Annotated in this window: 50 protein-coding genes (1 of these 50 only partly in view); 32 read left to right on the plus strand and 18 right to left on the minus strand. The window is 68.5% G+C overall.

Annotated elements, in window-relative coordinates; genetic code table 11:
* Positions 1 to 407 precede the first annotated feature (407 nt).
* The 12 genes from ACFVVI_RS04680 to ACFVVI_RS04735 are packed head-to-tail and all read left to right on the plus strand — an operon-like array spanning position 408 to position 14,071.
* Positions 408 to 1,457 (plus strand): polyprenyl synthetase family protein, encoded by a 1,050-nt coding sequence (locus tag ACFVVI_RS04680; RefSeq protein WP_378656323.1) that lies wholly within the window; start codon positions 408 to 410, stop codon positions 1,455 to 1,457.
* A complete protein-coding gene (locus tag ACFVVI_RS04685; RefSeq protein ID WP_387443214.1) occupies positions 1,454 to 2,716 on the plus strand; it encodes a hypothetical protein in 1,263 nt (420 codons plus the stop codon). The genes ACFVVI_RS04680 and ACFVVI_RS04685 overlap by 4 nt, the downstream gene beginning before the upstream one ends.
* A gap of 50 nt (positions 2,717 to 2,766) precedes the next feature.
* On the plus strand, positions 2,767 to 3,762 hold the full coding sequence (locus tag ACFVVI_RS04690) for a fatty acid desaturase (protein ID WP_378988261.1): 996 nt from the start codon (positions 2,767 to 2,769) through the stop codon (positions 3,760 to 3,762).
* Positions 3,753 to 4,550 (plus strand): methyltransferase family protein, encoded by a 798-nt coding sequence (locus ACFVVI_RS04695; RefSeq protein WP_378627342.1) that lies wholly within the window; start codon positions 3,753 to 3,755, stop codon positions 4,548 to 4,550. Before ACFVVI_RS04690 ends, ACFVVI_RS04695 begins: the two co-directional genes overlap by 10 nt.
* 36 nt (positions 4,551 to 4,586) lie before the next feature.
* Complete coding sequence (mvk, locus tag ACFVVI_RS04700) at positions 4,587 to 5,633, plus strand: mevalonate kinase (protein WP_387443217.1); 1,047 nt, start codon at positions 4,587 to 4,589, stop codon at positions 5,631 to 5,633.
* Positions 5,630 to 6,694, plus strand: coding sequence for a diphosphomevalonate decarboxylase (gene mvaD, locus ACFVVI_RS04705; protein ID WP_387443219.1), 1,065 nt, complete (start codon positions 5,630 to 5,632; stop codon positions 6,692 to 6,694). Before mvk ends, mvaD begins: the two co-directional genes overlap by 4 nt.
* Positions 6,691 to 7,773 carry a phosphomevalonate kinase gene (locus tag ACFVVI_RS04710; RefSeq protein WP_387443221.1) on the plus strand — a complete coding sequence of 361 codons (1,083 nt, stop codon included), beginning with the start codon at positions 6,691 to 6,693 and terminating at the stop codon, positions 7,771 to 7,773. Before mvaD ends, ACFVVI_RS04710 begins: the two co-directional genes overlap by 4 nt.
* Entirely contained in the window at positions 7,770 to 8,867 is a 1,098-nt protein-coding gene (fni, locus tag ACFVVI_RS04715; protein ID WP_378988249.1) for a type 2 isopentenyl-diphosphate Delta-isomerase, read from the plus strand. The genes ACFVVI_RS04710 and fni overlap by 4 nt, the downstream gene beginning before the upstream one ends.
* A complete protein-coding gene (locus ACFVVI_RS04720; RefSeq protein ID WP_378988246.1) occupies positions 8,860 to 9,918 on the plus strand; it encodes a hydroxymethylglutaryl-CoA reductase in 1,059 nt (352 codons plus the stop codon). The genes fni and ACFVVI_RS04720 overlap by 8 nt, the downstream gene beginning before the upstream one ends.
* Positions 9,915 to 11,087 (plus strand): hydroxymethylglutaryl-CoA synthase, encoded by a 1,173-nt coding sequence (locus ACFVVI_RS04725; RefSeq protein ID WP_378988243.1) that lies wholly within the window; start codon positions 9,915 to 9,917, stop codon positions 11,085 to 11,087. The genes ACFVVI_RS04720 and ACFVVI_RS04725 overlap by 4 nt, the downstream gene beginning before the upstream one ends.
* 9 nt (positions 11,088 to 11,096) lie before the next feature.
* On the plus strand, positions 11,097 to 12,578 hold the full coding sequence (locus ACFVVI_RS04730) for a flavin-containing monooxygenase (protein ID WP_387443225.1): 1,482 nt from the start codon (positions 11,097 to 11,099) through the stop codon (positions 12,576 to 12,578).
* Complete coding sequence (locus ACFVVI_RS04735) at positions 12,575 to 14,071, plus strand: flavin-containing monooxygenase (protein WP_387443227.1); 1,497 nt, start codon at positions 12,575 to 12,577, stop codon at positions 14,069 to 14,071. The genes ACFVVI_RS04730 and ACFVVI_RS04735 overlap by 4 nt, the downstream gene beginning before the upstream one ends.
* On the opposite strand, the gene ACFVVI_RS04740 is transcribed toward ACFVVI_RS04735, so the two are convergent.
* From ACFVVI_RS04740 to mftR, 6 genes are all read right to left on the minus strand, one after another.
* Positions 14,046 to 16,406: a SpoIIE family protein phosphatase gene (locus ACFVVI_RS04740; RefSeq protein ID WP_378988237.1), complete on the minus strand. Its 2,361-nt coding sequence runs from the start codon at positions 16,404 to 16,406 to the stop codon at positions 14,046 to 14,048. The genes ACFVVI_RS04735 and ACFVVI_RS04740 overlap by 26 nt on opposite strands.
* Before the next feature lie 52 nt (positions 16,407 to 16,458).
* A complete protein-coding gene (locus ACFVVI_RS04745) occupies positions 16,459 to 17,052 on the minus strand; it encodes a SpoIIE family protein phosphatase (RefSeq protein WP_170112222.1) in 594 nt (197 codons plus the stop codon).
* A 19-nt stretch (positions 17,053 to 17,071) separates the two neighbouring features.
* Positions 17,072 to 17,485 carry an ATP-binding protein gene (locus ACFVVI_RS04750; RefSeq protein WP_056809992.1) on the minus strand — a complete coding sequence of 138 codons (414 nt, stop codon included), beginning with the start codon at positions 17,483 to 17,485 and terminating at the stop codon, positions 17,072 to 17,074.
* Positions 17,475 to 17,855: an STAS domain-containing protein gene (locus ACFVVI_RS04755; protein ID WP_056809990.1), complete on the minus strand. Its 381-nt coding sequence runs from the start codon at positions 17,853 to 17,855 to the stop codon at positions 17,475 to 17,477. The genes ACFVVI_RS04750 and ACFVVI_RS04755 overlap by 11 nt, the downstream gene beginning before the upstream one ends.
* A gap of 10 nt (positions 17,856 to 17,865) precedes the next feature.
* Entirely contained in the window at positions 17,866 to 18,771 is a 906-nt protein-coding gene (locus ACFVVI_RS04760; RefSeq protein ID WP_056809988.1) for an STAS domain-containing protein, read from the minus strand.
* A gap of 110 nt (positions 18,772 to 18,881) precedes the next feature.
* Positions 18,882 to 19,508 (minus strand): mycofactocin system transcriptional regulator, encoded by a 627-nt coding sequence (mftR, locus tag ACFVVI_RS04765; RefSeq protein WP_378988234.1) that lies wholly within the window; start codon positions 19,506 to 19,508, stop codon positions 18,882 to 18,884.
* 57 nt (positions 19,509 to 19,565) lie between these two features.
* Between mftR and mftE the strand changes: the two genes are divergently transcribed.
* From mftE to ACFVVI_RS04780, 3 genes are read left to right on the plus strand one after another with little or no spacing between them, the layout of a single operon-like run.
* Positions 19,566 to 20,291: a mycofactocin biosynthesis peptidyl-dipeptidase MftE gene (mftE, locus tag ACFVVI_RS04770; protein WP_387443232.1), complete on the plus strand. Its 726-nt coding sequence runs from the start codon at positions 19,566 to 19,568 to the stop codon at positions 20,289 to 20,291.
* Positions 20,288 to 21,532, plus strand: coding sequence for a pre-mycofactocin synthase MftD (mftD, locus tag ACFVVI_RS04775; RefSeq protein ID WP_378988231.1), 1,245 nt, complete (start codon positions 20,288 to 20,290; stop codon positions 21,530 to 21,532). The genes mftE and mftD overlap by 4 nt, the downstream gene beginning before the upstream one ends.
* 38 nt (positions 21,533 to 21,570) lie before the next feature.
* The gene (locus ACFVVI_RS04780) at positions 21,571 to 22,089 is read left to right on the plus strand and encodes a hypothetical protein (RefSeq protein ID WP_387443236.1); all 519 of its coding nucleotides are present in this window, start codon (positions 21,571 to 21,573) and stop codon (positions 22,087 to 22,089) included.
* Here ACFVVI_RS04780 and ACFVVI_RS04785 read toward each other — a convergent pair.
* A complete protein-coding gene (locus ACFVVI_RS04785; RefSeq protein WP_378988225.1) occupies positions 22,086 to 22,595 on the minus strand; it encodes a MarR family winged helix-turn-helix transcriptional regulator in 510 nt (169 codons plus the stop codon). The two genes, ACFVVI_RS04780 and ACFVVI_RS04785, sit on opposite strands and share 4 nt — an antisense overlap.
* Before the next feature lie 256 nt (positions 22,596 to 22,851).
* Here ACFVVI_RS04785 and ACFVVI_RS04790 point away from each other — a divergent pair, with 256 nt between their 5' ends.
* The 3 genes from ACFVVI_RS04790 (at position 22,852) to ACFVVI_RS04800 (ending at position 26,577) form a co-directional block, all read left to right on the plus strand.
* Positions 22,852 to 24,528 (plus strand): fumarate hydratase, encoded by a 1,677-nt coding sequence (locus ACFVVI_RS04790; RefSeq protein WP_378988222.1) that lies wholly within the window; start codon positions 22,852 to 22,854, stop codon positions 24,526 to 24,528.
* A 138-nt stretch (positions 24,529 to 24,666) separates the two neighbouring features.
* Entirely contained in the window at positions 24,667 to 26,058 is a 1,392-nt protein-coding gene (locus ACFVVI_RS04795; protein WP_378988219.1) for an ABC1 kinase family protein, read from the plus strand.
* 9 nt (positions 26,059 to 26,067) lie between these two features.
* Positions 26,068 to 26,577 (plus strand): M15 family metallopeptidase, encoded by a 510-nt coding sequence (locus ACFVVI_RS04800; RefSeq protein ID WP_387443241.1) that lies wholly within the window; start codon positions 26,068 to 26,070, stop codon positions 26,575 to 26,577.
* Between the two features lie 12 nt (positions 26,578 to 26,589).
* Here the strand turns inward: ACFVVI_RS04800 and ACFVVI_RS04805 are convergent, their stop codons facing one another.
* Positions 26,590 to 27,729 (minus strand): epoxide hydrolase family protein, encoded by a 1,140-nt coding sequence (locus tag ACFVVI_RS04805; protein WP_387443243.1) that lies wholly within the window; start codon positions 27,727 to 27,729, stop codon positions 26,590 to 26,592.
* A gap of 85 nt (positions 27,730 to 27,814) precedes the next feature.
* On the opposite strand from ACFVVI_RS04805, the gene ACFVVI_RS04810 reads away from it, so the two are divergent.
* Positions 27,815 to 28,822 carry a helix-turn-helix transcriptional regulator gene (locus ACFVVI_RS04810; protein ID WP_378988210.1) on the plus strand — a complete coding sequence of 336 codons (1,008 nt, stop codon included), beginning with the start codon at positions 27,815 to 27,817 and terminating at the stop codon, positions 28,820 to 28,822.
* A 97-nt stretch (positions 28,823 to 28,919) separates the two neighbouring features.
* Here ACFVVI_RS04810 and ACFVVI_RS04815 read toward each other — a convergent pair whose 3' ends face one another.
* On the minus strand, positions 28,920 to 29,339 hold the full coding sequence (locus tag ACFVVI_RS04815; protein WP_378988207.1) for a RidA family protein: 420 nt from the start codon (positions 29,337 to 29,339) through the stop codon (positions 28,920 to 28,922).
* 63 nt (positions 29,340 to 29,402) lie between these two features.
* Between ACFVVI_RS04815 and ACFVVI_RS04820 the strand changes: the two genes are divergently transcribed.
* Positions 29,403 to 30,383 carry a helix-turn-helix transcriptional regulator gene (locus tag ACFVVI_RS04820; protein ID WP_387443246.1) on the plus strand — a complete coding sequence of 327 codons (981 nt, stop codon included), beginning with the start codon at positions 29,403 to 29,405 and terminating at the stop codon, positions 30,381 to 30,383.
* Positions 30,384 to 30,421: 38 nt separating this feature from the next.
* Here ACFVVI_RS04820 and ACFVVI_RS04825 read toward each other — a convergent pair whose 3' ends face one another.
* The 4 genes from ACFVVI_RS04825 to ACFVVI_RS04840 all read right to left on the minus strand — a co-directional run bounded on the left by ACFVVI_RS04825 (position 30,422) and on the right by ACFVVI_RS04840 (position 39,049).
* Positions 30,422 to 34,828, minus strand: a complete 4,407-nt coding sequence (locus ACFVVI_RS04825; protein ID WP_387443248.1) for an SbcC/MukB-like Walker B domain-containing protein — start codon at positions 34,826 to 34,828, stop codon at positions 30,422 to 30,424.
* Between the two features lie 2 nt (positions 34,829 to 34,830).
* Entirely contained in the window at positions 34,831 to 36,201 is a 1,371-nt protein-coding gene (locus tag ACFVVI_RS04830; RefSeq protein ID WP_387443250.1) for a TIGR02678 family protein, read from the minus strand.
* Positions 36,202 to 36,274: 73 nt separating this feature from the next.
* Positions 36,275 to 37,834 (minus strand): TIGR02677 family protein, encoded by a 1,560-nt coding sequence (locus tag ACFVVI_RS04835; protein WP_387443252.1) that lies wholly within the window; start codon positions 37,832 to 37,834, stop codon positions 36,275 to 36,277.
* Between the two features lie 75 nt (positions 37,835 to 37,909).
* Positions 37,910 to 39,049, minus strand: a complete 1,140-nt coding sequence (locus ACFVVI_RS04840) for an XRE family transcriptional regulator (RefSeq protein WP_378988192.1) — start codon at positions 39,047 to 39,049, stop codon at positions 37,910 to 37,912.
* A gap of 348 nt (positions 39,050 to 39,397) precedes the next feature.
* Between ACFVVI_RS04840 and ACFVVI_RS04845 the strand changes: the two genes are divergently transcribed.
* Positions 39,398 to 39,703, plus strand: a complete 306-nt coding sequence (locus ACFVVI_RS04845) for a hypothetical protein (RefSeq protein ID WP_301901081.1) — start codon at positions 39,398 to 39,400, stop codon at positions 39,701 to 39,703.
* Here the strand turns inward: ACFVVI_RS04845 and ACFVVI_RS04850 are convergent.
* Both ACFVVI_RS04850 and ACFVVI_RS04855 read right to left on the minus strand, forming a co-directional pair.
* Complete coding sequence (locus ACFVVI_RS04850) at positions 39,605 to 42,178, minus strand: AMP-binding protein (protein WP_387443254.1); 2,574 nt, start codon at positions 42,176 to 42,178, stop codon at positions 39,605 to 39,607. The genes ACFVVI_RS04845 and ACFVVI_RS04850 overlap by 99 nt on opposite strands.
* 72 nt (positions 42,179 to 42,250) lie before the next feature.
* The gene (locus ACFVVI_RS04855) at positions 42,251 to 43,081 is read right to left on the minus strand and encodes a PAC2 family protein (protein ID WP_235569430.1); all 831 of its coding nucleotides are present in this window, start codon (positions 43,079 to 43,081) and stop codon (positions 42,251 to 42,253) included.
* A 192-nt stretch (positions 43,082 to 43,273) separates the two neighbouring features.
* Between ACFVVI_RS04855 and metH the strand changes: the two genes are divergently transcribed.
* The 8 genes from metH (at position 43,274) to hisG (ending at position 54,759) form a co-directional block, all read left to right on the plus strand.
* The gene (gene metH / locus ACFVVI_RS04860) at positions 43,274 to 46,870 is read left to right on the plus strand and encodes a methionine synthase (protein WP_387443257.1); all 3,597 of its coding nucleotides are present in this window, start codon (positions 43,274 to 43,276) and stop codon (positions 46,868 to 46,870) included.
* A gap of 231 nt (positions 46,871 to 47,101) precedes the next feature.
* Positions 47,102 to 49,060, plus strand: a complete 1,959-nt coding sequence (locus ACFVVI_RS04865) for a serine/threonine-protein kinase (RefSeq protein WP_387443259.1) — start codon at positions 47,102 to 47,104, stop codon at positions 49,058 to 49,060.
* A gap of 80 nt (positions 49,061 to 49,140) precedes the next feature.
* Positions 49,141 to 49,812, plus strand: a complete 672-nt coding sequence (locus tag ACFVVI_RS04870) for an HAD family hydrolase (protein WP_387443260.1) — start codon at positions 49,141 to 49,143, stop codon at positions 49,810 to 49,812.
* Between the two features lie 180 nt (positions 49,813 to 49,992).
* Complete coding sequence (locus ACFVVI_RS04875; RefSeq protein WP_387443262.1) at positions 49,993 to 50,856, plus strand: arpA protein; 864 nt, start codon at positions 49,993 to 49,995, stop codon at positions 50,854 to 50,856.
* A gap of 12 nt (positions 50,857 to 50,868) precedes the next feature.
* Positions 50,869 to 51,684: a class I SAM-dependent methyltransferase gene (locus tag ACFVVI_RS04880; protein ID WP_378988173.1), complete on the plus strand. Its 816-nt coding sequence runs from the start codon at positions 50,869 to 50,871 to the stop codon at positions 51,682 to 51,684.
* Positions 51,685 to 51,693: 9 nt separating this feature from the next.
* Entirely contained in the window at positions 51,694 to 53,514 is a 1,821-nt protein-coding gene (locus tag ACFVVI_RS04885; RefSeq protein WP_387443264.1) for a choline/carnitine O-acyltransferase, read from the plus strand.
* A 55-nt stretch (positions 53,515 to 53,569) separates the two neighbouring features.
* A complete protein-coding gene (locus ACFVVI_RS04890; RefSeq protein WP_266290031.1) occupies positions 53,570 to 53,851 on the plus strand; it encodes a phosphoribosyl-ATP diphosphatase in 282 nt (93 codons plus the stop codon).
* Between the two features lie 56 nt (positions 53,852 to 53,907).
* Positions 53,908 to 54,759, plus strand: a complete 852-nt coding sequence (gene hisG, locus ACFVVI_RS04895) for an ATP phosphoribosyltransferase (RefSeq protein WP_378627402.1) — start codon at positions 53,908 to 53,910, stop codon at positions 54,757 to 54,759.
* 76 nt (positions 54,760 to 54,835) lie between these two features.
* On the opposite strand, the gene ACFVVI_RS04900 is transcribed toward hisG, so the two are convergent.
* Positions 54,836 to 55,039, minus strand: coding sequence for a hypothetical protein (locus ACFVVI_RS04900; RefSeq protein ID WP_378988166.1), 204 nt, complete (start codon positions 55,037 to 55,039; stop codon positions 54,836 to 54,838).
* A 147-nt stretch (positions 55,040 to 55,186) separates the two neighbouring features.
* On the opposite strand from ACFVVI_RS04900, the gene ACFVVI_RS04905 reads away from it, so the two are divergent.
* From ACFVVI_RS04905 to ACFVVI_RS04915, 3 genes are all read left to right on the plus strand, one after another.
* Complete coding sequence (locus ACFVVI_RS04905) at positions 55,187 to 55,321, plus strand: hypothetical protein (RefSeq protein WP_378988163.1); 135 nt, start codon at positions 55,187 to 55,189, stop codon at positions 55,319 to 55,321.
* A 134-nt stretch (positions 55,322 to 55,455) separates the two neighbouring features.
* Positions 55,456 to 55,590: a hypothetical protein gene (locus ACFVVI_RS04910; protein ID WP_266290015.1), complete on the plus strand. Its 135-nt coding sequence runs from the start codon at positions 55,456 to 55,458 to the stop codon at positions 55,588 to 55,590.
* Complete coding sequence (locus ACFVVI_RS04915) at positions 55,590 to 56,717, plus strand: YeiH family protein (protein ID WP_378988160.1); 1,128 nt, start codon at positions 55,590 to 55,592, stop codon at positions 56,715 to 56,717. The genes ACFVVI_RS04910 and ACFVVI_RS04915 overlap by 1 nt, the downstream gene beginning before the upstream one ends.
* Before the next feature lie 19 nt (positions 56,718 to 56,736).
* Here ACFVVI_RS04915 and ACFVVI_RS04920 read toward each other — a convergent pair whose 3' ends face one another.
* Together ACFVVI_RS04920 and ACFVVI_RS04925 are read right to left on the minus strand one after the other, a co-directional pair.
* The gene (locus ACFVVI_RS04920) at positions 56,737 to 57,138 is read right to left on the minus strand and encodes a nuclear transport factor 2 family protein (RefSeq protein ID WP_358182305.1); all 402 of its coding nucleotides are present in this window, start codon (positions 57,136 to 57,138) and stop codon (positions 56,737 to 56,739) included.
* A 69-nt stretch (positions 57,139 to 57,207) separates the two neighbouring features.
* A protein-coding gene (locus ACFVVI_RS04925; RefSeq protein ID WP_378988156.1) for a RecB family exonuclease crosses the window boundary here: on the minus strand, positions 57,208 to 57,671 show its 3' portion. 436 nt of this gene lie beyond the right edge of the window; only the last 464 of its 900 coding nucleotides appear in the window; its start codon lies off the right edge, out of view; its stop codon occupies positions 57,208 to 57,210.

The raw sequence follows: 57,671 nt of genomic DNA on the forward strand, positions 1-57,671 counted from the left end.
GCATCGCCGGATGACTCCCGAGGTGTCTACCCCGGGCAGCTCCGCGACTCATGAGTTCGCCCCCGGATTATCGCGATGACGCGGAAGCCGTTGTAGTGCAGGCGATTACGCCGCACACCTGGAACCGGCAGTCGGCTGTCGCTGCTGTGTTCCCCGCCTGAAGTATCCGTAAACCATTGTGGTACAGCACAATTGTAGGTTTCAAACTTGGAACATGTTGGAATGCTTGACATCTCGAGCTTCCTCTACAAAACTACCCGTCGGTAGCCAGCGAACGGGACGCTCGACCCCGTCGGCTGCGAGAGGTGACTCCCTACGACTGCCCCGCCGGAAACTCCATAAACCCGTGTCCGGCAGTTGCCGGTGAACCTCTCCGCATCGTGACCACACCAAAGGAGCTCAGCGCTATGGATAATCCCGCGCTACCCGCAGCACAGCACTCGGGTGACCAGCACTCGGGCGACCAAGTGGTGGTCATGCCCAGACCGGCCGGACCGACCGAGCAGCTGGCGCTGGTCACCGCACGACTGCGGGAACTGCTCATCACCGGTGAGGATTTCGACGCGATCTACACCCACATCCTGGCCGCTCCCGGCAAACGGGTGCGGGCCCGGTTGGTCCTGGCCTGCGCCGGGTTGCTCCCCGACGCCGCCGACACCGCTGCCCCGCTGGGCGACGCCGTCGACCTGGCCTGCGCGATGGAGATGCTGCACGAATCCTCGCTGGTCCACGACGACATCTGCGACGGATCGCTGCTGCGCCGCGACGCACCGTCGGTGCCCGCCGCGTTCGGCGTGCGCACCAGTGCCCGCGCCGGATTCCACCTGGCCGGCGCATCGATGCAGGTCGTCGCCCGCGTGCTGACCGACAACCCCGAGGTCTTCGCGCGGGTCGGTGAGGCGCCCGGCATCACCTACGCCGACCGGCTCTCCGACCTGTCCTACGGTCAGCTCATCGAGACCCTGCCGCCCTCGATCGACGAGGTCGCGCTGCGCCGCCACTACGAACTCGTGGCAGGGGCCAAGACCGGCACCCTGTTCCGGCTGTCGTGCGCGTACGGCGGCACCGCGGGCGGGGTCGATCTCGACCGGCTCTACGCCCTGATGGAGTACGCCGACCAGCTCGCGCTCGCCTTCCAGATCATGGACGACGTCCGCGACATCGAGGGCGGACCGGGCCTGGGCAAGGACGCCGGCGGTGACCTCGAACGCCGGGTGCCGACCTGGCCGGTCATCGAATGGCTCGGCTCGCGGCCCGGCGCCCGCGAAATGTGGCTGGACGCAGAGATTTCCAGCGCGACCCTGCAGGAAGACCTGGTCGAGAGCGGTGCCACCAAAGCGGCCCGCCTGGTCGCGATGGACGCCACCGAGAAGGCCACCCGCGCACTCGACGTCTTTCCCCCTTCCCTCGCGCGCGACGACCTGCGCGAACTTCTCGAGCAGGTGATCTCCCGATGAGCTCAGCACGACTTCCCCTCCTGATCCGCGGACTGCGCAACCTGCGCCGCGCACCGGATCTGGACGCACTGCGCGCCGCGCGGTCACCGCGGGAACTGGCCGCGCTCGCGCTGATCCCCGCGGGCCGCAACCTGGGCATCGCCGTCGGTCTGCTGCCTGCGACCTTGCGCGACGAGGCCACCGCAGCGCTGCTCGCCTGTCGTGTGCTCGACGCTTTCGAAGACCTCAGCGATCGCGCGGTAGCCAGCGGCGCCGTGCTGGCGGCAGTGGATTACCTCAACGGCGCGAGCGACACCCTCCCACCGCCGCTGCCCGCGCTCGAGGGCAAGATCCGCGACAGCGAAGCCGTCGACCGGGTACTCGCCGAGCGCATCGCCGACATCAGGGCGCTGCTCGCGGCGTTGTCCGAGCAGGGTCGCGAGCGGGTCGGGCTGGTGCTCACCGATGTGGGCCGGGTCATGGCGCGCAATATCGACGCACCGCTGACCCGCGTCGCCTACAGCGAAGGCGTGCTCGGCCGGATCACCCATTACGCCTGCGCCCTGGTCGCCGAAGATGTGCTGCCCGAAGCGGATCTGCGGGAACTGACCGGTTGTGTCGCCGTGATCGCCCAGTCGGCCAACGACCTGCGCGACAACGAACTCGCGATCTACGGCGCCGCCGACCGTGAGGAACTCACCCGGATGGTGATGCTGCGCCAGCTCACCCCCGCCCTCGGCGGCTTCGCGCTGCTGGCCAAGCTCGGTCCCGGCACGCCGAGCCTGGGCGCGCGGGCGGCGATGGCGTACATGACGATCACGACCTCGGCGTTCCTGTGTGGCGCGGTCGGGGCGCCCGCACCCTTCCGGCGCCCGGTCGCCGCGGCCACGCTGGCCGCCGCCTCGTCCACCTACTGGACCACGATGCTCGAGCGTGTGCGCCGCAGTGGCGACGCCGCGATCCATCAGATGCTCGACGCCTCACCGGATTTCACCACCGGCTCGGCGTCGGCCTCGCAGGTGCTCGGTGCGGGCGACCTGGCTTCGACGGAAACCTCGTTGATGCCGCTGATCGTCGACACCACCTTCGCGCTGGTGCAAACCCTGCCCGAAGGCCGCCTGACCGGCGAACTCTCCGACTCGGCGATCCGCACCATGATGATCGCCGATCACCTGGCCTTCGGTGCCATGGAGCGGGTGCCGAGCCACGAACCCGACGCGATCCGGGCGCTGGCCACACGGCTGCAGCTCGCCGCTCTCGACAACAGCAGCCACCAGTAGTCGAGGAACACCTCCTCGATGATCGTCACTACTAGCGAAGGAGCTCTCCCATGAGCACCGGAACGCCCGTCGCGCCCACAGAGAAACCGCCGTTCAGCCGGCGCGTGTTCAAACTCGAGCACGCATCCAACGTCGGCCCGCTGCTCCACATCGCGTTGTGGATCGGCATGACCGCAGCCGCGCTGTTCATCCCCGGCACCTCCACCTGGTACATCGCGGTACCGCTGATCATCGTGCTCTCGCTGCTGAACCTCTCGCTGACCATCGGCGTGATGCACATGCACACCCATCGCCCGCTGTTCGTGTCCAAGTTCCCCAACCGGGTGGTCGACATCCTGTGCTGCCTGCCCGGCAACCTGACCGCGGCCGAGATGCGCGAGGTGCACGTCCTCAACCATCACCGGTTCAACGACGGCCCGGGCGATGTCACCGCGACCACCGGCCTGGACAAGGGCATCGGCGCCCTCTGGTACTGGGTCCGCTACGGCATGGTCGTCAAGATCCACACGGTGCGGACGGTGTTCGCCGCGAACCCGGCGCCGCGCCGTCGTAAGACGCGTCACCAGTTCATCTTCGATCTCGCGGTGTACACCCTCGTGATCGGCTCTGTCTGGTACGTCGCGGGCTTCGAGAAGTTCGTGCTGTTCTACTGGGTGCCGTTCCTGATCACCCAGGTCAACGCCGGCTACTTCGCCTGGCTGAGCCACGCTCCCGCGCGCGGATTCACCGATGAGCCGAGCACCTCGCTGAACAACGCGGGCAACATCCTCAACTTCCTGATCTTCAACCAGGGCTACCACAGCGTGCACCACCGCTACCCCGGCATCCACTGGAGCCAGATCCCCGACAAGCTCGACTACATGCGTGACGTGAACCCCGGCGTCATCGTGCCGTATTGGATGGTGGCGCAGTCGGGTTGGCGTCTGGTCGTGCCCGGCGGTTTCCTCAACGAGGGGTACGGCAACAAGTGGAAGGCGCGCCTGGAGTCGCGTCTGGAAGCGGGCACCGTTCGCTCACGCTACCTGCCGTGGTTCGCATGGATCTGATGTCACCGCAACAGGTTCGGGGCGTGGTGACGAGCCCCTCGCGGCTCGTCCCGTTCCTGTTCTCCTTCGCCGTCTACGGTTTCGCCGGCATCACGGTGCCGCTGATGCTGCTGTTCGCCGGCGGCTGGTGGCTGCCCAAGACGGTGGACAAGGGACCGCACCTGTCCGCGGTCCCCGCGATCGCGATCGACCTGGTGCTGCTCGCGCTGTTCGCGCTGCAGCACTCGGGCATGGCCCGGCCCTCGTTCAAGGCGTTCATCACCCGCTGGGTGCCCGAGGCGCTCGAGCGCACCGTCTACATCATCGGCGTGTGCCTGGTGATGTGGGTGATCATGCTGGCGTGGCAGCCGGTGCCGCACGTGCTGTGGTCGGCCGACGGCGCGCTCGCGGTGGTGCTCGACACCGGGTTCTGGATCGGCTTCGTGCTGGTCTACGCGGCTACCCTGCTGCTGAACCACTTCCACCTGCTCGGCATCAGTCAGGCCTACCGCCAGTACGTGATCCAGGTACCGGACGCGACGGTCGACCGTCTGCAGGTGAACGGCGTCTACAAGCTGGTTCGTCATCCGCTGATGACCGGTCTGCTGGTGTCGTTCTGGTTCGCCAGTGAGTTCACCGTCGGACACCTGGTGTGGGCGCTCGGGCTGACCGGGTACATCCTGCTCGGAACCTACCTGGAGGAGCGCGATCTCATCGCTCGGTTCGGTGCGTCCTATCGCGCGTACGCCGCGCAGGTGCCCGCGTTCTTCCCGTCCGTGCGCGCCATTTTCGGCCGATCGTCTCGGTAACCGGCACGGCCGGGCCGAGTCTGGAGAGGAATCGTCGTGAACAGTCCCGTTCGAGAACGTACTGAACACAGCTCCACAGCGACCGGCCCGGTCCGTGGCGTGGGCCGAGCCCACGCCAAGGCGATCCTGCTGGGTGAGCACACCGTGGTGCACGGGACGCCCGCCATCGCGTTTCCGTTGCCCACCCTGTCGGTGCGGGCGGTCGCGCGTCCCGGCACCCCCGGCGGCGTCGTCGAGGTTCCCGAAGGACACTTCGGGTTCGTCGCGGGCAACCCGAATGCCGCGGAGAACACGTTGTCCGGACCGCGCGTAGCGGTCGAGGAGGCGTTGCGGCGCTGGGGCCTGACCGGCCATATCACCGATGTGGTGATGGAGTGCGACATTCCGCTCGCTCGCGGGCTCGGCTCGAGCGCGGCGTGCGCCGGCGCGGCCGTGCGTGCCGTCGCCGACCTGCACGGCCGAACCGTCGACGCCGCCACGCTCTACGAACTCGTGCAGTGCGGTGAACAGGTCGCGCACGGCAGAGCCAGCGGCATCGATGCGAGCGCGGTGCTGGCCGACGGCCCGATCCTGTTCCGCGAGGGTACCGCCACCGCACTCGATATCGGTCTCGACGCCGCGCTGGTGATCGCCGATACCGGGGTGCCCGGGTCCACCCAGCACGCGGTCGCCGGGGTGCGCCGCACGCTCGACCGGGACCCGCGGTCCGCGCGCCGCGTGCTGACCAGGGCGGGCGAGCTGATCGGCGGCGCCGCGGCCGATCTCTCGGCGGGCGACGCCGCGTCGCTGGGCCGGGCGATGCTCGACTTCCAGGACCTGCTCGCCGAACTCGGCGTGAGCACCCCGCATATCGACACACTGGTCGCCGCGGCGCTGGAGGCGGGCGCGTACGGCGCCAAGCTCACCGGCGCCGGTCTCGGCGGCTGCGTCCTCGCGCTCACCGAGACCGGTGACGCGCGCACGGTCAGCGCCGCGTTGCGCCGCGCAGGCGCGGTACAGACCTGGACGGTCCCCACCCGCAGCCTGCGTTCAGGCGCGGAGTCCCTATCCGTCTCGACCTCGGAACACGGTGTCAATCCATGACTTTCACTCCCGCATCACCCGCGGTCGCCGAGCGCGGCGCCGTGACCGGGCCGTCCGCCGAGTCGGTCGCGTACCCGAACATCGCCCTGGTGAAGTACTGGGGCAAGCGGGACGAAGCCCTGTTCCTGCCCGTCACGGGCAGCCTGTCGATGACCCTCGACATCTTCCCGACCACCACATCGGTGCGGGTGATCGAGGGACCGGCCGATGTCGTCGAGTTCAACGGTGTCGCGGCCACCGGAGCCGCGCGTACCCGCATCGAGACGTTCCTGGATCTGGTGCGCGCCAAGGCCGGTCGTGCCGACCGTGCGATGGTGGTGACGTCCAACGCCGGGCCCACCGGCGCCGGTCTGGCCTCCTCGGCGAGCGGCTTCGCGGCCCTGGCCACCGCTGCGGCGGCCGCCTATGAGCTCGACCTCGACGGTCGCGCCCTGTCGCGACTGGCCCGGCGCGGCTCCGGCTCCGCCTCGCGCTCCATCTTCGGTGGATTCGTCGTCTGGCACGCCGGTGACGGCGAAGGCGAAGCGGGGGACCTGAGTTCGTTCGCGGAGCCGATCGGCGGCGACGAGCTGGATCCGGCTCTGGTGGTCGCCGTGGTGAACCAGGGCGCGAAGGCCGTCTCGAGCCGGGTCGCCATGCGCGCGACCACCGCCACCTCGCCGTTCTATCGGCCGTGGGCCGATTCGTCGGTGCTCGATCTGGTGGAGATGCGCAAAGCCATTGCACGACAGGACCTTCCCGCGATCGGGGAGATCGCCGAGCGCAACGCCCTCGGCATGCACGCCACCATGCTCACCGCTCGACCCGGAATCCGGTACCTGTCACCGCATTCGATCGCCATCCTCGACGCGGTCCTCGCGCTGCGCGCCAACGGGATCATGGCCTATGCCACGATCGACGCGGGTCCGAACGTCAAAGTGTTGTGCTCGCGTGCGGACGCGCCACTGGTCGATGCCACCCTGAACGGACTCGGCGACTTCGTCACCACCCGGATCGCGCACATCGGTCCCGGTGCGTCGCTGACCACGGCCGGTGCACCGGCGGCGGGTGGCGATCGATGACCAGTTGTCGCGCACCGGGCAAGCTCTTCATCGCCGGTGAATACGCCGTGGTCGAGCCGGGACACCTCGCGGTGCTCACGGCGGTCGACCGCTACGCGACCGCCACGGTCACGGCGGCGGATCCCGGCGACGGCATCACCTTGCACTCGGATCTGGACGGCGGTGTCACGCTGTCGTGTGGGCGTCACGGTGACGATTTGGCACCGATCTCCGATGCTGGTGTACCAGCGGCATTTTCCTATGTCTTCGCGGCCGTTTCGCTGGTTCACCGGCTGCTCCTGGAACGGGGCGTCCCCGTCTCCGACTTCCGGCTGAGCGTCACCGCCGACCTCGGCGACGCCGATGGTCGCAAGTTCGGCTTGGGGTCCAGCGCGGCCGTCACGGTGGCCACCGTCGCCGCCCTCGGGCAGCACTTCGCCCTCGGGCTCGATCCCATGGACCGGTACCGGCTGGCCATGCTCGCCACGATCGCGGTCAATCCGCGCGCTTCGGGCGGCGATGTCGCCGTGAGCACCTGGGGCGGCTGGCTCGCCTATCGATCCCCGGACCGCGCGCAGGTGGCGGCCTCGCTCGCCCGCGACGGCGTCGACGCGACCCTGCGTTCCCCGTGGCCGGGCCTGTCGGTGCGCCCGCTGCCCACCCCGACCGAGCTCACCCTGCAGGTCGGCTGGACCGGGAACCCGGCCTCCACACCGGCGCTGGTCGCCGGCCTCGACGGCGACCGCAGCACCTTCCGGGCGCACAGCAACGAGTGTGTCGAACGGCTGGTCGCCGCCATCGAAGCCGATGACTCCCGCGCCGTGCGAGTCGAAATCGACAGCGCGCGAACACTGCTCGTCGATCTCGACGCGACGTCGGGCCTGGGCATCATGACACCGCGTCTGCACGCACTGTGCGACGCGGGCGCCGCGGTGGGTGCGGCGGCGAAGCCCTCGGGCGCCGGTGGTGGTGACTGCGGTATCGCGCTCATCGAACGCACCCGCCCCGCGGCGATCGCCGAGCTCACCGGGCGCTGGATCACCGCCGGAATCCGCCCGCTGCCCCTGCGCACCCACCTTGTCGAAGGGGACCCACGATGATCGCCGATCGCAAGGACGACCACGTTCGCCACGCGGTGAACCACCACCGCCAGGCCACCGGAGTCAGTGACTTCGACTCCGTCACCTTCGTCCACCACGCCCTCGCCGGCATCGATGCCGAGGATGTCTCCCTGGCCGTCGAAGTCGCGGGAAAGCAGTGGAACACACCGCTGTTCGTGAACGCGATGACCGGCGGCAGCACCAAGACCGGCGAGATCAACCGCCAGCTCGCCATCGCCGCGCGCGAGACCGGCATCCCCATCGCCTCGGGCTCGATGAGTGCCTACTTCCGTGATCCGTCGGTCGCGGGCACCTATCGCGTGCTGCGCCAAGAGAACCCGCACGGATTCGTGATGGCCAACGTCAACGCGAACGCGACCGTCGACCAGGTGCGCAGCGCCATCGATCTGCTCGAGGCCGATGCGTTGCAGATCCATCTCAACGCCGTGCAGGAAGTGGTCATGCCCGAGGGCGACCGCTCGTTCGGGGCGTGGCCGCGCCAGATCGAACGCATCGTCGCCGATACCGCGGTGCCGGTCTTCGTCAAGGAAGTCGGGTTCGGCCTGAGCAGGCAGACCGTCACCTGGTTGCGCGACGCGGGTGTGTCCGTGGCCGATGTGGGCGGCCGCGGCGGCACCAACTTCGCTCGCATCGAGAACGATCGGCGCGTGGGCGGTGACTTCGGGTTCATCGAGAGCTGGGGCCAGTCCACCCCGAACTGCCTGCTCGACTGCGCCGGCATCCCCGGCATCGACATCGCCGCCACCGGTGGCATCCGCTCGCCACTGGACATCGCGCGCGCGCTCGCGCTGGGCGCCGACGCGACCGGGGTCGCGGGCGCGTTCCTGGAAACTCTGGTCAGCCACGACACCGCCGCCCTGGTCGACAAGATCGGGACCTGGCTCGACCAGTTGCGCACCATCCTCACCGTCCTCGGCGCCCGCACCCCCGCCGATCTGGTCGGCGCCGACCTGCTCGTCACCGGCGATGTCGCGAACTTCTGCCTGCTTCGCGGCATCGACGCCGCAGCACTTGCCCACCGGAGCCCCTGGTGGCGTGAATCCGAAAATCGAGAAGGAGTCACCCATGAATGACATGTCGTACGCGGCGGTGCCGCTGCAGTGGGTGGGGCCTGTCCGCATTACCGGAAATGTCGTCGACGACGCCGTCGACGTTCCCCTCGCCACCTACGAAACCCCGCTGTGGCCCTCGGTCGGACGCGGCGCGCGCATCAGCACCCTGGCCGAGAAGGGCATCGTCGCGACGCTGATCGACGAGCGGATGACGCGCTCGATCCTGCTGGAAGCCGACGACGCGTACACCGCCTACACCACGGTCGGGCAGTTGGAAGGCCGCATGGCCGAGCTCCAGGAGGTGGTCGCCGGCAGCAGTCGTTTCGCCCGGCTCATCGACCTGCACCACCAGATCACCGGCAACCTGCTGTTCCTGCGCTTCGAGTTCACCACCGGTGACGCGTCGGGCCACAACATGGCGACCCTGGCCAGTGACCACCTGATGGATCACATCCTGTCGACCATGCCCGGGGTGCGCTACGGCTCGATCTCGGGCAACTACTGCACCGACAAGAAGGCCACCGCGGTCAACGGCATTCTCGGTCGCGGCAAGAACGTGATCACCGAACTGCTCATCCCGCGCGAGGTGGTCGAGCAGCGCCTGCACACCACCGCGGCGCAGGTGACCCAGCTCAATATCCGCAAGAACCTGATCGGCACCCTGCTGGCGGGTGGAATCCGTTCCGCCAACGCGCATTACGCCAACATGCTGCTCGCGTACTACCTGGCGACCGGCCAGGACGCCGCCAATATCGTCGAAGGATCCCAGGGCATCACCCATGCCGAGGATCGTGACGGCGACCTCTACTTCTCGTGCACCCTGCCCAACCTGATCGTGGGCACGGTCGGCAACGGCAAGCACGCGAGTTTCGTCGACGAGAACCTGGAACGCCTCGGCTGCCGCGAAGACCGGCAGCCCGGCGAGAACGCCCGACGCCTCGCGGTGATCGGGGCGGCCACCGTGTTGTGCGGGGAGCTGTCGCTGATGGCGGCACAGACCAACCGCGGTGAATTGATGCGTGCCCATACCCAATTCGAGCGGTCCACCACGAGCAACGGAAGCCCACGATGACAACTACACCGGTCGGTATCCACGACCTCTCGTTCGCCACCACCCACTACGCTCTCGATCACGCTGTCCTCGCCGAGCGACTCGGCGTGGATCGCGACAAGTTCTACCTCGGCATCGGCCAGGAGAAGATGAGCGTCGCCGCCGCCGACGAGGACATCGTCACCATCGCCGCGGCCGCCGCCAAGCCGATCCTGGAACGGCACGGCACCGACAACATCCGCACCGTGCTGCTGGCCACCGAGACCGGTGTCGACCAGTCGAAAGCCGCTGCGCTGTACCTGCACTCGCTGATCGGGCTGCCCAACGCCGCCCGCGTCGTCGAGCTCAAGCAGGCCTGCTACGGCGGCACCGCCGGGCTGCAGTTCGCCGCGGGGCTGATCGCTCGCGACCCGTCGCAGCGGGTGCTGGTCATCGCCGCCGACATCGCGAAGTACGAACTCGACACCCCGGGTGAGCCGACCCAGGGCGCCGCCGCTGTCGCGATGCTGGTCACCGCGGATCCGGCGATCCTGGCGCTGGACCCGATTTCGGGCCTCTACAGCGCCGACATCATGGACTTCTGGCGTCCGAATTACCGGACCGAGGCCATCGTGGACGGCAAGACCTCGGTCAACGCCTACCAGAAGGCCGCCCAGGAGGCCTGGTCGGACTACCGCCGTCAGGGCGGTCGTGAGCTCGGTGAGTTCGCCGCGTTCTGCTACCACCAGCCCTTCACCAAGATGGCCTACAAGGCGCACCGGCATCTGCTCGAAAGCCAGGGCCACACCGCCGACGCCGACGCGATCGAGGCCGCCATCGGTACGACGACGACCTACAACCGCACGGTCGGCAACAGCTACACCGCCTCGCTGTACCTCGGCCTGGCCTCGCTGCTCGATCACGCGGACGACCTCACCGACAAGGCCCTGGCCATGATCAGCTACGGATCGGGCAGCGTCGCCGAATTCTTCAGCGGCACCGTGACGCCCGGCTACCGCGAGCACCTGCGGACCGAGGCGAATCTCGCCGCGATCAGCTCGCGTGAGCTGCTCGGCTACGAGCACTACCGGGCACTGCACGAGGCCACTTCGCCCAGTGACGGCGCGTACCACGCCATGGCCGAGGAAACGCGGCGCCCGTTCCGGCTGGCCGCCGTCTCCGGTCACAAACGCATCTACGAATCCCGCTGAGGTCGCCCCATGAGCAGTAACGACACCCGCCACGTCCAGGTCATGATCGTGGGCAGCGGGCTCTCCGGCCTGGGTACCGCGATCCGGCTCAGCCAGCGTGGCCTGTCCGATTTCGTGGTCATCGAACGCGGCCCCGATGTCGGCGGAACCTGGCGCGACAACACCTATCCCGGTGCGGGCTGCGATGTGCCCTCACACCTGTACTCGTATTCGTTCGCGCTCAATCCCGACTGGTCCCGCTCGTTCTCGCCCCAGCCCGAGATCGAGCAGTACCTGCGCACCGTGTCCGAACGCTACGGCGTTCGCGACAAGCACATCTTCGACTGCGCGCTGACCGGCGCCCGCTGGAACGACGCCGACGGCCGGTGGGACATCGAGACCAGCAAGGGCACCTTCACCGCCGATTTCATCGTCTCGGCGGCGGGTGTGCTCGCCGAGCCGAATCTGCCCGATATCAAGGGCATCTCGAGCTTCGAGGGCGAGATCTTCCACTCCGCGCGGTGGAACCACGACGCCACCCTGGCCGGCAAGAAGGTCGCCGTCATCGGCACCGGTTCCTCGGCGGTGCAGATCGTTCCGTCGATCGCGCCCGAGGTGGAGCACCTCGACGTGTACCAGCGCACCGCCACCTGGGTGATGCCGCAGATCTCGCGGCCGTACCTGGGACTGGAACGCTTTGCCTTCAAACGTGTTCCGGGCCTGCAACGGTTCATCCGGGCGCTGATCTACATCACGCGCGAGCTGTTCGTGATCACGCAGGTGAAGTATCCGTGGACCGGCATCGTGCTCGAGACGGTCGGGCGATTCAAGATGCGCTTCGAGATCCGTGACCCGGAGCTGCGCCGAAAAGTGCTGCCCCAGCACCGGATCGGCTGCAAGCGCATGCTCGTGTCGAACAAGTTCTACGGTGCGCTCGATCGTGACAACGTCGACGTCGTCACCGACGGCATCGCCGAGGTCCGCAGCGGTTCGATCGTCTCCGAGGACGGCACGGAGCGGGAGGTGGACGCGATCGTGCTGGCCACCGGCTTCCACGTCGCCGATTCGCCGACCTTCAACCTGTACACCGGTCGCGACGGCCGGACCGTGTCCGAGGCAGCCGATGCCGAGGGCTACCAGATGTACAAGGGCACCACGGTCGCCAATTTCCCGAACATCTTCTTCATGCTCGGCGCCAACTCCGGGCTGAACTACACCTCGCTGATCTACATCATCGAATCCCAGATCAACTACATCGTCGACGCGATCACCACGATGGAGCAGCGCAACCTGCAATCGTTCGAGGTCCGTCTGGACGCGCAGATCGAATACAACGAGCAGTTGCAGCCGAAGATGGCCCGCACCGTGTGGGTCAACGGTGGCTGCACCAGCTGGTTCCTCGACAAGCACGGCAACAACTCGGCGCTGTGGCCGGACTTCAGCTTCAAATATCGGCGAATGGTGCGCACTTTCGACATCGACGCCTACGACACCACGACGAAGACACGATGACCGCACCGTCGACGCGTCACACCCGCGTCGCGATCATCGGCGCCGGCTTCGCCGGGCTGGGTGTGGCTGTTCGGCTGCGCCAGTTGGGGATCACCGACTTCGTCGTCCTCGAGCGGGCGAGCGACATCGGCGGTACGTGGCGCGACAACACCTATCCCGGCGCCGGGTGCGATGTGCCGTCGCAGCTGTATTCGTACTCGTTCGCCCGCAATCCGCACTGGACGCATTCGTTCTCGACACAGCCGCAGATCCAGCGGTATGTCCAGGACGTGGTCGACCGGCACGGGGTGCGCGACTCGATCGTGCTGGGCTGCGAGGTCATCGGCGCGCGCTGGAACAACGACACCGCGCGCTGGGAGATCCAGACCAGCGACGGCTCCTACACCGCCGACATCATGGTGTCGGCGGCCGGCCCGCTGAGTGCGCCGAAGCTGCCCGACATCAAGGGCATCACCACCTTTCGGGGGGCGATGTTCCACTCCGCGCGCTGGGATCACGAGTTCGAGCTCGCGGGCAAGCGCGTCGCGGTGGTCGGCACCGGTGCGTCCGCGATCCAGATCGTGCCGTCCATCGCGGGCGAGGTCGCGAAGCTCGACCTGTATCAACGCAGCGCACCGTGGGTGTTGCCGCGCATGGGACGCAAGTACTCGTGGCTTGAACGCCTCTACTACCGGCGTGTTCCGGGTGCGCAGCGGTTGGCGCGGATCGGCGTGTACTGGGTGCGTGAGTCGTTCGTGCTCTGGCAGTCCAAGTACCCACCGTTCGCCGACTTCTTCTCGCGCGGTGCGCGATTGAAGATGTGGTGGGTGATCCGGGACCGGGAGCTGCGTCGCACCGTCACGCCCGGCTACCGCCTCGGGTGCAAGCGAATGCTGGTCTCGAACGTGTACTACCCCGCACTGGCCCGCGACAATGTCGAGGTCGTCGCCGACGGCATCGCCGAGATCCGCGAGCAGTCGATCGTCGCGAACGACGGCACCGAGCGTGAAGTCGACGCCATCGTGCTGGCGACGGGCTTCCGGATCGCGGACTCGCCGACCTACGACCTGATCAGCGGGCGCGACGGCCGCACGCTGTCCGAGGTTTTCGGTGCCGAGGGGATGAGCGGGTACAAGGGTACGACCATCGCGAACTTCCCCAACATGTTCCTGATGATCGGCCCGAACTCCGCGCTGAGCTACACCTCGGCGATCTTCACCATCGAATCCCAGATCAACTACATCAGCGACGCGATCACCACGATGGCGGCCGATGGGCTGCGCACGATCGAGGTCAAGGCGGACGCGCAGGCCGGCTACAACCGGGACCTGCAGAAGAAATTCGACGGCACCGTGTGGAACGCCGGCGACTGCACCAGCTGGTTCGTCGACGAGGACGGCCACAACGCCACGCTGTGGCCGGACTTCAGCTTCCGATTCCACCGGCTGCTGAAGAGCTTCGACGTGGCGGCCTACGAGACCACCCCGGTCAGAACGAGTTCTGCCGGGAGCTGACCGCCGGCGGTCGGGAGGAGGCGCGCAGCGGGTTCGCGGTGGGGAAGGTGATCGAGGGCAGGGTCACCCACATGCGCACCCGGGTGCCGCTCTCGTCGTGGTCGAAGGTGAGGTCCTCGGTGAGCACCCGCATCATCTCGACGCCGCGACCGCGATAGCCGGGATCGGTGGGAGTGGGAATCCAGTTGCCGTTGTCGGCGATCTCGAGGACCACCCGGTCACCGTCGCAGCGGGCCGTCAGGCTCACGCGGCCCGGTTCGGAGTCGCGGTAGGCGTGTTCGACGCTGTTGCTGCAGGCCTCGTTGGCGGCCGCGACGAGGTCGGCGGCCAGGTCGTGCGGGACCGCGGCGGTGGCGAACCAGCGGTAGAGGCCGCGGCGCACGCCGGCCAATTCGGTGGCGGCGGCGGGAAAATCGAGGCTCAGCGGCTCCGGGGGCTGACGGTAGACGACCATGGCGACGTCGTCGTCGTAGCCCGCGGGCGGGCACAGCCGCGACAGCACGGCGTCGGCGACGTCGCGGGGGAGTGCGGCGCCGGTTTCGCTGAGCACTTCGGCGATCTTGACGAAGCCCTCGGCGATGTCGTACCCACGCTGCTCGACCAGGCCGTCGGTGAACAGCACCAGGGTCGCGCCCGGCGGGAGCGCGGTCGTGGCCTCGGGCCTGCGCGGGGTGTCGAAGGTCGCCAGGGGAACCGCGCGTCCACCCTCGAGGATCCGGCCCGGCCCACCGGGAGGCGCGAGGACCGGCGGCATGTGGCCCGCGTTCGAGTACCGCACCATCCCGCGCTCCGGGTCGAGCACCGCCGCGCACACCGTCGTACACATGGCGCCCGGGATCCGGGACGCCACGGCGTCGAGTTCGGCGAGCAGCTGTGCCGGTCCGGCGCCGCGCAGCAGCAGAGCTCTTGCCGCGGTACGCAATTGGCCCATCACCACCGCGGCCGACAGGCCACGGCCGACGCAGTCGCCCACGACGACGCCGATGGTGCCGTCACGCAACGGCACCACGTCGTACCAGTCGCCGCCGATCTCCAGCGGTGGCAGGGCGGGTTCGTAGTGCACCGAGAAACGGGGCGGCAGTTCGATCGGTCCGAGCATCGCCCGCTGCAGGGTGAGCGAGGTGGCGCGCGCCTGATCGAAGTTGCGGGCGCGCTGCAGTGCGACGCTGAGATGGCCGACGAGCAATGAATACAGGGCCCAGTCGGCGGCGCTCACCGCGCGCGGCGCGCCGAAGCGCACCCACAGTGCCGCGTCACCGGTCTCGCCGAGCGGTGCGACGACCGCGTCGACCCCGCCCTCGTCACCGGTGATGGCCGACAGGCCACGGGCGGATTGCCTGCGCGAGCGATCGAGCAGCGCCTGGGTGTCGTCGTCGAGGACAACGGGGCCGTCCGCGCGCGGGCCACTCTGCCGCATCGGCGTCGCGGTGAATTGTGATGCGGTGGCGATGGTTTCGGGAGCGGGCTCCGCTTCTTCGCTGCCCGACGGCGTCACGCCGCAGGAGTAGACATCGGGGCGCCCGGTCCGGCTCGGCCAGATCGCGACCAGCGCGGTCTCGGCGCCCATGGTCCGGCGCAGCTCGTCGAGTCCGACCGCGAGGACCTCCACCATGCTCGTCGCGGCCCCGACGGCGGTGGCCAGACGCGAGGCGGCCTGGTCGCGGGCCTGTGCGTCGTGTTCGGCGGTCACATCGCGCACGGTGCCGACGAAGATCCGCTCGTCGTTCTCCTGCTTCACCAGCGAACTCGCGCTCACCGCCAGCCAGCGTTCCCGGCCGTCGCGATGCCGCACCGGCATGACGAATCGCGCTGCCTCCGTGCCGATCTGGGGGTAGCCGGTGCGATCGCTCAGTGCCCAGGGGTGCGGTAGCGGGAACGGCACCTCGGTGGCGCCGTAGCCGGTGAGTACCCCGAACGCGGAGTTCACCTCGACGATGGTGCCGTGGTCGTCGGCGACGAAGAACCCGTCCTGCAACGATTCGACGAGCGCGGTGCGAAACGCGTCGCGGCCTTCGAGATCCTCCGCGCGGGAACGCTGTTGCTCGTAGCGGCGAGTGCCGTCGAGATAGCCGCGAGTGGCGATATCGAGGGCCGCCATGGTCTGCAGCAGGAATTCCAGTGCCACTTCGGCGCGGCGCGGATCGGCCTGCGTGCCTGCGTCCTCGGCGACCGCCCGGAAGTGATGCTCGGTGAGATCGAGCAGGCTGATGCCCTCCACGAGGGCCCGCCTGCCGAGGTCGTAACCCTCCGAGAGGCCGGCCTGGCCTGGTGCGGCGACGTGGCGGCGCATGGCCGCCGAATAGTCGTCGAGAAATGCGACCAGGACAGCGCTCATCGGCAACCTCTCATCGGCCGGGTCGGTGCGAACAGACCGCGGTCTCGGGGCCTCACGGGCACGGCCCACGGAAACGCGCCGCGAGCACCAGCGCGTCATCGGTGTCCTTCGCGTCGCGGGCGAGCAGATCGCCCGCGATGGCAGTGGCCGGTTTGGCCAGGTCCAGCGATTCCGGGCCGACCGCGACGATCCCGTCGGTCGCCATCAGCAGCAGATCGCCGGGGCGGATCGGCAGCGTCTGCGGCTGCAGGTGCGAGGGCAGCCGGTACCCGACGATGCCGCCGGTGAGCAGCATCGTGGCCCGCAGCTCCGGACCGGCCGGGCCGAGGGTGAGCAGTCGCGAATCGACATTGCCCACGCCGAGCCACTGCAGCGTCTCGCCCGGCTCGATCAACGCCAAAGACACTGCGGCGCCGCGAGTTTCGACCATCGCGCGATGACAGAGCACCATCAGCACATCCAGCGGTTCGCCACAGTTCTCGGTGAGGATGACCGTCGCGCGATCGGCGGCCTCGGCCGCGGGCGCACCGTGACCGAGCCCGTCGAGCACCGCGAACAGCACACCGGCGCCGGTGTCGAGCACGAGCGCGCGGTCACCGGAGACGTCCTGGCCGGGCAGCGCCCGACCGGCCGTCGACCACTCCATGCGCCCGATGATCCCGTCCTCATGCAACGTCGGGTACCCACTTCCACATCTCGATCAACGTCCCGCGGCCCGGGGCGGAATCGATGGTGAGGCGGTCCATCAGCCTGCGCGCGCCGGGCAGTCCGAGTCCGAGTCCGCGGCCGGTGGAATAGCCGTCCTCCAGCGCGCGGGGAATGTCGCGGATGCCGGGACCCTGGTCCTCGGCTTGGATGACGAGCGCGCGGCGACCCTCGCGCAAGTCGATGAGCAGCCTGATCTCGCCGCTTCCCGCGTAACTGGTGATGTTGCGGGCGATTTCGGAGATGGCGGTGGAGATCATCGTGCGGTCGGTGAGGGTGAACCCGAGGTCACCGGCCAACTCGCTCCCGGCCTGCCGGGCGGTGACGATGTCCTCGGACACCTTGACCGCGATCGCCACCTGCTCAGCGGCCACTGTCGCGACCGTCTCGTCGCCGCGGGTGCCGATTCAGCCAGGAGAGGCCTTCCTCGAGATCCAGCGCGGTGTGCATGTCTTCGAAGGTAAGGCCCAGTTGCACCATGGCGAAGGCGACTTCGGGTTGCAGTCCGACGATGACGGTTTCCGCGCCGCGCAACTGGGTCATGTGCGCGATGGTGCGCAACGAGCGCGCGGCGAAGGAGTCCATCACGTCGATGGCGGTGACATCGACGATGATGCCGGTCGCGCGATAGCGACTGACCTGCTTCATCAGGTCGTCCTGTAGCCGCTCGGTGTCGGCGTCGGTCAGGGCCGACTGTACCGAGGCGATCAGGTACGTGCCCTGCTTGAGAATAGGTACCGGCATGGTGGCTTGGTCAGCGCCCGTCCCGCTCGCTCAAGCGCTCGGTCACTCGGGAGACCTCGTATCCGAGGAGACGCTCGGCCTCTTCGATACCGCCCTGGAGGTCGCCGACCGCGTTCATCTTGGACAGATCGAGGCCGATGGTCACCAGGGTCAGCGCGATCTCCGAGGACAGGCCGGTGATGATCACGCTCGCGCCCATCAGGCCCGAGGCGTCGACGGTCTGCACGAGGTGGTTGGCCACCACGGAGTCGATCGCGGGCACACCGGTGATGTCGATGACGACCACCTTGGCGCGATTGGCGCGGATGGCGCGCAGCAGCTGCTCGGTGAGCTGGCGGGCGCGCTGGGAGTCGAGCACGCCGATGATCGGCAGGATGAGCAGCTGCTCGCGAACCTGCAGAACCGGGGTGGACAGCTCGCGGATGGCCTCTTGCTGGCGGCTGATGACGCGCTCGCGCTCCTGCACGAACGACACGGCCACGGTGTTGGCGATGCGGTTGGCGGCCGGTTCGTAGGCGTCGAGCACGCGATTGAGCAGCTCGAAGTTGGACTGGTACTTCTCGAAGAGGCTGCGTGCCAGGACGTCGCGCAGCAGCAGCACGATGCCGATGACCTCGTCGGTCTCGACGCCTCGCGGAATGATGCGCTCGGACAGGTCGCGGGCGTAGGCCTGCAGTGCCTCGACGCTACCGGTGACGAGCACCTCGACGTAGTTGTCGTACATCGACGTGGCCTCGGAGAAGATCTCCTCCGGGGTCATCGCGGTCAGCAGTTCGGCTTCGGTGATGCGCCGTGCCCACTCTTCCCGCAGCCCGGTGCGGTTCTGCCGCAGGTGCTCGACCAGCTGTGGCAGCAGGTTGTCGAGCGGTTGCGCCGGCAGCGAATCCGCCGAAAGACTCGTGGACACCTCGGACATGGAAACCCCTGCCCCTTTCGACGACGGACGTTCTCGGTGCGCACAGTGCGCGTTGGGCCTGAGCCTACTCATACCCCCTCTGTGGTGCTGCCCAAACGTGGCGCGCCCGGCTAATCCGGGGCGAACCCGCGTTCCAGCGCGCGCAGTGCCCGGTCGAGATAGACGGTGAGATCGGTGTCGCCGCGCTCTAGCCAGGCATCGAAGGCCGCCCGCGCGGCGGCCAGGGTGGTGCGCCCGATGGCGAGCGGAATCAGGTCGCCCGCGCCCGCGCCGAGACGGCTCGCGGCGAACTCGCCGACGGCGTGTTCCCACGCGTCGTAGTGTGCCCCCGCGCCTGCCGAGAGGGCGGGAACTCCGGAGACGAGCCGCATTCTGGTGCGCAGTTCGGGGATGTCCTCGGGGCGATATCTGTTGGCCGCCACCACGATGCGGCGCACCGCGGCCATCATCGGCTCGTCGCCGGGGACGGCGGCGAACGCGGCGCGCAGGTCGTCGACCTCGTTGTCGAACTGGTGCCACAGCACCTCGGCCTTGGTGGGGAAGTAGCGGAAGAACGTGCGTTCGCTCACCCCGGCCTCGGCGGCGATGCGTTCGACGGTGACGTCGTCGAACCCGTGTTCGGCGAACAGCTTCATCGCGATCACCTCGAGCTCGCGGCGCGTGGTGCGTGGCGGACGCCCGCGGTGCCCCGACTGTTTCGGAATCGACATCGGTGCGCGCGGCGGCGGGGCGGACATGGATACAGGATAGGGACTCGGCGAGCTTTCGACCTGCACGCGCTCTTGATTATGTCAGTGACTGACGTTAATGTGGGCGCCATGTTCGTGGCGCACCTCACATCGCCCGAGGCAGGTGTGCGCGCCGCCGAGGGAGTGATCCTGGTCATCCCGCTCGGCGCGACCGAGCAGCACGGCCCGCATCTGCCGCTGTCGACCGACAGCGATATCGCGTCGGCGGTGAGCCGGCGGGCCGCGGCCGAGCGAACCGATCTGCTGATCGCGCCTGCCGTGGCCTACGGGGCCAGCGGCGAGCACGCGGGGTTCGCGGGCACCTTGTCGATCGGACAGGCGGCGCTGGAACTGCTCGTCGTCGAACTGTGCCGCTCCGCCACGGACACGTTTTCGCGGATCGTGCTGGTCAACGGGCACGGCGGAAACGTGGAAGCGCTGCGCCGAGCCGTCGCGCTGCTGCGGTCGGAGTCGCGTGACGTGCGGCTGTTCTCGCCCGGCTACGGCGGCGACCCGCACGCCGGGCGCACCGAGACCTCGATCCAGCTCGCGCTGCGCCCCGACCGGGTGCGCACCGAACTGGCCGAACCGGGGGACCGCCGCCCGCTGGCCGAACTGCTGCCGCTGCTGCGCGCAGGCGGGGTGCGGGCAGCCAGCCCCAACGGAATCCTCGGCGACCCCACCGGATCGAGCGCCGAAGAAGGCGCCGGCCTGCTGACGATCGCCACTACCGCACTGCTGGAAGACCTGCGCCGATGGTGGCCGCAGGATCATGAGGAAGGACCCCGATGAATCCCTGGTTCGAGACCGTTGCCGAGGCGCAGCGGCGCGCCCGCAAGCGCCTGCCGAAGTCGGTGTACGGCGCGCTGATCGCCGGATCGGAACGCGGACAGACCATCGAAGACAACCAGACCGCGTTCACCGAACTCGGTTTCGCCCCGCACTGCGCGGGCCCGATCGGCGACCGTGACCAATCGACCACAGTGCTCGGTCAGCAGGTGTCGATGCCGGTGCTGATCTCGCCGACCGGCGTGCAGGCGGTGCACCCCGACGGTGAGGTCGCGGTCGCCCGCGCCGCGGCGGCCCGCGGAATCGCCATGGGGCTCAGTTCCTTCGCGAGCAAGCCCGTCGAGGACGTTGTCGCCGCCAACCCGGCGACCCTGTTCCAGCTGTACTGGTGTGGCAACAAGGATCAGATCCTCGAGCGGATGGCCAGGGCGAAGAAGGCCGGTGCCGTGGGCCTGATCCTCACCCTGGACTGGTCGTTCTCGCACGGTCGGGACTGGGGCAGCCCGGTGATCCCGGAGTCGCTGAACCTGCGCACGATGATGAAATTCGCGCCGCAGACCCTCGCGCGCCCCCGCTGGCTCGCGACCTACCTGCGCTCGGGCAGCATCCCCGACCTCACCGCGCCCAATATGGCAGTCGGCGGCGGCGCGGCCCCTGGGTTCTTCGGCGCCTACGGCGAATGGATGCAGACCCCGGCACCCGATTGGGACGATGTCGCCTGGATCTGCGCGCAGTGGGACGGCCCGGTGCTGCTCAAGGGCGTGATGCGGGTCGACGACGCCCTGCGCGCCGTCGACGCGGGCGTCGCGGGCATCTCGGTGTCCAACCACGGCGGCAACAACCTCGACGGCACCCCCGCCGCCATCCGCGCCCTGCCGGTGCTCGCCGACGCGGTCGGCGACCAGATCGAGGTGCTCCTCGACGGCGGTATCCGCCGTGGCAGCGATGTCGTCAAGGCCGTGGCGCTCGGTGCGCGCGCGGTGCTGATCGGGCGCGCCTCCCTGTGGGGTCTGGCGGCCAACGGCCAGGCCGGTGTCGAGAACGTACTCGACATCCTGCGTGGCGGTATCGATTCGGCGCTGCTGGGTCTGCGCAAGACCTCGATCACCGACCTGACCCGCGACGACATCATCGTTCCCGCCGGTTTCGAACGCGCGTTGGGCGTTGTTTCGGGTCGAAAGGATTCCGGCGAAGGGGATTTCGCTACCAACGGAACTGTCGTGAGCGGCGCCGCTGCTGGATAGTATCGGCGGTTGGTCAACACCGCCCGAGGGGGAATTTCGTGAGTGTGGTTTCGGAAATCGAGGGTTCGCGCAGGCGAATCATGATGTCGCGCAGCGTGTCCTACACGCTGCCCGCCGTGGTGGCGGTGGCGCTGGTCTCGGCCGGATGTGGCACCGCCACCCCGAAACCGGCACCGCGTGCGGCGTCGACCACCCTCACGACCACCTCGAAGCCGCCGCCGACAACGACATCGCGGGTGACCACCACGACCTCGACCGCCGCCACACCGGCGTCGGTCGGTGTCTGCGTGGACAAGACGACCAACGTCCGCGTGGCCGACGACCAGTGCGACACCAGCGATACCACGTACTCGCGCTTCTGGTATCAGCACACCGATACGTTCGTCTACCCGGCGATCGGCGTCGCTGTCGCGCTGGCGGCGGGCAGTTTCCTGCGCCCGACCAGCGGCGAGGTCTTCGATCGCGGCGCACCCACCAAGGGTGGCAGCATCGCGCGCGGCGGGTTGGGCAAGGCCCGCCCCGACTCCTCCGGCGGGGGCGGCAGCGGCGGGTCCTAGTCCTCGCCGGGCGCGGCGGTCTGTAGCCGGCCGACCGGTTCGGCCGACTTCGCGCCGCGGTGGTGATCGACGAGCACGTCGTAGATCTCCGCGAGGGTCGCGAGCTGGTCGCGATCGAGGACATCGATCATATGCTTGCGCACACTGCGCACATGGGCGGGCGCGGCCGTGGTGAGCAGTTGCCCGCCGGTGGGGGTCAGCTTGGCCACGGTCCGGCGCTGGTCGTGCGGCATCGTCTCGCGGGAGACCAGACCGCGCTTCTGCATGCGGGTGATCTGATGCGAGAGCCGGCTCTGCGACCATTCGAGCGCGCAGGCCAGGTCGGCGAAGGTGAGTCGCTGACCTGGCGCGTCGGCTAGGTAGACCAGCACGGAATACTCGACATAGCTCAGGTTGGCTGCCCGGCCGGCGTCGCGCCCGATCGCCGCGGCGATCAGGTCGCGGGTTCGGACATAGCCCAGCCAGGCACGCATTTCGACATCATCGAGCCACTGTGGATCGGTCACGATCGAGCTCCAGATTCTGAAGGTGCAGGCTTCGGATTGAACGGTGCACTCCCGCCACCGCCCGGAGAATGGGTAGCACCGTTTGGGTTGAACGTGCAACCTCGATATTAGTTAGGGTAGGTCAGGAACCTCACATAGGGTTGCCTAACCGTCGTGCGGGTGTGGGTGGTCGATAGGCTGCGGATTGCTTTGTGACCAGCCATGCCTGGTGCTCCGCAGTGTTGCGGTGCCCGCCCTGCCCGAAGGAGTGCGATCCGTGACCGCGCCGGAGTTCCGCTATTCCGATCTGCTGCCCATCGGCGCCGACGAGACGCCCTACCGCCTGCTCACCAGCGAGGGGGTCAGCACCTTCGAGCACAACGGGCGCACCTTCTTGCAGGTCGAGCCCGAGGCGCTGCGGCTGCTGACCGAGACGGCGATCCACGACATCAGCCACTACCTGCGCCCCGCGCACCTGCGGCAGCTGCGCAAGATCATCGACGACCCCGAGTCCTCGGGCAACGACCGCTTCGTCGCGCTCGACCTGCTCAAGAACCTCAACATCTCCGCCGGCGGCGTGCTGCCGATGTGTCAGGACACCGGCACCGCGATCGTGATGGGCAAGAAGAGCGAGGGCGTGCTCACCGGTGCCGACGACGCCGAATGGCTCAGCCGCGGCATCTTCGACGCCTACACCAAGCTGAACCTGCGCTACTCCCAGCTCGCCCCGATCACCATGTGGGACGAGAAGAACACCGGCACCAACCTGCCTGCCCAGATCGAGCTGTACTCGACCGAGGGCGACGCCGACAACCCGGTGTACAAGTTCCTGTTCATGGCCAAGGGCGGCGGTTCGGCCAACAAGTCGTTCCTGTACCAGGAGACCAAGGCCGTCCTGAACCCCGAGCGCATGCTCGAGTTCCTCGACGAGAAGATCCGCTCGCTCGGCACCGCGGCCTGCCCGCCGTACCACCTCGCGGTGGTCATCGGTGGCACCAGCGCCGAATTCGCCTTGAAGACAGCGAAATACGCCTCCGCGCACTACCTGGACAACCTGCCCACCGAGGGCTCGATCACCGGTCACGCGTTCCGCGACGTCGAGCTCGAGGAGGAGGTCTTCCAGCTCACCCGTGAGTTCGGCATCGGCGCGCAGTTCGGCGGCAAGTACTTCTGCCACGACGTGCGCGTGGTCCGACTGCCCCGCCACGGCGCCTCCTGCCCCGTCGCGATCGCCGTCTCCTGCTCGGCCGACCGCCAGGCGCTGGCGAAGATCACCAAGGACGGCATCTTCCTGGAGCAGCTGGAAACCGAACCGGCCCAGTACCTTCCGGAGCAGACCGCCGACATCCTCGGCGGCGACGTGGTGCAGATCGACCTGAACCGCCCGATGGACGAGATCCGCGCCGAGTTGTCGAAATACCCGGTCAAGACCCGTCTTTCGCTGACCGGCCCCTTGGTCGTGGCCCGTGACATCGCGCACGCCAAGATCAAGGAACGGCTCGACGCGGGCGAACCCATGCCGCAGTACCTGCGCGACATGGCCGTCTACTACGCCGGTCCGGCCAAGACTCCCGAGGGTTACGCGTCGGGCTCCTTCGGCCCCACGACCGCGGGTCGCATGGACTCCTACGTCGACCAGTTCCAGGCCGCGGGCGGCTCGATGGTGATGCTCGCCAAGGGCAACCGCTCGGCCCAGGTCACCAAGGCCTGCAACGAACACGGCGGCTTCTACCTCGGCTCCATCGGCGGTCCGGCCGCCCGTCTCGCCCTGGACTGCATCAAGAACGTCGAGGTCCTGGAATACGCCGAACTCGGCATGGAAGCGGTCTGGAAGATCGACGTCGAGGACTTCCCCGCGTTCATCGTCGTCGACGACAAGGGCAACGACTTCTTCGCCGAGACCTCCAAGCCGATCGCCCTGCGCGTGCGCACCCGTTCCAAGGAACGCGTGTAGCCATCCGGTCGTCGATACCCCGGTGCCCACTGCGGTGAGCGCCGGGGTTTTCGTCTGTTCCGTGGGTCCGGCGACGTCCGCCACCCCGGTGTAATGTGACGCACGACATACGGTGTACAGGCCTGACAGGGGTGCGGATTGGCGAGCGGTGGAGTTCCCCGGGGGCGGGCGACGCGGAGCGCGAAGCTGGGGCAGTTCGCCGCCGGGCAGGCGGTGCGCGAGGTCGGGCGCCGGCTGTCGATGATCGGGCGCACCGACGAGGCCCGTGAGGTGCTGGCGGAGCGGTCGGCGATGATGAAGGCGCAGCAGATCGTCGCGGTGCTGGGGAGCATGAAGGGCTCGGCGATGAAGCTCGGGCAGATGGGCTCGGTGCTCGATCTCGACTTCGTTCCCGAAGCCCATCGCGAGCAGTTCCGCGCCCAGCTCGCGGCCCTGCAGGACCGGGCGCCCGCGATGCCGTTCGCGACGATGCGGCAGGTGATCGAGGACGACCTCGGCCCCTTGGCCCAGACGTTCGCCGAGTTCGGTGAGACATCGATCGCGGCGGCGTCGATCGGGCAGGTACACCGGGCGCGACTGCACGACGGACGCGTCGTGGCGGTCAAGGTGAAGTATCCCGGGGTGGAGCGCGCCGTCCACGCCGACATCAGCAATCTCGAGTTCCTCGGCAAAATGGCCAGAACAGTGCTGCCGAGCATGGCCGACACCGGTGTGCTGGAGGAGGTCGCCAGCAATCTGCGCAGCGAACTCGACTACGAACGCGAGGCTCAGACCCAGCATCGGGTCGCACGGCGCTATCGTGGCCATCCCTTCATCACCGTGCCCGACAGCATCGAGGAATTCTGCACGCACAATGTGCTGGTCACCGAATTCGTCGAAGGGCATCCGTTTTCGCACATCCAGACACTGCCTGCCGCCGAGCGGGACCGGCTCGGCGAGCTGATCTACCGCTTCTACATCGCCGGTCTGTTCGCCGACAACGAGTTCTGTGGCGATCCGCATCCCGGCAATGTGCTGCTGGCCGCCGACGGCAAACTCGCCTTCGTCGATTTCGGCCTCTACAAGGAGATGGATCCGGAGCACGTCGAGTTCGAGCGCTCGGTCCTGCGGGCCGCCGCGGAGGGCCGCGGTGAGGATCTGTTCGCCGCGTGGCTGGGCCGGGGGATCATCGACCCCGATTCCGAGGTCACCGTGGAGGAGAGTCTGGCCTACGTCTGGGCCGCCACCGGCTGGCACCTGCTCGACGAGGAAGTCACGATCACCCCCGAACTGGCCACCGGCGCACTACTTCTCGCCGTCGACCCGAGAGCGTCGGACTTCCAGGGCATGCACAAACAGCTGCTGCCGCCCGAGCACGTGTTCTCCCGCCGCGCCGACCTGTTCACCTTCGCCACCCTCGGTCAGCTGCGCGTTACCGCCAACTGGCATCAGCTCGCCCGCGAATGGCTCTACGACGAACCCCCGCAGACCGAGATCGGCCGGGCGATCGAGCAGTGGCGCCGTGGTCTCGACGACCGGCCGGGTCGATAGAATCCGCCTATGAATACTGTGCTCGGCCGCGTGGCCGACCGGATCCTGGTGACCGTGACGGCCGCCGCGGCCGTCACCGCCGTCGGCATCGGCGCCGCCGACGCCCAACCCGAGCCGCGCGAGCAGTTCCAATCGGCAGCGGGCACCGAAGGCCTCGACCCGCCGCTCGCCGCCGCCTACACCCTCGCCGAACAGCAGGCGCACGCCGAGGACGTGCCGCTGTCGATCACCTCCGGTCATCGCACCTACGAGCAGCAGCTGTGGCTCTGGCAGGACGGCCTGGCCACCTACGGCAGCCCCGAGGAAGCGCGACGCTGGGTGCTGCCGCCGGAGGAGTCCACCCATGTCTCCGGCCGTGCCGTCGATGTGGGCCCGCAGGTGGGGGCACAGTGGCTCGAGGACAACGGCAACCGGTGGGGACTGTGCCGGACCTTCGACAACGAGTGGTGGCATTTCGAGCTGGTGACCGCGCCCGGTGCGCCGTGTCCGCCGCGGGTACCGGACGCGAGTCAACGCTAGAGCCGAACCCCGTCAGCGCAGCCCGGCGAAGAAGGTCCGGATGTCGGCGACGTGCGCGGTGGGTTCTTCCATCGCGACGAAATGGTTGCCCGGATTTCCCGACGGCCAATGGGTGATCTTGTTGCCGCGATCGGCGAGTGTGCGCATGAGCGGTGAACCGCCACCGTAGACGCCGGTCGGCACCAGGTTCTGGTCGGTGGGCCAGCCGAACCCGCCGCCGGTGCGCAGCCCGTCGTACATCGGCCACGACGAGGTGCCGGTGGTCTGGGTGAACCAGTACAGGGCGATATTGGTCAGCAGGTGGTCGCGCTCGATCACGTCTTCGGCGCGGTCGGCCATATAGGCGAACTCCTGGAACTTCTGCATCATCCACGCCAGCAGTGCGACCGGCGAATCGTTCCAGCCGAGGGCGAACGTTTGCGGGGCCGCCCGCAACAGGGCGTGGTGGTCGACGCCGCCGGTCATCCACTGCTGCATCTGCGCCCACTGCGCACGATCCTCGGCCGACATCGCGGGCACGTCGGCCTCGGTCGGCATGCCGATCCCGCCGTCGAGATGCACGCCGATCACATGTTCCGGAGCGGCGAGCGCCATCTCCGGCGCGACGTAGGCGCCGAGGTCACCGCCCTGCGTGCCGTAGCGGTCATAGCCGAGGCGGTCCATCAGGGTGGCCCACATCGCGGCGACCCGTGCGGTGGTCATGCCGGGTTCGCGCGGCGCCGCCGAGAAGGCGAAGCCGGGGACGGACGGGATCACCACGTCGAAGGCGAGTGCGGGATCGAGACCGTGAGCGCGCGGATCGGTGAGCGGGCCGACGGTGCGGGTGAACTCGACGAACGAGTTGGGCCAGCCGTGGGTCAGCAGCAGCGGCACCGCGTCGGGCTCGGGGGAGCGCACGTGCACGAAATGGACGTCGAGGCCGTCGATCTCGGTGATGAACTGGGGAAACGCGTTCAGCGCGGCTTCTTGTGCCCGCCAATCGAATTCGTTCGCCCAGTACGTGGCGAGCTCGCGCAGGTACTCGGTGGGGATGCCGCGTTCCCAGCCCTCGCCCGGCAGCGGAGCCGCCCAGCGCGCCCCGCTCAGCCGGTCGTGCAGATCGTCGATGTCGGCCTGGGGGATGTCGATGCGGAACGGGCGGATGGTGGTCATCGGGACTCCTCGTCGTCGGTGTGATGTCGACGTTATCGACCATCTAGGACAGTTCTGGTCCTAGATGTGCGCGAGAATGGAAAACATGACCGACACCGCCGCCCGCCTGCTCCGCCTGCTCTCCCTGTTGCAGATGCCACGGGAGTGGCCGGGCAGCGAACTGGCCGACCGGCTCGGCGTCACCGATCGGACCGTGCGACGCGACATCGACCGCCTGCGCGACCTGGGCTATCCGGTAGTCGCCGCGATGGGTGCGGCCGGCGGCTACCGGCTCACCGCGGGCTCGGCGCTCCCACCGCTGATCCTCGACGCGGACGAGGCCGTCGCCGTCGCGGTGGGGCTGAGAGTCGCCGCGGGACAGGCGGTCGCGGGCATCGAGGACGCGTCGGTGCGAGCCTTGACCAAACTCGAACAAGTCCTGCCCGCGACACTGCGCAGACGAGTGCGCGTGGTCGGCGCGGCGGTCACGGTCCGAGCGGGCGAGGGCCCCGCCGTGGACCCGGAGGTCCTCACCACCCTCGCCGCCGCCGTCACCAACCGAGAACGCCTCCGCTTCACCTATCGCGACGCCACCGGCGCCGAATCCCGCCGCCACACCGAACCCGCGGGCGTCGCCGCCGCAGGCCGCCGCTGGTACCTCGTCGCCTACGACCTCGACCGCGACGCCTGGCGCAGCTACCGCGCCGACCGCATCGAAACCCCCCACCCCACCGGCGCCCGGATCGCCCCCCGCGACCTCCCCGCCGCCGACCCGGCCGACTACGTCGCAGGCCGCCGAACCGACTGGGCCACACCCGAATACCAGGTGGATGTCACCATCGAAGCTCCACGCGGCCGAATCGCAGGCCGGCTCGGCGAGGAACCGAACACCCTTCGCGCCGACAGCAACACCACCTGCCGCCTCACCGCCACCCGAGACGACGACCCCACCTGGCTCGCCGGACAACTGACGTCCCTGGGAGTGCCGTTCCGCGTCCATGATTCGCCTGAACTGACCGCGGCATTGCGTGCCCTCACGAGTCGCCTGCAAGCCGCCCTGGGTGATCGAGCGACCGCCCGTGCTCGTTCGAGCGTCTCGGATCGTCACCGATGAGGTTGCGGCCATCGACCATCTGCCCGTGCGGAAAGCGGCCCGGTAACTCTCCCCACCTGCACCGGGTTCGACAGCCCGATGCAGGTGGGGAGAACACTCAGGGGCGGGCGGCGACGGCTTCGACCTCGAACAGGACGTCGGGGGTGGCGAGGCTCGCGACGCCGATGAGGGTTTGGGTGGGAGGGGTTGTACCCCAGTTCGCTTGGACGGCACCGGCGATGGGGCCCAGTTTGCTGACGTCGTGATTCACGACGTAGGTCCGGAGCTGGACGACGTGGCTGAGGTCGAGGTCGTGGGCGGCCAGGGCGGTGGCGATGTTGCGGAAGGTTTGGTCGACCTGCTCGGTGAAGTCAGGGGAGACGACCGCGCCGTCGGGTCGGGATCCGTACTGTCCCGAGACGAGAACCAGTTCGGTACCAGCGGGGATGACGGCGGTGTGGCTGTAGCCGAAGGGGGTCGGGTCGTGCAGGCCGTCGGGGTTGACGATGGTGTGGCGTGCGTGGTCGATGTTTGTCATGGCGATGAACCTGCCAGGAATACACGACATCCTGTGTCGTGTATTCCTGGCATAGTTTTTCGTATGCGAGCTGACCGGTTGGTCTCCCTGGTGCTGCTGCTGCGGCGGCACGGTCAGCTGTCGGCGGACACCCTGGCCCGCGAACTGGAGGTGTCCACCCGGACCGTGCTGCGCGATATCGAGGCGCTGTCCACGGCGGGCGTTCCGGTCTACGCCGAACGGGGCAGGCACGGCGGGTTCGCGCTGCTGCCCGGATTCCGGACCGAGCTGACCGGGCTGAACCACGAGGAGGCGCTGGCCTTGCTGATCGCCGGATCACGGCGTGGCGCACAGGCATTCGGGCTCGGCTCGGCGCTCGCGTCGGCCATGCTCAAGGTGGTCGACGCGCTGCCCGAAAGCTATCGGGAGACCGCGAGCGACGCGGCCGAACGATTGCTCATCGATCCCGAGACCGATCTGCTCTCGCGCCGGTTGGATGCCGAGGAGCTGCCCGACACCATCGTCAGCGAGGTCCGGCGCGCGGTGCTCGCCGGACACAAGCTGCGCATCCACTACGCCGCCGTCGACCAGAGTCCCGCATGGCGCACGGTGGACCCGATCGGCCTGGTCACCGTCCGAGGCCAAGGCTACTTGCTCGCCACCAGATCCGGCGCGGACCGCACCTACCGGCTGTCGCGGGTCGTGGCCGCCGAGGCGCTCGCCGAACCGGCCCAGCGACCGGACCGGGTCGATCTGGACCGGGCTTGGCAGGAGCGCAGCGCCCGCTTTCGCGCAGGCGGCGATCTCGTCACCGTACGGGTTCTGGTCGATCCGGCGCGGCGCGAGGAGTTGGTCGGCACCGCGGTGGTTGTCCACCGCGAAGAAGCGGACGACGACGGGCGACTGCGGCTGGAAGTGGCCTTCCAGGATCGCCGACACGCCGAATGGGCGATGTGGCAGCTCGCCGCGAACGCGGAAGTCGTTGCCCCGCAGTGGTTACGCACCACCCTGCGCGACCGTGCCGCAGCGATCGCGGCCCGGTACGCGGTGTCATCAGAACGATGATTCTCTTCGGCGCGCGCTGGGCGAACCCGTACCGCTGATCAGCCCACCGGAGCGGGTTCGCCCGGCATCCCTTCCAGGGTCAACCCGCCCTCGATCGTGTTGGGTACTCGGCGGCGGTTGGGGGAGCCCAGCGCCGTGGTGAGGTCGCCGCCGTCGTGTTCGGCGAGAAGCTCACCGCTGTCCCAGACGAGAAGGGTCGCGCTGACGGTGTTCTCGGCGGTGGAGTGGGCCAGGTCGTAGTGCGCGCAGCCGGGGACGTGGGCGTAGGTGATCCACAGGTCGTAGCCGGTCATGAACAGGTCGAGGTCGAATTGCACACTGAGGCCGAGCAATTCGCTGCGACCGTTGTCGTCGACGCCGGCGAAGGCTTCGTCGAGAGCGAGTAGGCGAGGGGCCTGCGGGTCGGCGGAGTCGAGCATCACGTGGGCGGCGGCGAACAGGGGCAGGTGCAGGGAGACCGACTGTTCGCCGCCGGAGAGGGCGCTGTGCCGGGCGACGGTGAGCTTGTCCTCGGTGCCGTCCCCGGAGATCAGCGTGAAGGAGAAGACTCGCCACGTCCGGTAGTCGAGGGTCGCGGCGAGGATTTCGGGGTACGAACGCTCCGGGTGCGCGGTGCGGGCGGCGCGGATCTCGGCGGCGAAGTGGGCGCGCACCGAGCCGAGGTCTTCCGGGCTCAGGGCGGTGGTGTCGCGGTCGAGGAGTTTGCACATGGAGCGCGCGGACTCCGACAACCCGTCGGCGAGGATCCAGTGCACACCGATGGTGTTGCCCGACGACATCCGCCGCTGCTTCATCTCCGCGCCCATGCGGGAGATGAGTTCGCGAGCGTCGGTGGTGCGTTCGTGGATCTGCTGGGCCAGGCCGGTGAGCAGCGCGTCTTCGAGGATGCGCCGCTCGGCATCGGTGAGCAGCAGTTCCTGGTCGCGGCGGGCGGCGTCGATGCGGGCGGCGAAGTCGGCGAGGGCGGCCTGGCCGTTCTCGTCGTGGACGGCGACGACGGTGAGTCCGTCGGCGGCGTCCCAGTTCAGCCGGTAGTCGCGGCCGGAGGCGGTGAGCGCGGCGTCGAATTCCTGGAGCGCGGTGGTGACCGCGGACCGGGTGGACTTGCGACCCGCCTCGGTGGCGCGGACCTGGCTGGTGGCGGTGTCGAGGTCGGCGAACAGGGCGGCCACCTCGTCGGGCAGCACCACCGGATCGGTTTGCGGCCCCGCGGCGACGATGCGGTACTGCAGTTGCTCCGGGGTGGACCACGCGGCATCGCTACTGGGCCAGCGGTGTTCGACCGAGGCGCCGAGCAGGCTCAACAGGTCGGGTCGGGCGTACGGGGCCAGTGAACGCACTTCGGCGAGCACTTCGGTGAGTGCGGTGGCGAGCGCTTCGTTGGCGGTGCGAGAGGCCGCCTCGGCATCGCCGACCGCTTCGATGGCGGCATTGGCGGCCTTGCGCGCGGCCCGCTGCTCGGCCTTGGCCGCCTCGATGGCACCGCGGGCCAGGTCGAGATCGCGGTCGATGTCGGCGGCACTGGCGCCCAGCGCTTCGCGCAGCGTTTCGAGTTTGCGCTGCTGCTCGGTGTAGCCCAGTCGGGCAGCCTCGGCCTCTTCGGCGAACGCCTCGGCCAGTGCCCGCGCCTCGTCGTGCCGGTCGGTGCCCTCGCGTTCGCGTTCGCGCTCCCGATCGTGTTCGGCGCGTAGGCGGAGCAGTCCCGTACCGGTGTTCTCGAAATGGCGGATCGCGGCGGCCAGCGCGTCGAGTTCGCGTGCCTCGCGCGGGGTTCGATGCGCTTGGGCGGCGGCGCGCACCTTCTTGTCCAGGGCCGCGACTTCGGCGACGGCCTGGTCGAGTTCGCGCTCGGACTGGGTGGCGGCCTCCACCCTCGACCGCATCAGGCCGGCGGCCTCGGACACGGCACGCAGGGCAGACGTCACCGCCGACGGGCGCGGCAGTGCCTTGGCGCCGGCCGACAGCGCGGCCAATTCGGCAGTGGCGCAACTATCTTCGTCCCTCGCCACCTGATGTTCGGCAGTAGCGGCCTCGATCGCCGCCTCGATCTCGGCGAGCCGGGACTCACGCCTGCGCGCTCGCGCGGTGGTCCCGATGAACTCGGCTTCGGGCTTGTGGTGGTGGCCGACGAGAACGCCCTGCCGGAAAGTTCCGGCGAGGCCGACCACGACCTGCGGCGCGGCGGCGGTGGTCAGCGCGGTGAGGGTGGCGCCAGTGACCAGCCGAGTGGCATCGCCGGACACGGATCGTTCTGCGTCCGGCGTGTCATCGGTCGTCGTACCCGGCTGTGCGGACGTGTCGTGGAGGGCGATGGAGGCCAGCACCGCGGCAACGGTCTCGGTAGGCACGGCGAGATCGGCCGAATCGTCCTCGACGACAAGGACATCGGCGAGAGTACGGCCGGACGGGCGCTGCTCGATCGGCAAGGGGAGCAGGAGGTGCTCGGAGTCGATGCCGGCGGGCAGACTCGGGCCACAGATCCAGCTGTCGAGGAGACCGCTGGACTGCAGTGCCGCCTCGATACCGGCCGCATCCCGCGGGGACACCGAGTCGGCGAACCGCACCAGCTGCCAGAGCGGCGCACCCGGAAGTCCTTCGCGGACACCGGTTCTGGCGGGATGGGCCGGGGGAGCGTCGTCGCGCTGGGCGGCGATCTGTGTGCGTTCGGCGACCAGGGCATCGCGGCGCACGGCAGCGGCGGTGGCACGGGAGCGCGCCTGCTCGCGGCGGGTGCGGATCTGCTCGCGCAGCGGCTCGCACCACTCGGACAAGACCTCGGAGGCGGAGGGAATGTCCTCCACGCCCGCACCGGCCATGGCGGTGTCGAGCGCTGCGAACAAGCCGGCGGTGGTGTCGGACGTCACCTTTCGGCGACGTTCACCTTTTCCGTCCTGTCCGTCGGGATTCGTGCCCGAGCGGCCGTCGTGCGCCCCTGGTTCGGCAACGGCCCCGAAGATCTCGCTGTGCGCGTTCCACCAGGTGCGCAGGGCGGCGGCGGATTCGCTGCGGGCCAAGGCGACCGCGGCTTCGGCATGGGCGACTTCGGCGGCGGCCGAGTCGCGCAGTTCGACGGCGCGTTCGGCCAGGCGCTCGGAGCGGGTGCGGTCGGCGGCGGCGGTGTCCCACTTGCCCACTGCTTGTCGCACCGCACGCACGTCGGCATCACGTTCCTCCGCGTGGCCGCGCACCGCCGCGGTGAACTGGTCGCCGCGGCCCTCGGCGCTCGGCGGGGTCCATTCGATGCCCGCCTCTTCGGCGGCGGCACGGACCGCGTCCTCGCCGCGGACGAGGGCGGCGGCCGCTGTGCGGACCGCTTCGGTGGCGCGAGAGGCTTCCTCGGCGCGGCGTTGCAGCGTGTGCGAGGCTTCGGCGGCCTTGTCGCGGTGGGCCGCGGCGGAGGTTTCGAGGCGGCGGACGGCGTCGGCCAGGTCGTCGAGTTGCTGTTTGCCCTCGTAGGCGCTGGAGCGCTGGAGATTCTCGCGGTCGGCGATGGCCTGCTCATAGGCCTGGTCGGCGTTCTCGGCCCTGGTCTCGGCTTCGGTGCGGTCGGTGTCGCGGCGGGTACGCAGGGCGGTCGCGGCGAAGAGCGCGGTGGCGGCGTTGGTCACGGCATCGAGGCGGGCGCGGAGCTGGTCGACGTCCGTTTTCGCCTGTACCGCAAGGTATTTGCGGTACACATCGACGAATCGGCGAGTGGCGGTATCGGCTTGGACGAGCCCGTCGAGGGTGCGGCCGACCTCCTCCATATCGCTGAACGAGCGTGCGGCGTCGAGGATCAACTGCTCGTCGAGGGGCCGAAGGCCGTCGGTGAGTGCCTGGGAGAGGCCGCGCGGGTCGAGATTCTTGGCGAGCTGGGGCCTGCGCAGGGTGAGGATCAGATTGATCAGCTGGTCGTAGCGCTGCACGCCGAGCCCGAACATGCGCGCGTCGATCGCCGCCCGGTACTCGACGGGCCGGTCCACGATGGCGTCGCTGCCGATCTGCTCGGCCAACTGCTTGCGGGTGAGCGGGCGGTCGTCGGGACCGATGAGCGAGAAGTCGACCCCGGCGCGGCCGTCGGCGACGAAGTACCAGCGGGTCACCTTGTCCGACGAGCGGGTGGCGCGCATGCCGATGCCGACGGTGACGGTCTCCGGGTCGTCCCAGCTGCCGCGCGCGAACTCCATCCACACATACGAGTAGGCCGATTCCTGCTTGCGATAGAGCAGATTCGACTTCATGGTGCGTTCTTCACCGGCGAACGGGTTCAGCCTGCGTGGTTCGATCCGTCCGTCCAGGACGAACGGGAACAACACTTCCAGGGCCTTGGTCTTGCCGGAGCCGTTGGGACCGCGCAGCACCAGGCGCCCGTCGGCGAAACTGAACTCCTGGTCGCGGTAGTCCCACAGGTTGACGATGCCGGCACGGGTCGGGACGAACCGCACTCCGCCGTGAATGAGTGACATGCTCAGACCCCTCCCTCTCCGGTGCTGCCGTCGGTATCGGCGGCGGTGACGAACAATTCCTCGGCCTTGCGCACACGCACGGTGACCACCGCGCCGCGATATCTGGCCAGCGCGGGCAATACGAGCAGCCCGTCCTCGACCGGCCGGATCAGCCGCAGCTTGGCGAGCAGCGCGAGGACCTCGGTGGTGAGCCCGCCGACATCGGCCTGCCACTGGGCGGCGAAGGTCGCGCCGTAGCGGTCGGTGAGCGCGGTGACGGTCGTGCGCACCCAGGCGTCGTCGAGGAACGGATAGGTGACGGGTTCGAGGTCGTCGAGGTCGTCGGTGAAAACCGGGGCCGGCGTGCTGGTTTCGAGGTCCTCGGCGAGCGGGGCGAACACACCCGCAGTGGGGATGGACGCATCGAGGTGCTCGAGCAGGGTGTGATCGGGGGTGAGCGCGCCGGGGCGCCGGGGGATCGGGTTGTCGATGTCGAGGACCGTGTCGGCGATCTCGCCGATCAACAACAGGGCCACCTGTGCCAGGGTTCCGGTGCCGGGGAAGCGGGTATCGGACAGCCGTCCCGAGTTGTCGATCAGCGCCACACCTTCGGCCCGGCGTTCGGCGCGCAAGCCGGTGCAGTGCTCGACCTCGCCGACCAGTCGGTCCTGGCCGAGCAGCGCACCCTCGGCTGCCGACAGTTCGTCGAGATAGACGACGGGGCGCTCGACGAGCGCCCGGCGCACTCGGCGAGCCTGATCAGCCTGGTCGGTGTCCTCGGCCAGCAACCCGCGCACGCTGTGTAGATGCTGCAGTGCCCGTGGGGGCCGGAACAGCGCGAACACCACCGGGCGGTCGATGTCGTAGAGCGCCTCGCCCGCCTCCGGGTCGCTGGCCCAACCGCCCGCGTCGCCGTCGGCCAACGTCAACGCACCCCGCGCGCCCAGCCAGCCGACGGCATCGACGAAGGCGTCGCGATCGGCGGCTCGCTCGGTCGACAGGTCGAGTCCCTCGATCCGGCTCGCGTAATCGGCGACGTGCTCGGCCAATTCGGACAGGGTGATCTGGTCGCCTGCCCGGCCGAGCGCGGCCAGCGCCAGCGACAGATAGGCGTAGCGGCGTCGGTCGAAGACCCGATCGTTGACGCTGCGGGCGGGCCGGGCGTCATCGAGCCGATCGTGCACCGGGTAGAGCCGGGCCGTGGTCTCGGTGACCTCCAAGCGGTAACCGAACAATTCGGCCAGATCCTCGCGCAGTTCCGTCGCCCACCGCCGAATCAACGGCAGCGCGATCCGGTCGGGATAGACCCGGGTGACCAGGTGATTGGCGAGCATCACTCGCGCCGCCCGCTGATAACTGTCGAGAGCGAGCGCATCGATCCGTTGTCGCTTCACAGTCTTGCCCCTCGTGCCGACGTCGGTCGCACCGAGCGATGGACGCCGAAATCTGGCGAGTCGATGCGCAGTCTCATCGCGCGACCCCGCGGCGGCTCGACTCGCGTACTTCGAGGCGACGGTTGTTCAGATGGAGCAGCCCCGCCGCGGTCCGGATGACCGTCGACCCATCGCAGGGGCGCACTGTCAACGTGACGCCGTTGTCGGAACCTGTTGTGCCGTCGACTTTTCCGCTCACCGGAACCCACGCGGTGGAGGCGGCGTCGATCAGGCGCAACAGCACCTCGGTCTCACGCTGATCCAGCACTCGTTCGTGCACATTGCCCTGGGACAGCGAGGCGGCGGCCGCGGCGCGTTCACGCTGTGCCGCCAGTTGGGCCTCCCGCAGCCGCCGCACGCCCGCGTCGTTGCGCGCGATCCGGGCCGGGGCGCCCGCCGTGGGTGCGCGACCGGTTTCGGCGAGCGTGCGGGAGATCTCCAACGGCGGTGCTTCCCACCAGGATCGGCTGGTGGGGATCAGTTCCGCGTCGGGATGTTCGAGCGAGAGGTGGCGCGGCTTGCCCAGCCCGAACACCGCGTCGTAGAGCGCGTGCGCACTGCCCGCGCTGGGGGTGGCGACGAACCATTCGGCCAGATGGCGCAACGCCGATTCCCGGCTGACGCCACCTCGGCGGGTCTCGGTGACCCGGCGCAACAGCGACAGCACCGCCGCGATCGCGCTCATCGTCGCTTCGCGGAGCCGATCGGCCTCGCAGGTTTCCGACGACTCGGTGCCCGCGGCGACGAACCAGGTGCGCAGCCCGTCCCAGCGGGAACGCCAATCCGCTTCGCGTTCGGCGAGACTCAGCAGCACCCGCTCGTCGCACCCGGCCGCGCGGCCGATCAGCTGCTCGACGCCGGTCTCCTCGACTTCGCCGATCGCCGCCGCCAGCCGCGGGGCGAAGCGGGCCAGATCCATGCTGAACTCCCGCATGTGTGCCAGCAGCGCGTCCTTGTGCGCGAGGAAGGATTCCGGCGTGATCTCGGTGGTGCGCACCAGGTCGCCCAGAGACAGGTAGAAGTGCGCGGCGCGCGCGGCCATGTCGGTGAGCGCGGTGTCGAGCCTGCGCAACGTGGTGTAGACCCGCTCGGCGTCGCCGTCGCGGTTGGCGGCGGAGAGGGTGCGCAGGTCGGCGAGCAGCTCGGGCAGCACCAGCCGCGACAGCGACGCGTCCTCCATCCGGGCCGCGAGCACCCCGGCCACCGCCCGGTAGGCCTGGAACCCGGCCTGCGCGAACTGGTAGACGTAGTGCCGGTTGCGGTACTCGGCCAGGGTGGCCGCGCGGGTGCCGTCGTAGCTGCGTTCGAGCACACCCCAGCGATGCAGCTGCTCGAGCAGGGGACCGATCTCGACCGCGGGCAGTGGGACACCCGCGGCCGCCTCGGCTCGACCGCCCGCCTCGGCTCTGGCTATCCACTCGGCGACGTCGTCGGCGTGCAACAACACCACGTAGGCGGCACGAGCGCTGTCGAAGGCGCGCAGCACCCGCGCGTAGTCGGCGCGCTTCTCGGCGGTCGCGAACGAGAACAACCGCAGACGCTCGTCCCACAGGGCGGGTACGGCGCTGGGCAGGCCGTCGGCGGAGTCGGTCACCGTAGACAGGTTAGTGGTGGCCTTCGCGTGCTCCGCCGGACCCGTCCCCGATCGGCGTGGCATCGCCGCGCGAGCTCAGCCGACATTGAGCGATCGCAGCTGCTCGAGGAAGGTTTGGGTGCGGTGATCTCCTGGGTATCGTTCGATGATCTCCCTGGCCGCCTCGCCCGCGATCCACGCCAGCGACGGCAGCGACTTGCGCCCCGCGGAGAACGCCGCGACACCCTCCTCGACCGCGCGCTCGAGATCGCGATCGCGCACGGCCACGACGGCCAGGGTGAGCCGCGCCTCGGAGACCCGCATGGGATTGCGGACCGAACCGTCCGGTCGGGTCGAATCGCTGATCACCTGCTGGGCGTAGCGCTCGGCCAGTCGATCCTGGCCCGCCACCCGGCAGCAGTCCATCGCGTAGAAGTCGAATTTCGTGGCGTCGACGACGAAGTGGTTGTCCAGATCGGCCGGATGACCCATCCGCGACAGGATCGCCCTGCCCTCGTCGAGGGCGGTCTGCACATTGCGGCGATCACCGAGCCGGGCCCAGCCCTTGGCGCGCTGCGCCGCCAACTGCACCCCCACACTCGACGACGTGGTACCCGTCATGGCCTTCTCCGAGACATCGATCGCGCCACGGAAGTTGCCCTGGGTCAACGCGAACCACGCCGACATCTCCGCGGCCCACCCGACGATCTCGGCATTGCCTGCCTCGCGGCCCAGCGAATCGGCGGCTCGGCGGGTGGCCTCGGCGCCACCCCGGCGGCCCAGATCGTAATCGACGCAACCGACCAGCAACGCGACCCAGCCTGCCAGGACGAGGATTTCGCGATGCTGGCTCAGCGTCAGTCTGCCGTCGAGCAGGGAGGTGATCCGGCGCAGCCACGCGGTCCCCTCGGTGTGCAGTGCGTAGGGGTCGGCGTAGGCGTATTCGCAGCACAGCCTTTCGGCGGTGATCCGCACCGCGTCCAGGGTGGCGCTGTTGACGTCGGACATTCTGAGTCGTCCGATGAACTCCAGAGTGTCCATACCGGTTGCCGATAACAGCTCGTCATCACGGTTGGGACGGGACTTCGGGAAGAACGCGGCGGGGACGGTGTCGAACGCGGCCGCGATGATCGGCGCGTAGAACTCGTCAGGTCGCGATTCCCCGGATTCCCATCGGCGCCAGTTGCGCAGCAGGGTACTGTCCGTCGGCAGGTTGTGGGAGGACTTGGCACGCATAGCGCGAACGGCATCGGCTTGCGACCACCCCCTCGCGTCACGTTCCGAGCGCATCCGAACAGCCCAGACGGGTCGATCATCAGTTGCGGTCACGGCGGTAGTATTCCACCAGTTAACGTTCGGCGTCCCGGATAGGGCATGTAGATGTCATCGGATTGACATCTGCTGCCGGGGGCCATGATTGTTCATGATGTAAGCAGGTACTCGGCTCGACAACCGGATGCCTGCTTTGCAGGAGAGCTTGCAGGGCAACGAAGTACCCCCGCGTGGCGTGCCGCGCGACGCGGGGGGATCGGTACACGACAGGTCCGACAACAGAACAGCGATCCCAATCCAACGGAGGTTCGGGTGGAAGCGTTGATCTATGGATACTTGCGGGACGATCTGGCTGATGGTCAGAGCGACCAATTGGAGGATGCGCTACGCAGCCTCGCGCGGACCGCGGGCATGTGTTTCGCCGCGACGTTCCACGAAGCACCCGCGGGTGACGGTGCGGCGTTCGCCGAACTCACCCAGGAATTGAAGCGGGCCGATGCGCACCACGTGGTGGTGCCGTCACTCGATCACCTTACCGGCCAGACGATTCCGCGTGACCTGCTGATCGCGAAGCTGGCGCACGAGGCGGCCGCTCAAGTGCTGACCCTGGAGCGTTAGCCATGGGATCCGATGCCTGCACCGATCCACCATCTCGGTAGCGGCCGCTCCGGCGGCCAGGCAGGCCACCAGTGCGAGCAATCGCTGTTCGCCGAGCGCCGGGTACACCTGCCAGTGCAGCAGGTACGCGAACAGCGAGCTGTCGGCCACCGCCACCGCCACCACGGCGACGACGGCGGGCACGCGCAGCGCGGGCAGCCAGATCAAGATCAGAATGCCCGCCATGACAAGGCGTTCCCGCTCGGTGACGCCGAAATATCCGGGCACACAAGCCAGCAGCACGGCGCTGACGATCAGCCGCTGCCAGACCGCCGTCGCCTTCGCTCCGGCCCAGCCGAGAACGAAGTACCAACAGGCCAGCGGTGACAACGCGATATCGCGTTCGGGATAGAGCCCGAACGAATGCCAGCGCAAGACCAGGGTGAGGCCGAGCAGGCCGAGGGCGAACCAGAACGGCGCCCGCCGCTCCCACCCGTCGATCCGGGGGACCCGGATCAGCAGCGCGCAGGCCACGGTGCAGTACACGAGCACTTCCAGGAACCACAGGTGTCCCGCCGTGTCATTGCGGGGACCGAGGATCTTGTTGAGCAGCAACACATTCTGCCAGCTGTAATAGCCGGGTTGCCAGACCATCGTGATCAGGACCCAGAGCGCGGTCGGCACCGCGATCATCGCCACGGCTCGCCCGGTGAGTCGCAGTCGCCGGGCGGGTGGGGCCGAACTCACCGCGAACCGGGCGAAGTTGTAGCCCGCCACGGCGAGCAGCACGTGCGCGGCGCCCCAGAGTTCGAACAGCTGGATGTGCGAGCCGAGGATCAGCACGATCCCGATCGCGCGCAGAGCCGTCGAGGAGTCGAGCGCCCGGCCGAAGCGGGCGCGGGTACGGGGAGCTCGCCCCAGGTCGGCGATCGAACGCTGTGGCCAGTCGGTGGGCAGGGTACCGAGCACCCGCTCGAGGCGTGCCGCCACGGTGACGTAACTCAGCGAACTGCCACCCAGGTCCGCGAAACTGTGTGCGGGCGAGATCGTCTCGATCGGCAGGCCGAGGGCGTCGGCGTAGATCGCGCCGACATCGTCGCCCGGGCTCGCCGGTGTGGCGGCGAGCGCGCGCATCGCCGGATAGTCGATTTTGCCGGTGGCCAGCCGAGGCAGCTCGTCGACGACGGTCACGCTGATCGCGGTGGCGGGCAGGCCCGACACCTGGGCGATCAGTCGCGCGGCCGCCACCCCGTGCGCTCGGCGCGAGGTCGCCGACGCCGCCGGGCGGGGGAGTATCGCCGCGATCACCCGGCTGCCGTCGTCGGTGCAGGCGGCGACGAAACCGGCTGTGGCCAGCTCCGATTCGACGCGGCCCAGATCGATGCGCAGACCGAACAGCTTGGCGAAGCGGCTGCGCCTGCCGACGACCTGGTACAGCCCGTCGGGCGTGCGCCGGGCCAGATCGCCGGTCCGCAGCGCGTCGACCGTGCGGCCCAGTGCCAGGTCGGCCGAGTGGCGGGCGTAGCCGAGCATCACGTTCGGGCCGTGGTAGACGAGTTCCTCCGCGGCGCCGTCGTCGACCGGTGCCAAGGTGAAATGCCCGCCCGGGACGGGGATCCCGATGCAATCGGGGTGCTCGTCCGCCGATTCCGGTGGGAGATAGGCCATTCGGGCGGTGGCCTCGGTCTGGCCGTACATCACGAAGAACCGCCAGCCCGCGGCCGCGCCGAGCCGCGCGTAGGTCCGGACCCTGGCCGGCTCGAGCCTGCCGCCCGCCTGGGTCACATACCGCAGAGCGGGCAGCGACATCCGGGCGAAGCCGATCCGGTCGAGGAGATCGACGGTGTAGGGCACCGCGGCGAACGAGGTGGCCCGGTGCGCGCGGAACTCGTCCCAGAACTCGGGCTCGAGCACGGAGCGCTCGGTGAGCAACAGGCTCGCGCCGCGCAGCAGATGACTGTGGACCACCGACAGGCCGTAGCAGTAGAACAGCGGCAAGGTGGTCGCCGCGCGGTCGTCCGGGCCGATGCCGAGGTACTCGGCGATGGATTCGGCGTTGGCGCCGAGATTGCGCGCCGACAGCCGCACCAGCTTCGGCGACCCGGTGGACCCGGAGGTGCTGAGCAACAGCGCTAGCTCCGGATGCAGCCGGTGCGCCGACCGCGCGCGGTTCGCGATGACCCGACCGCGGTCGATGATCACATCCGGGTCGTAGGTTGCGGCCAGTTCGCCGGTGAGCTCGCCGGTGAGCAGGACCGCGCACCCCGCGTCGAGTGCGCCGAGGTAGGCGACGAGGGAGTCCAGATCGTTGCCCGCGGTGAGCGCGACGAGTCGGCGGACCGGTCCCAGTTCGGCCGAGAACTCCGCGACGCGGTCGGCGAGCTGGGCGTAGGTCACCGAGGTGATGGTGGCGGCGGACGCGGGCCCCACCGGGTGCAGCACCGCGACGCGGTCGTCGAAACCACGCAGATGGGCGAGGATCGGCAGGGTCGGCACGCGAAAAAGTCTAAGTGTCGTGCCGAGGGCGGCCGGGAGGCGCCTGTGCGGCGAACTCCCGGTGAACGAGAACTAGAGGCCGAAGCTGCCGGGCCCGCGTCTGCGCAGGTACTTCTCGAACTCGGCCGCGATGGCGTCGCCGTCGATCTTGGACATGGTCTCGTTGAGGTCGATCGCCGCGTCGCCGCGCTCCTCGAGCGAGCGCACGTACTCGCTGATCTCCTCGTCGCCGAGGGTCATCTCGTTGACCGCGGCTTCCCACTCCTCGGCCTGTTTCGGCAGCTCACCGAGCGGAACCTCGATATCGAGGACGTCTTCGACCCGGTGCAGCAGCGCGATCGTCGCCTTCGGGTTCGGCGGCTGCGACACATAGTGCGGGACGGCGGCCCAGAACGACACCGCGGGCACCCCGGCCTTCACGCACTGGTCCTGCAGCACGCCGGTGATTCCGGTCGGGCCCTCGTACCGGGTCTGTTCCAGGCTGAATCGCTCGGCGGCCTCGGGGCTGTAGGCCGAGCCGGTCACCGGCACCGGCCGGGTGTGGGGGGTATCGGCCAGCAGCGCGCCGAGGATCACGACCGTCTCCACGCCGAGTTGCTCGATGAACTCGAGCAGGTCGTCGCAGAAACTGCGCCATTTCATGTTCGGTTCGATGCCACGCAGCAACACCACGTCGCGGTCGCTTCCGGGCGGGGAACACACCGACAGCATCGTCGAGGGCCACTGGATCTCCCTGGTCACCCCGTCGACCTGACGGACTGTCGGCCGGTTCACCTGGTAGTCGTAGTAGTCCTCGGAATCGAGTTCGGCCAGGGGCTCGGCATCCCAGATCAACTCCAGATGTTCGATGGCGCCACTGGCGGCATCGCCGGCGTCGTTCCAGCCCTCGAAGGCGGCAACCATGACGGGATTGCGCAACGTCGGCAGTTCCGTCCCGGGGGTCTCACTGGCATCCACCCGGTCAGCCTAGTGTCTTGTGCGAATTGTTTTGCGGTGACCGACGGTGTTGCGTGTTTCCACCGGGAACAGTGGCGCAGGCCACTCGATTCACCCACAGTGGTCTCGTTCGTCGGGGGCGCCCTCTAGTCTTGAATCATGTCTGCGTCCTTGCCCACCGGGTTCGATACCACGCTCCTCGACACGCTGCGGCGGCGTGTCGTCATCGGCGACGGCGCGATGGGCACGATGTTGCAGGCCGCGGATCTGTCGCTCGACGACTTCCGCGGCCTCGAGGGATGCAACGAGATCCTCAACGACACCCGCCCGGATGTGCTCGCCGAGATTCACCGCGCCTACTTCGCGGCGGGCGCGGATGCGGTGGAGACCAACACCTTCGGCTGCAACCTGCCCAACCTCGCCGACTACGACATCTCCGACCGGATCCGCGATCTGTCCGAGCGCGGCACCCGCATCGCCCGCGATGTCGCCGACGAGATGGGTCCGTCCGCCGACGGCACCCCGCGCTATGTCCTCGGCTCGATGGGCCCCGGCACGAAGCTGCCGACCCTGGGCCACGCGCCGTTCGTCTCGCTGCGCGACGCCTACACCGAAGCCGCGCTCGGCATGCTCGACGGCGGTGCCGATGCCATCCTCATCGAGACCTGCCAGGACCTGCTCCAGGTCAAGGCGGCGATCACCGGCAGCCGCCGGGCGATGATCGCGGCGGGCCGCCGGATCCCGATCATCACCCACGTCACCGTGGAGACCACCGGCACCATGCTGGTCGGCAGTGAGATCGGCGCGGCGCTCACCGCGCTGGAACCGCTCGGCATCGACATGATCGGGCTGAACTGCGCGACCGGGCCCGCGGAGATGAGTGAGCACCTGCGGCACCTGTCGCGCCACGCCACCATCCCGGTGTCGGTGATGCCGAACGCCGGTTTGCCGGTGCTCGGTGCCAACGGCGCCGAGTACCCGCTCACCCCCGAAGAGCTCGCTGTCGCGATGAGCGGGTTCGTGTCCGAGTTCGGGCTCTCGCTGGTCGGTGGCTGCTGTGGCACCACCCCGGAGCACATTCGCCAGGTCGCCGAGGCGGTGCGTGAGGTCGAGAAGACGCTGCCCGCGATCGAGGATCGTCGCCACCCCGAGCACGAGCCTGCCGTCTCGAGCATGTACACCGCGGTGCCGTTCGAGCAGGACGCGTCGATCATGATGATCGGCGAGCGCACCAATGCCAACGGCTCCAAGGCTTTCCGTGACGCGATGCTGGCCGCCGACTGGCAGCGGTGCCTCGAGATCGCCAAGGACCAGACCCGCGACGGCGCGCACATGCTCGACCTCTGCGTCGACTACGTGGGCCGCGACGGTGCCGACGACATGAACGAGCTGGCCTCACGGCTGGCCACCGCCTCGACGCTGCCGATCATGCTCGACTCCACCGAGGTGCCGGTCTTGCAGGCGGGTCTGCAGCATCTGGGTGGCCGGTGTGCGGTGAACTCGGTGAACTACGAGGACGGCGCAGGCCCGGATTCGCGGTTCCAGCAGATCATGCGGCTGGTCTCCGAGCACGGTGCCGCCGTCGTCGCGCTGACCATCGACGAAGAGGGTCAGGCTCGCACGGCCGATCACAAGGTCGCGATCGCCGAGCGGCTGATCGACGACATCACCGGCAACTGGGGCCTGGCCGAGTCCGACATCATCATCGACACCCTGACGTTCACCCTGGGCACCGGGCAGGAGGAGTCGCGCAAGGACGGCGAGGAGACGATCAAGGCCATCCGCGAGCTCAAGCGCCGCCGCCCGCAGGTGCAGACCACCCTTGGCCTGTCGAATATCTCCTTCGGTCTGAACCCGGCCGCCCGGCAGGTGCTGAACTCGGTGTTCATGCACGAATGTGTCGAAGCGGGACTGGATTCGGCGATCGTGCACGCGTCGAAGATCCTGCCGATGAGCCGGATCCCCGACGAGCACCAGCAGGTGGCCCTCGATCTGATCTATGACCGCCGCACCGAGGACTACGACCCGCTGCAGAAGCTGATGGCGTTGTTCGAGGGTGTCTCGACGGCCTCGTCGAAGGCCTCGCGCGCCGAGGAAATGGCGCTGCTGCCCTTGTTCGAGCGTCTCGAGCGGCGCATCGTCGACGGTGAACGCAACGGTCTCGGTGACGATCTCGACGAGGCGATGCAGACCGTGCCGCCGCTGCAGATCATCAACGAGACCCTGCTCTCGGGCATGAAGACCGTCGGTGAGCTGTTCGGTTCGGGCCAGATGCAGCTGCCGTTCGTGTTGCAGTCGGCCGAGGTGATGAAAACCGCTGTCGCGCACCTGGAACCGCACATGGAAGCCACCGACGACGCGGGTAAGGGCCGGATCGTGCTGGCCACGGTGAAGGGCGATGTCCACGACATCGGCAAGAACCTGGTCGACATCATCTTGTCCAACAACGGCTACGAGGTGGTGAACCTCGGTATCAAGCAGCCCATCGCCACCATTCTCGACGCCGCGCAGGACAAGAAGGCCGATGTGATCGGCATGTCCGGGCTGCTGGTGAAGTCGACCGTGGTGATGAAGGAGAACCTCGGTGAACTCAACTCCAAGGGTGTCGCCGAACAGTTCCCGGTGCTGCTCGGCGGCGCCGCGCTGACTCGTTCCTACGTGGAGAACGACCTCACCGCGGTCTACGACGGCGACGTGTACTACGCCCGTGACGCCTTCGAGGGCCTGCGGTTGATGGACGAGATCATGACCGTCAAGCGTGGCGGTGGGCTCGACCCGGACAGCCCGGCGGCGATCGCCGCCAAGGACAAGGCCGCCGAGCGCAAGGCGCGTCATGAGCGGTCCAAGCGGATCGCGGCCGAGCGCAAGGCCGCCGAGGTGCCGATCGTGGTGCCCGAACGCTCCGATGTGGCCGCGGATCTGCCCGTGCCGACGCCGCCGTTCTGGGGCACCCGGGTGATCAAGGGTCTGCCGCTGGCGGAGTATTCGGGTCTGCTCGACGAGCGGGCACTGTTCCTCAGCCAGTGGGGTCTGCGCGGTCAGCGGGCCGGGGACGGGCCGACCTATGAGGACCTGGTGGAGACCGAGGGCCGGCCGCGGTTGCGCGCCTGGCTCGACCGGCTCGCCACCGAGGGTGTGCTCCAGCACGCGGCCCTGGTCTACGGGTACTTCCCGGCGGTGTCGGAGGGCGACGAGGTCATCGTGTTGACCGAGCCGAATCCGGATGCGCCGGAACGGTATCGGTTCACCTTCCCGCGTCAGCAGCGCGACAGGTTCCTGTGCATCGCCGACTTCATCCGCTCGCGCGAGCAGGCTCGTGCGACCGGACAGGTCGACGTGTTGCCGTTCCAGCTGGTGACGATGGGTCAGCCGATCGCCGACTTCGCGAACGCGCTGTTCGCCGCCGACAACTACCGCGACTACCTCGAGGTGCACGGCATCGGTGTGCAGCTCACCGAGGCGCTGGCCGAGTACTGGCATCGCCGGGTGCGCGAGGAACTGACCGTCGACGGCAAGTCCGTCGCCGCCGACGATCCCGCCGACATCCAGGACTACTTCAAGCTCGGCTACCGGGGCGCTCGCTACTCCTTCGGCTACGGTGCCTGCCCCGACCTGGAAGATCGTGCCAAACTGGTCGACCTGCTCGACGCAGGCCGGGTCGGGGTGACGCTGTCGGAGGAACTGCAGTTGCACCCCGAACAGTCGACGGACGCGTTCGTGCTGCTGCATCCGGAGGCGAAATACTTCAACGCCTGAGAGACTGCAGGCACAGAGATACACGCGTCGGCAGATCGGACCGGTCCCGCGGACCGGTCCGATTGTCGTTGCGACGCATGTGAGTCTGGTCACGATGCGGCGCTGGGTCCATGGACCGGGCTGTCCCGCAACAGGATCGAAGCAGTTCAGCACGTAGGATTTTCGAAAGTTTCATCCCGCTGTGGCGCGGAGGGCGAGACGACTCAGCGGTAAGCAGGAGGGGCACACGATATGACATCGGATCGGTTGATCGCGGGACGCTATCGACTCACCGACCCGATCGGCACGGGCGCGATGGGGGTCGTGTGGCGCGCCACCGATGTCCGGCTGCGGCGCACTGTCGCGGTGAAGCAAGTGCTGCTCGCACCCGGTCTCACCGGTACGCAAGCACTCGAAGGAAAACTGCGTGCGATGCGGGAGGGCCGGATCGCGGCCCGTCTGCACCATCCCAACGCCATCACCGTCTTCGATGTCGCCGAAGAGGACGGCCAGCCGTGGCTGGTCATGGAATACATGAACGCGCCGAGCCTCGCGGTGAAGCTGGCGGGCGGGGTGACGTTGCCGCCGATCGAGGTGGCGGGGATCGGCGCCCAGGCCGCCGCCGCGCTGTCGGCCGCGCACGACGCCGGGATCATGCACCGTGATGTGAAACCGGCAAACCTGCTCGTCGGCGACGACGGCACGGTCAAACTCACCGACTTCGGCATCTCGCACGCGACCGGCGACGTCACCGTCACCGCCACCGGCTTCCTGGCGGGGACCCCCGCCTATCTGGCGCCCGAGATCGCCCGCGGCGACAATCCGAAACCCGCCGCCGACGTGTTCGCTCTCGGGTCCACGCTGTACGCCGCCTCCGAAGGCGCTCCGCCGTTCGGTGAGGGCGACAACCCGCTGGCTGTGCTGCACGCCGTCGCCCGCGGTGTGGTGCCCGAGCCGAAGAACGCGGGCCCGCTCGCCCCGGTCCTGATGTGGCTGCTGACCGCGTCCGCCGACGACCGGCCGACGATGGCGCAGGCCCGGGTCGCGCTGGAAGACGTTGCGGCGGGCCGTGTTCCGGCACTGCCCGCCTCGGCCACGAAGATTCTGCCGATGAGCGAGGCGGCCACGTCGCTGATTCCGCCGGTCGGCGCGCCCGCGAACGGGGGCGCGACGGCGAAGTCGGGCGCGGCAGCGTTGTTCGGCAGCGGTCTCGCGAAGGCCAAGGCTGCCCGCTCGGCCATCTCGGGCCGAAATTCGACCGGTGTACCGCATGCCTCGGACGTGAGCGGGAGTGCGGCGTCGGGCACGGGCGGCAACGCGGCGAGCCGAGCGGACGGGGCAATCGGCCGAGCGGCGGCAGGCGGGGCCGGGCAGGCAGGCGCGGTGCGGCAGGCGGCGGCAGGCGATCCCGGCCTCGTCCGGCCGCGCGACGCCGCGTCCTCGGCCGCGGACGGTGTCGAACGCGCCGGTGCCCAGGCGCAGCTGCGCGCCGAGGCCGCGGACGGGCCGACGGACGGCTCCGGCCTGCATCCGGCGTTCCCCGTCCCGCCGTCGCGCACCGACCGCGCGAACAACAGCCGCGCCGTGCTGCTGCTGGCCGCGGCCGTCGCCGCCTTCACGGTGATGCTGGTGGTGCTGGTGGTCACCCGTGACCGGGGCGGTGACTCCGATCGGCAGGCGCAGGTCCCGGCATCGCCGGTCACCGTCACGACCGTGGTCGACGGCAAGGTGAGCACGGTCGTCATCGTGCCCGAGCAGGAAACGATCACTGTGTCTGCCCCGCCCGAAGCCCTGCCGAGCGGTGCGACGAGCGCCGGTGCGACCCCGACGAGCACATCCGCCAAGCCGACCCCCACCACCGCGAAACCGACCAGCACGACCATCACCACCACGCCGTTCGGTCCGCCCACCCCGGACCGGATCAACCAGTTCATCGCCGGGTACTACGGCATGCTGCCCGGCAATATCGGCGGGGCGTGGGCGCAGCTCGCTCCCGGCTACCAGGCGCAGACCGGTGGGTTCGGGCAGTACTCGTCGTTCTGGTCGTCGGTGCGGTCGGTGACTGTCGGCTCGATCACCCCCAGCGGGCCGAACCGCGCGGTCGTCACGCTCACCTATCAGCTCGCCAATGGCACCGTGACCTCGGAGAACCGGTGGATCCAGGTCTCCGGCGACGCGGGCAACCTGCAGATCGCCGGATCGGGCGTCTGAGGCGGACCCGTTACCCTGAACGGGGTCCGGCGAGCGCCGGGCACTTCGGCGATGTGTGACGAGAACGAGGCGAGTAACAGGTGAGCGCGCGACCGGCCGCGGTGCTGTGGGACATGGACGGCACGCTGCTCGATTCGGAGAAGCTGTGGGACATCGCGGTTCGTGAACTGGCCCGCGAACACGGTCGCGAGCTGACCGACGAGGTCCGCCACGCCCTGATCGGCGCCTCCGGCCCCAACGCGCTGCGCATGCTCTTCGACGGTATCGGCCTCGACCCTTCGCCGCAGACGATCGTCGAGGCGGGGGAGTTCCTGGAGCGCCGGGTCACCGAGCTGATGCTCGGCCCGATCCCGTGGCGTCCCGGCGCCAAAGACGCGCTGGCGATGGTGCGCGAGGCGGGCATGAAGTCCGCGCTGGTGACCAACACCAAGCGCTCGCTCACCGAATACGGCCTCGATACCCTCGGCCGCGACTTCTTCGACACCTCCGTCTGCGGTGACGAGGTGGCGCACGGCAAGCCCGATCCGGCCATCTACCGCCGCGCCGCGGAACTGCTCGGGGTCGACCCGGGTGATTGTGTCGCGATCGAGGACTCGCCGACCGGTTCGCTCGCGGCACAGGGCGCGGGCTGCGGTCTGCTGGTGATTCCGTGCGAGATCGCGGTTCCCGAGGCGCCGGGGCGGGTATTCCGGGAGTCGCTGATCGGTTTGTCGGTCGACGATCTGCGAGTCGCGCTCGACGCACGCGTGTGAATCTTTCGACAGCGGCGCGTGATAGGGCGTAATAGCCTACCGTGATAGTACCGAAACCCAGGTTGAATCTACGAAAACTGTTGCCGCACAGTTGATTTCGCCCGATTGTGATCTTCCCGGGATATGCCCGATTTGTCGAAACCACGGGCGCTCGCCCGAATATTCCCGCAAACTGGGTACATGACGGGCACGCGGGGGCTTGACGAAATCGTCGACATCGCACGGTATCCACTCACCGATCTCGGTGGTTCGGGCAGGCAGGCGGCTATCGACGCCGCCCGCGCCGAGCTGGCCGAGGACGGTTGTACGGTGCTGCGCGAGTTCATCCGCCCGCAGCTGCTCGACACACTGCGCGCCGAGGGGGAGGCGATCGCACCGCACGCCCACTACAAGGTGGAGCGGGTCAACGCCTACAACATTCCCCTCGACGCCGACCTGCCCGCCGGCCATCCGGCGCGGATCGTGCTCGACCGCGGAAACGCGTTCGTGGCCCGCGACCGGATCCCCGCCGAGGCGCTGATCCAGCGCCTCTACACCGACCCGGTGTTCCAGCGCTTCGTCGCCGATTGTTTCGAACTCGAGGATCTGCACGAATTCGCCGACCCACTGGCAGGTTTGTGCCTGAACGTGGTCGAGCCGGGGATGTCGCATCCGTGGCATTTCGACACCAACGAATTCACCGTCAGCATGCTCACACGCAAGCCCGACGCCGGCGGCGTGTTCGAGTACTGCCCCAACATCCGCGACCCGCACGCCGAGCATCTCGACGACGTGCGCGCCGTGCTCACCGGTGACGGCACCCGGTTCATTCGCGCGCTGGAACTGCGCCCCGGCGATCTGCAGCTGTTCAAGGGCCGCTTCTCCCTGCACCGCGTCACCGAGGTGGCCGGTGCGAGCCAACGACATTCGGCGATTTTCGCCTACACGGACCGTCCAGGGGTGATCGGCACGGTCGAACGCACCAGGCAGTTGTTCGGCCGTGTCCTGCCCGACCACGTGGCCGCCGCGGCCGACGCCGTCCGAGGTGACCGACTGCTCGACTGAGAGGAACCGCCCATGTCCGTTCCGTTGCACACCACCGGTAAAGCATCCTTCGACGACATCTACGAAAGTCCGGATCCGCGTGCGTACTTCGCGCGGATGAACGAGCTGGACTACCGGATCCCGGAACTGGCGAAGCCGCACTTCGCCGAGCAGTTGCGCCAGCTGCGGGCCGCTCGGCCGGGCCGGATCCCGACGGTGCTCGACCTCGGGTGCTCCTACGGGGTGAACGCGGCACTGCTGCGCACCGGCACCACCGTCGACGAATTGGCCGGGCACTACCGCGATCACGTCGACACCGACAAGATCGGGTTGATCGCCGCCGACCGGGAGCGGTTGCGCGGCGACCTGATGCCCGACGTACGCTTCATCGGGATGGACGCCGCACGCCCGGCGCTGACCTACGCCCACGCCGCCGGACTCCTGCACGACTACGTGCACGCCGACCTCGAGGCCACCGAGCCCACCGAGGCGCAGCGCCGTGTGCTCGCCTCCGCCGATCTGGTGATCTCCACCGGATGCGTCGGCTACATCACCGAGAAAACCCTGTCCAGGGTCGCCCAAGCAGATCCGCGCAAGCGACCGTGGATGGCGCATTTCGTGTTGCGGATGTTCGATTTCGGTCCCATCGCCGAGGAGTTGGCCGCGCTCGGCTATCGCAGCGAGCAACGTCCCGGTATGTTCCAGCAGCGGAGGTTCGCCTCGTCGCAGGAACGTGAACAAGTGCTGGATGCGTTGGCGGCCAAGGGAATCGACACCACCGACCACGAAGCCGAAGGCTGGCTCTACGCCAACCTGTTCCTGTCCCGCCCGCATCCCATCGAGACCTGAGGACTTGGATTGAACCAACCCACGTTCGCCGCCGAAGACACGCTGCCCCGGGTACCGCTGCCGAGTCTGGACGACAGTTGCGCGCGGTTCCTGCAGTGGTGTCAGCCCCTGCTCGGCGCCGAAGATTACGCCACCACCGAGGGCGCGGTAGCCGAGCTGCTGCGCCCCGGTGGGGCGGGGCGCGCGCTGCACGCCGCCCTGGCCGACTACGACGCCACCCCCGGCGTCGGCAGCTGGCTCGACGAATTCTGGCCGTCCCGGTATCTGGGCCGCCGCGACCGGATCGCGATCAACGCCAACTTCGTGTTCCTGTTCCGCGACGACACCCCCCTGGCGGCGTCGACCCTCGCCGGGCAGACCGAGCGGGCAGCCGCCATCATCGGGGCGGCCGTCGATTACAAGCTGGCACTGGACGCGGAGAAGATCGCGCCGGTGACCCAGCGTGGGCAGGCACTGTCGATGTGGCAGAACAAGTACCTGTTCTCCGAGACCCGGATTCCCGGCGAGATCCAGGACAGCGTCCGCAAGCCCTACAGCCCGGAATGGCCCGGCCCCTCGGATGCCCGGCACATCGCGGTCTTCTACCGCGGCAACATCTTCCGGATGGATGTCATCGGACCCGACGGCGCGCCGTACGCGTTCGACGACGTGGTCGACGGGCTGCGCGCGGTGATCAAGGGCGGTACCAAGCCCGCCGCGACCGACACCTCGGTCGGCCATCTCACCACGAAAGCCCGTGCGGCATGGGCGCGCAGCCGGGAAGTGCTGCGCACCGAGCCCGCCAATGTCGAGGCCTTCGACGCGGTGGAGACGGCGCTGTTCTCGGTGTGCCTGGAAGACTTCGCCCCGCGCGACGAACTGCACGCTTGCGATCAGCTGCTCCACGGCGACAGCGGCAATCGCTACTTCGACAAGTCGGTGACGTTCATCGTCTTCGCCGACGGTCAGTCCGGCATCAACATCGAGCACTGCGGACTCGACGGCACCACCGTGCTGTCGTTCGTCGACGCGCTGCTCGAGCGGACCGCCCAGGACCACGCGGCGACCAGCGGCGCGCAATCGCAGGGGCTGCCCTCGGTGGAGCCGATCGAGTTCGTGCTCGACTCCGCCGCCCGCGCCGACATCGCCGCGGCGGGCGCCGACTTCGCCCGCTTCGCCGCCGACACGGCCACCTCGCTGGTGTCGTTCGACGACTTCGGCACCGGCGAGGCCAAGAAGCTGGGCATCTCACCCGATGCCTTCGCTCAGCTCAGCTACCAGCTCGCCCACCGGCGCAGCAAGGGGCTCACCGGCGCCACCTACGAATCCATCGCCACCCGGCAGTTCCGCAACGGCCGCACCGAGGCCATGCGCGTTGTGACCCCGGAGATGGTGTCGTTCGTCGACGCGATGGTGTCCGACGAGGCCGACCCCGCGACCAAGCTGGCCGCGGCGCGCACCGCCGCGTCCGCCCACGTCGCGCGGGCCAAGGAATGCCAAGCCGGGCAGGCACCCGAGCAGCACCTGTGGGAACTGGAGTGGATCCAGCGCCGCCGCGGCGAACAGCTCGGCGTCGCCGAGGAGCGGATCGCGCTGTTCGACAGCCCCGGCTGGACGATCATGCGCGACGACTACCTCTCGACCAGCTCGGCCCCGTCGAAGTACATCCGCTACTTCGGCTTCGGCTCGACCAGCCCGCGCTGCATCGGCATCGCCTACGTGCTGCTGCCGGATCGGTGGAACATCTACCTGGCCACCCCCAAATCGGTGTCCGACCAGATGTACGCCTTCGCCGATCACCTGCGCACCGCCGTAGCCGACCTGCGCGAACTGCTCGCTCAACCGGCATGATCGTTTCCCGGCGTGCCGCACCGCGCGGTGCGCCGGGAAAACCGCTGGGTCGGGTATGAAACAATCTCTACTCGTGAAGAACTTCGAATCCCTGTTCGCCGAGCTGACCGAGCGTGCCCAGACCCGTCCCGAGGGCTCTGGCACCGTGGCCGCGCTGGACGCAGGCGTTCATTTCCAGGGCAAGAAGGTCCTGGAGGAGGCAGGCGAGATCTGGCTGGCCGCCGAGCACGAGAGCGATGAAGCGCTCGCCGAGGAGATCTCCCAGCTGCTGTACTGGCTCCAGGTGATGATGCTGGGTCGCGGGCTGAAGCTCGAGGACGTGTACCGACATCTGTGACGGCTGATCCGTCCCGATCGACACGTTTCTCACTTCCCCGAAAGGACCCCATTCCCATGTTGCGCGTCGCAGTTCCCAACAAGGGTTCGCTGTCGGAAGCCGCCACCTCCATCCTGAGCGAGGCCGGATACCGCAAGCGGACCGATTCCCGCGATCTCACCGTTCTCGATCCCGCGAACCAGGTCGAATTCTTCTTCCTGCGTCCCAAGGACATCGCCATCTACGTCGGCTCCGGTGAGCTCGACCTCGGCATCACCGGCCGCGATCTGGCGCTGGACTCCGGGTCCCCGGTGAGCGAGCGGCTCTCGCTCGGTTTCGGCCGCTCCAGCTTCCGCTACGCGGCCCCCGCCGGCGAGGACTGGAAGGTCGAGGATCTGGCGGGCAAGCGCATCGCCACCTCCTACCCGAACCTGGTCCGCGCCGACCTTGCCCGCTTCGGCATCGACGCCGAGGTGATCCGCCTCGACGGCGCGGTCGAGATCTCGATCCAGCTCGGTGTCGCCGACGCCATCGCCGACGTCGTCGGATCCGGGCGCACCCTGCGTCAGCACAACCTGGTCGCGTTCGGCGAGTCCCTGTGCGATTCCGAAGGCGTCCTCATCGAACGCACCGGGTCCGACCGCGACGACCGCGCCCGCAATCAGCTCATCAACCGCATCCAGGGCGTCGTCTTCGCCCAGCAGTACCTGATGCTCGACTACGACTGCCCCAAGTCGCTGTTCGACCAGGCCGTCGCGATCACCCCCGGGCTGGAGTCACCGACGGTCTCGCCGCTGACCGATCCCGAGTGGGTCGCCGTGCGCGCGCTCGTTCCCCGCAAGCAGGGCAACGAACTGATGGACCGCCTCGCCGACCTCGGCGCCAAGGCCATCCTCGCCACCGACATCCGCTCCTGCCGGGCTTTCTGAGCCCTGACGACCGGAGGCCCCTCACCTGTGTTCATCCAGGTGGGGGGCTTTCGTGCAGGTGGAGCTGTCGGCGTTCCTACTTCGCCGACAGACTCTCGAGCGCCTCACGAATGAAGCACAACGGGCAGATCGGGTCGAACGGCGCCGTCGGGTAACCGCCGATCACCGGTTGCGCAATCCGCGGCCCCGCTGACGTCTCGGCCGATGCCACGGTCGGGTAGATCCCGATCGACACCGCGACAGCCGCGACGGCCACGGCTCTGGACATGGTGCGATTCATCTGTCTCCTCAGCTCGATGGATGACAACCCGCGACGGCGGTGCACCGACAGGTCGCTACCGAGGGGATTCCCCTACGGACCGAGGGTAGTCGTGGTCGCATCGACCCCGCGATGGATACCCGCCGCGAGTAGGCTGGAATCGCAGATTTGTCCGGACAATCAGTGATCGGGGCGAACATGTCGAACAAGAACGAGCACGAAGAGAAGATCGAGAAGGAGCAGGTCGAGCGCGAAGAGGAACGCCGCCGCCTGCAAGAAGAAGAGGATCGTCGCCTGCAGTAGGCCTGCCCCTCGTACATCATGTCACCGATCATTCGGTCAGCGGCGAGATCCGCTCAGGCTGAACGCAATCGGTGTGCCCTCGCGATTCCGTTGCTACCTTGCGTTTTCTCGATGAGGAACAGCAAGGAGTCACCGTGTCGCAGACACAGCCCGAGCCTCGGCCGGGCAGCGCATTCAGCTGGAACGAAGACTGGTTGGCTACCGTCGTCGGGCTCGTCCTGATCGGTCTGGTACTGGTCGGCGCGATCCCCGACTGGCTGGTGCCGTGATGGGGGAGACCGGGACGACGTCGGAAACCGCGGCGTTGCAGGCGAATGCGCGGCCTGCGGTGCGCGACATCGTGGCCGGGATCGTGCTGGTGCTGGCGCTGGGCGCGTTGACGCGGTTCTTCGACACCCATGTTCCGCAGTGGGCCGCGGATACACCCTTCAAGCGGGTCGCGAAGACGGTCGAGTATCCGGTGTACGCGATCGCGATCGGGTTGATCGGCAATGTGGTGCTGAGCAAGATCGGCCTGCGGGACCGGCTTTCGGCCGGTTTCCGGACCGAGTTCTTCATCAAGACCGGGGTGGTGCTGCTCGGCGCTTCGATCAATCTGAAGATCCTGGTGACGGCGGCCGCTCCGTCGATCGTGCAGGCGCTGGCGTTGATCACCATCGTCTTCGGGTTCACCTGGTGGCTGGGCGGGGTGCTCGGTCTCGACGACAAGTTGCGGGCGCTGCTGTCGTCGGCGGTGTCGATCTGCGGGGTGAGCGCGGCCATCGCGGCGGCGGGTGCGGTGCAGGCACGACGCGAGCAGATCGCCTACGCGGCGTCGCTGGTGATCATCTTCGCGCTGCCGTCGATCTTCCTGTTGCCTTGGCTCGCTGATGTTTTCGGACTTTCCGATGCGGTGGCAGGCGCGTGGATCGGTGGCAATATCGACACCACGGCCGCGGTGGCTGCCGCGGGTGCGCTGGCGGGTGAGCAGTCGTTGCAGATCGCGACGATCGTCAAGACCACGCAGAACGCACTCATCGGTCTCGTGGCGATCGCGCTCACCGCCTGGTTCGCGTTCCGCGTGGATCGTACCGAGGGCGCCGCTCGTCCGAGCCTCGGCGAATTCTGGGCCAGGTTCCCGAAATTCGTGCTCGGGTTCATCGCCGCCTCGATCATCGGCACGCTGTATCTGCAGTCGGTCGACAAGAAGACCGGCGCCGCGCACATCGCCGTCATCAACGACCTGCGCACCTGGTTCCTGATCCTGGCCTTCGTCTCCATCGGTCTGGAGTTCTCGCTGCGCGGGCTGCGCGAAGCCGGGTGGCGGCCGATCGTGGTCTTCGGATCGGCGGCGGTCGTGAATCTCGCTGTCGGCCTGGGTCTTTCGGTGCTGCTGTTCCGCGACTTCGCGGTCTGAGTGCCCGCCGCGGGCAGCCTCAGGAATCAGCCCGGCTGCTCGCGGTCGCCTCGGCCTTGATCTGTTCGAACTGCGCGCCCATCCGCGCGGCCAGTGCGGTCGCGGCCGACAGCGGACGGACCATCACCATCAGTTCGTCGATCTTGCCGTCCTCGTCGAGGTGGACGAAATCGCACCCGGTGAGTTGCTTGCCGTCCACGGTGGCCTCGAACACCAGGGCGTGATCGCGCCCTTCGCCGATCTCGCGCACGTAGCGGAAGTCTTCGAAGACGCGGATCACCGCGCGCAAGATGGCCGCGGTGATGGCCTTGCCGGGATAGGGCTGGAAGGCGACGGGGCTGGTGAAGACCACATTCTCGGCCAGCAATGCCTCGATGGCCGCTTCGTCTCGTGCTTCGACCGCCGTGCGGAAAGGATGCATCTGTCAGCTCACCTCATATTCAACGAGTTGCATAGGGTGTGCGCAGCTTAACCCGGACAGTGGGTGCGGTCATACGTCTTCGGGGAGACGTTCTGTCACCAGGTCGGCAGGGGCCGGGGCCTGGACCGGCCAGCCCGGATAGGGCGGTGGCGTGCCGCCGTACTCGGGGCACAGGGGCTTGAAGTCACAGAACTTGCACATCGAGTTGCGAGTGGGCGGGAAGTCCCCGGTTCGGCCCGCGTCGATGATGGCTTGCCACAGCGCGGTGAGGATGCGCTGGAAGCGGTCCAGTTCCTCGCGCTCGGGTGTGTAGGTGAGAATGTTCTTGTCGGCCAGATAGATCAGGCGCAGCTGGGCCGGGACGATGTCGCGGGTGCGCAGGATCATCAGCGCGTAGAACTTGAGCTGGAACAGCGCTCGCGCTTCGTGCAGGGGGCCGGGGGAGCGACCGGTCTTGTAGTCGACAACGCGCAGCAGGCCGTTGGGCGCCACGTCGATGCGGTCGACGAAACCGCGCAGCGGAATATCGCCGT

It is taken from the genome of Nocardia sp. NPDC058114 (assembly GCF_042884695.1).
GTDB lineage: Bacteria > Actinomycetota > Actinomycetes > Mycobacteriales > Mycobacteriaceae > Nocardia.

Excerpts from the sequence above, each read along its gene's own strand:
- ACFVVI_RS04680 (WP_378656323.1), top strand. The coding sequence starts at position 408 with ATGGATAATCCCGCGCTACCCGCAGCACAGCACTCGGGTGACCAGCAC.
- ACFVVI_RS04685 (WP_387443214.1), top strand. The coding sequence starts at position 1,454 with ATGAGCTCAGCACGACTTCCCCTCCTGATCCGCGGACTGCGCAACCTG.
- ACFVVI_RS04690 (WP_378988261.1), top strand. The coding sequence starts at position 2,767 with ATGAGCACCGGAACGCCCGTCGCGCCCACAGAGAAACCGCCGTTCAGC.
- ACFVVI_RS04695 (WP_378627342.1), top strand. The coding sequence starts at position 3,753 with ATGGATCTGATGTCACCGCAACAGGTTCGGGGCGTGGTGACGAGCCCC.
- mvaD (WP_387443219.1), top strand. The coding sequence starts at position 5,630 with ATGACTTTCACTCCCGCATCACCCGCGGTCGCCGAGCGCGGCGCCGTG.
- ACFVVI_RS04710 (WP_387443221.1), top strand. The coding sequence starts at position 6,691 with ATGACCAGTTGTCGCGCACCGGGCAAGCTCTTCATCGCCGGTGAATAC.
- fni (WP_378988249.1), top strand. The coding sequence starts at position 7,770 with ATGATCGCCGATCGCAAGGACGACCACGTTCGCCACGCGGTGAACCAC.
- ACFVVI_RS04720 (WP_378988246.1), top strand. The coding sequence starts at position 8,860 with ATGAATGACATGTCGTACGCGGCGGTGCCGCTGCAGTGGGTGGGGCCT.
- ACFVVI_RS04725 (WP_378988243.1), top strand. The coding sequence starts at position 9,915 with ATGACAACTACACCGGTCGGTATCCACGACCTCTCGTTCGCCACCACC.
- ACFVVI_RS04730 (WP_387443225.1), top strand. The coding sequence starts at position 11,097 with ATGAGCAGTAACGACACCCGCCACGTCCAGGTCATGATCGTGGGCAGC.
- ACFVVI_RS04735 (WP_387443227.1), top strand. The coding sequence starts at position 12,575 with ATGACCGCACCGTCGACGCGTCACACCCGCGTCGCGATCATCGGCGCC.
- ACFVVI_RS04740 (WP_378988237.1), bottom strand. The coding sequence starts at position 16,406 with ATGAGCGCTGTCCTGGTCGCATTTCTCGACGACTATTCGGCGGCCATG.
- ACFVVI_RS04745 (WP_170112222.1), bottom strand. The coding sequence starts at position 17,052 with ATGGAGTGGTCGACGGCCGGTCGGGCGCTGCCCGGCCAGGACGTCTCC.
- ACFVVI_RS04755 (WP_056809990.1), bottom strand. The coding sequence starts at position 17,855 with ATGCCGGTACCTATTCTCAAGCAGGGCACGTACCTGATCGCCTCGGTA.
- ACFVVI_RS04760 (WP_056809988.1), bottom strand. The coding sequence starts at position 18,771 with ATGTCCGAGGTGTCCACGAGTCTTTCGGCGGATTCGCTGCCGGCGCAA.
- mftR (WP_378988234.1), bottom strand. The coding sequence starts at position 19,508 with ATGTCCGCCCCGCCGCCGCGCGCACCGATGTCGATTCCGAAACAGTCG.
- mftD (WP_378988231.1), top strand. The coding sequence starts at position 20,288 with ATGAATCCCTGGTTCGAGACCGTTGCCGAGGCGCAGCGGCGCGCCCGC.
- ACFVVI_RS04800 (WP_387443241.1), top strand. The coding sequence starts at position 26,068 with ATGAATACTGTGCTCGGCCGCGTGGCCGACCGGATCCTGGTGACCGTG.
- ACFVVI_RS04805 (WP_387443243.1), bottom strand. The coding sequence starts at position 27,729 with ATGACCACCATCCGCCCGTTCCGCATCGACATCCCCCAGGCCGACATC.
- ACFVVI_RS04810 (WP_378988210.1), top strand. The coding sequence starts at position 27,815 with ATGACCGACACCGCCGCCCGCCTGCTCCGCCTGCTCTCCCTGTTGCAG.
- ACFVVI_RS04815 (WP_378988207.1), bottom strand. The coding sequence starts at position 29,339 with ATGACAAACATCGACCACGCACGCCACACCATCGTCAACCCCGACGGC.
- ACFVVI_RS04820 (WP_387443246.1), top strand. The coding sequence starts at position 29,403 with ATGCGAGCTGACCGGTTGGTCTCCCTGGTGCTGCTGCTGCGGCGGCAC.
- ACFVVI_RS04825 (WP_387443248.1), bottom strand. The coding sequence starts at position 34,828 with ATGTCACTCATTCACGGCGGAGTGCGGTTCGTCCCGACCCGTGCCGGC.
- ACFVVI_RS04840 (WP_378988192.1), bottom strand. The coding sequence starts at position 39,049 with ATGCGTGCCAAGTCCTCCCACAACCTGCCGACGGACAGTACCCTGCTG.
- ACFVVI_RS04855 (WP_235569430.1), bottom strand. The coding sequence starts at position 43,081 with ATGGTTGCCGCCTTCGAGGGCTGGAACGACGCCGGCGATGCCGCCAGT.
- metH (WP_387443257.1), top strand. The coding sequence starts at position 43,274 with ATGTCTGCGTCCTTGCCCACCGGGTTCGATACCACGCTCCTCGACACG.
- ACFVVI_RS04865 (WP_387443259.1), top strand. The coding sequence starts at position 47,102 with ATGACATCGGATCGGTTGATCGCGGGACGCTATCGACTCACCGACCCG.
- ACFVVI_RS04875 (WP_387443262.1), top strand. The coding sequence starts at position 49,993 with ATGACGGGCACGCGGGGGCTTGACGAAATCGTCGACATCGCACGGTAT.
- ACFVVI_RS04880 (WP_378988173.1), top strand. The coding sequence starts at position 50,869 with ATGTCCGTTCCGTTGCACACCACCGGTAAAGCATCCTTCGACGACATC.
- ACFVVI_RS04890 (WP_266290031.1), top strand. The coding sequence starts at position 53,570 with ATGAAACAATCTCTACTCGTGAAGAACTTCGAATCCCTGTTCGCCGAG.
- hisG (WP_378627402.1), top strand. The coding sequence starts at position 53,908 with ATGTTGCGCGTCGCAGTTCCCAACAAGGGTTCGCTGTCGGAAGCCGCC.
- ACFVVI_RS04900 (WP_378988166.1), bottom strand. The coding sequence starts at position 55,039 with ATGAATCGCACCATGTCCAGAGCCGTGGCCGTCGCGGCTGTCGCGGTG.
- ACFVVI_RS04915 (WP_378988160.1), top strand. The coding sequence starts at position 55,590 with ATGGGGGAGACCGGGACGACGTCGGAAACCGCGGCGTTGCAGGCGAAT.
- ACFVVI_RS04920 (WP_358182305.1), bottom strand. The coding sequence starts at position 57,138 with ATGCATCCTTTCCGCACGGCGGTCGAAGCACGAGACGAAGCGGCCATC.